Annotated in this window: 59 protein-coding genes and 1 tRNA gene (2 of these 60 only partly in view); 27 read left to right on the top strand and 33 right to left on the bottom strand. The window is 72.6% G+C overall.

Annotated features, from left to right (window positions below; all coding sequences use genetic code 11):
• On the top strand, positions 1-157 hold the final stretch of the coding sequence (locus ACWEJX_RS00585) for a FlgD immunoglobulin-like domain containing protein (RefSeq protein WP_451605353.1). It extends 3,284 nt beyond the left edge of the window; only the last 157 of its 3,441 coding nucleotides appear in the window; its start codon lies beyond the left edge, outside the window; its stop codon occupies positions 155-157.
• 6 nt (positions 158-163) lie between these two features.
• On the opposite strand, the gene otsB is transcribed toward ACWEJX_RS00585, so the two are convergent.
• The 3 genes from otsB to ACWEJX_RS00570 all read right to left on the bottom strand — a co-directional run bounded on the left by otsB (position 164) and on the right by ACWEJX_RS00570 (position 2,662).
• Entirely contained in the window at positions 164-1,015 is an 852-nt protein-coding gene (gene otsB, locus ACWEJX_RS00580; protein ID WP_451605352.1) for a trehalose-phosphatase, read from the bottom strand.
• 97 nt (positions 1,016-1,112) lie between these two features.
• Positions 1,113-1,352: a DUF3263 domain-containing protein gene (locus ACWEJX_RS00575; protein WP_403799771.1), complete on the bottom strand. Its 240-nt coding sequence runs from the start codon at positions 1,350-1,352 to the stop codon at positions 1,113-1,115.
• Between the two features lie 35 nt (positions 1,353-1,387).
• A complete protein-coding gene (locus tag ACWEJX_RS00570; RefSeq protein WP_451605351.1) occupies positions 1,388-2,662 on the bottom strand; it encodes an extracellular solute-binding protein in 1,275 nt (424 codons plus the stop codon).
• 195 nt (positions 2,663-2,857) lie between these two features.
• On the opposite strand from ACWEJX_RS00570, the gene ACWEJX_RS00565 reads away from it, so the two are divergent.
• The 4 genes from ACWEJX_RS00565 (at position 2,858) to ACWEJX_RS00550 (ending at position 6,635) form a co-directional block, all read left to right on the top strand.
• Positions 2,858-3,814, top strand: a complete 957-nt coding sequence (locus tag ACWEJX_RS00565) for an ROK family protein (protein ID WP_451605350.1) — start codon at positions 2,858-2,860, stop codon at positions 3,812-3,814.
• Positions 3,814-4,959, top strand: coding sequence for an N-acetylglucosamine-6-phosphate deacetylase (gene nagA / locus ACWEJX_RS00560; protein ID WP_451605349.1), 1,146 nt, complete (start codon positions 3,814-3,816; stop codon positions 4,957-4,959). Before ACWEJX_RS00565 ends, nagA begins: the two co-directional genes overlap by 1 nt.
• A 166-nt stretch (positions 4,960-5,125) precedes the next feature.
• On the top strand, positions 5,126-6,070 hold the full coding sequence (locus ACWEJX_RS00555) for a 1-phosphofructokinase family hexose kinase (protein ID WP_451605348.1): 945 nt from the start codon (positions 5,126-5,128) through the stop codon (positions 6,068-6,070).
• A 148-nt stretch (positions 6,071-6,218) separates the two neighbouring features.
• Positions 6,219-6,635, top strand: coding sequence for a hypothetical protein (locus ACWEJX_RS00550; protein WP_451605347.1), 417 nt, complete (start codon positions 6,219-6,221; stop codon positions 6,633-6,635).
• Between the two features lie 74 nt (positions 6,636-6,709).
• Here the strand turns inward: ACWEJX_RS00550 and ACWEJX_RS00545 are convergent, their stop codons facing one another.
• Positions 6,710-7,705, bottom strand: coding sequence for a carbohydrate-binding protein (locus ACWEJX_RS00545; protein WP_451605346.1), 996 nt, complete (start codon positions 7,703-7,705; stop codon positions 6,710-6,712).
• 131 nt (positions 7,706-7,836) lie between these two features.
• Positions 7,837-9,648, bottom strand: a complete 1,812-nt coding sequence (gene cdgB, locus ACWEJX_RS00540; protein WP_451605345.1) for a diguanylate cyclase CdgB — start codon at positions 9,646-9,648, stop codon at positions 7,837-7,839.
• A gap of 267 nt (positions 9,649-9,915) precedes the next feature.
• Here cdgB and ACWEJX_RS00535 point away from each other — a divergent pair, with 267 nt between their 5' ends.
• Positions 9,916-10,482, top strand: coding sequence for a flavin reductase family protein (locus ACWEJX_RS00535; protein ID WP_451605344.1), 567 nt, complete (start codon positions 9,916-9,918; stop codon positions 10,480-10,482).
• Positions 10,483-10,513: 31 nt separating this feature from the next.
• Here the strand turns inward: ACWEJX_RS00535 and arfB are convergent, their stop codons facing one another.
• Positions 10,514-10,951, bottom strand: coding sequence for an alternative ribosome rescue aminoacyl-tRNA hydrolase ArfB (arfB, locus tag ACWEJX_RS00530; protein ID WP_451605343.1), 438 nt, complete (start codon positions 10,949-10,951; stop codon positions 10,514-10,516).
• A 117-nt stretch (positions 10,952-11,068) separates the two neighbouring features.
• Here arfB and ACWEJX_RS00525 point away from each other — a divergent pair, with 117 nt between their 5' ends.
• A complete protein-coding gene (locus ACWEJX_RS00525) occupies positions 11,069-11,644 on the top strand; it encodes a TerD family protein (RefSeq protein ID WP_403799794.1) in 576 nt (191 codons plus the stop codon).
• A 106-nt stretch (positions 11,645-11,750) separates the two neighbouring features.
• Entirely contained in the window at positions 11,751-12,263 is a 513-nt protein-coding gene (locus ACWEJX_RS00520) for a GNAT family N-acetyltransferase (RefSeq protein ID WP_451605342.1), read from the top strand.
• Between the two features lie 103 nt (positions 12,264-12,366).
• On the opposite strand, the gene ACWEJX_RS00515 is transcribed toward ACWEJX_RS00520, so the two are convergent.
• Positions 12,367-13,782 (bottom strand): M1 family metallopeptidase, encoded by a 1,416-nt coding sequence (locus ACWEJX_RS00515; protein ID WP_451605341.1) that lies wholly within the window; start codon positions 13,780-13,782, stop codon positions 12,367-12,369.
• 189 nt (positions 13,783-13,971) lie between these two features.
• The gene (locus tag ACWEJX_RS00510; protein ID WP_451605340.1) at positions 13,972-14,517 is read right to left on the bottom strand and encodes a GlcG/HbpS family heme-binding protein; all 546 of its coding nucleotides are present in this window, start codon (positions 14,515-14,517) and stop codon (positions 13,972-13,974) included.
• Positions 14,518-14,766: 249 nt separating this feature from the next.
• On the opposite strand from ACWEJX_RS00510, the gene ACWEJX_RS00505 reads away from it, so the two are divergent.
• From ACWEJX_RS00505 to ACWEJX_RS00490, 4 genes are all read left to right on the top strand, one after another.
• Entirely contained in the window at positions 14,767-15,942 is a 1,176-nt protein-coding gene (locus ACWEJX_RS00505; RefSeq protein WP_451605339.1) for a sensor histidine kinase, read from the top strand.
• Positions 15,939-16,592, top strand: a complete 654-nt coding sequence (locus tag ACWEJX_RS00500; protein ID WP_451605338.1) for a response regulator — start codon at positions 15,939-15,941, stop codon at positions 16,590-16,592. Before ACWEJX_RS00505 ends, ACWEJX_RS00500 begins: the two co-directional genes overlap by 4 nt.
• A 68-nt stretch (positions 16,593-16,660) precedes the next feature.
• Positions 16,661-17,872, top strand: a complete 1,212-nt coding sequence (locus ACWEJX_RS00495; protein WP_451605337.1) for an FAD-dependent monooxygenase — start codon at positions 16,661-16,663, stop codon at positions 17,870-17,872.
• Positions 17,873-17,949: 77 nt separating this feature from the next.
• The gene (locus ACWEJX_RS00490) at positions 17,950-18,450 is read left to right on the top strand and encodes a hypothetical protein (protein ID WP_451605336.1); all 501 of its coding nucleotides are present in this window, start codon (positions 17,950-17,952) and stop codon (positions 18,448-18,450) included.
• Positions 18,451-18,469: 19 nt separating this feature from the next.
• On the opposite strand, the gene ACWEJX_RS00485 is transcribed toward ACWEJX_RS00490, so the two are convergent.
• Positions 18,470-19,141, bottom strand: coding sequence for a pentapeptide repeat-containing protein (locus ACWEJX_RS00485; protein ID WP_451605335.1), 672 nt, complete (start codon positions 19,139-19,141; stop codon positions 18,470-18,472).
• Positions 19,142-19,262: 121 nt separating this feature from the next.
• Between ACWEJX_RS00485 and ACWEJX_RS00480 the strand changes: the two genes are divergently transcribed.
• Complete coding sequence (locus ACWEJX_RS00480) at positions 19,263-20,468, top strand: FAD-dependent oxidoreductase (protein ID WP_451605334.1); 1,206 nt, start codon at positions 19,263-19,265, stop codon at positions 20,466-20,468.
• A gap of 167 nt (positions 20,469-20,635) precedes the next feature.
• Positions 20,636-21,619 carry a zinc-binding dehydrogenase gene (locus ACWEJX_RS00475; RefSeq protein WP_451605333.1) on the top strand — a complete coding sequence of 328 codons (984 nt, stop codon included), beginning with the start codon at positions 20,636-20,638 and terminating at the stop codon, positions 21,617-21,619.
• On the opposite strand, the gene ACWEJX_RS00470 is transcribed toward ACWEJX_RS00475, so the two are convergent.
• Positions 21,616-21,951, bottom strand: a complete 336-nt coding sequence (locus ACWEJX_RS00470) for a hypothetical protein (RefSeq protein ID WP_389205166.1) — start codon at positions 21,949-21,951, stop codon at positions 21,616-21,618. The genes ACWEJX_RS00475 and ACWEJX_RS00470 overlap by 4 nt on opposite strands.
• 53 nt (positions 21,952-22,004) lie before the next feature.
• Here ACWEJX_RS00470 and ACWEJX_RS00465 point away from each other — a divergent pair, with 53 nt between their 5' ends.
• Entirely contained in the window at positions 22,005-22,343 is a 339-nt protein-coding gene (locus ACWEJX_RS00465) for a hypothetical protein (protein ID WP_451605332.1), read from the top strand.
• Positions 22,344-22,368: 25 nt separating this feature from the next.
• Here the strand turns inward: ACWEJX_RS00465 and ACWEJX_RS00460 are convergent, their stop codons facing one another.
• Both ACWEJX_RS00460 and ACWEJX_RS00455 read right to left on the bottom strand, forming a co-directional pair.
• The gene (locus ACWEJX_RS00460) at positions 22,369-22,851 is read right to left on the bottom strand and encodes an N-acetyltransferase family protein (RefSeq protein ID WP_451605331.1); all 483 of its coding nucleotides are present in this window, start codon (positions 22,849-22,851) and stop codon (positions 22,369-22,371) included.
• Between the two features lie 19 nt (positions 22,852-22,870).
• Positions 22,871-23,770: an aminoglycoside phosphotransferase family protein gene (locus ACWEJX_RS00455; protein ID WP_451605330.1), complete on the bottom strand. Its 900-nt coding sequence runs from the start codon at positions 23,768-23,770 to the stop codon at positions 22,871-22,873.
• 182 nt (positions 23,771-23,952) lie between these two features.
• Between ACWEJX_RS00455 and ACWEJX_RS00450 the strand changes: the two genes are divergently transcribed.
• Positions 23,953-25,350 (top strand): NAD(P)/FAD-dependent oxidoreductase, encoded by a 1,398-nt coding sequence (locus ACWEJX_RS00450; protein ID WP_451605329.1) that lies wholly within the window; start codon positions 23,953-23,955, stop codon positions 25,348-25,350.
• A gap of 64 nt (positions 25,351-25,414) precedes the next feature.
• Here ACWEJX_RS00450 and ACWEJX_RS00445 read toward each other — a convergent pair whose 3' ends face one another.
• Positions 25,415-27,457, bottom strand: a complete 2,043-nt coding sequence (locus ACWEJX_RS00445; RefSeq protein WP_451605328.1) for a restriction endonuclease — start codon at positions 27,455-27,457, stop codon at positions 25,415-25,417.
• Between the two features lie 101 nt (positions 27,458-27,558).
• Positions 27,559-27,632, bottom strand: a tRNA-Thr gene (locus ACWEJX_RS00440).
• A 190-nt stretch (positions 27,633-27,822) separates the two neighbouring features.
• On the opposite strand from ACWEJX_RS00440, the gene ACWEJX_RS00435 reads away from it, so the two are divergent.
• The 3 genes from ACWEJX_RS00435 (at position 27,823) to ACWEJX_RS00425 (ending at position 30,335) form a co-directional block, all read left to right on the top strand.
• A complete protein-coding gene (locus ACWEJX_RS00435; RefSeq protein ID WP_403799841.1) occupies positions 27,823-28,920 on the top strand; it encodes an ABC transporter ATP-binding protein in 1,098 nt (365 codons plus the stop codon).
• 237 nt (positions 28,921-29,157) lie between these two features.
• Complete coding sequence (locus tag ACWEJX_RS00430; RefSeq protein WP_451605327.1) at positions 29,158-29,571, top strand: hypothetical protein; 414 nt, start codon at positions 29,158-29,160, stop codon at positions 29,569-29,571.
• A gap of 50 nt (positions 29,572-29,621) precedes the next feature.
• Positions 29,622-30,335 (top strand): nucleotidyltransferase family protein, encoded by a 714-nt coding sequence (locus ACWEJX_RS00425; RefSeq protein ID WP_451605326.1) that lies wholly within the window; start codon positions 29,622-29,624, stop codon positions 30,333-30,335.
• Between the two features lie 78 nt (positions 30,336-30,413).
• On the opposite strand, the gene ACWEJX_RS00420 is transcribed toward ACWEJX_RS00425, so the two are convergent.
• The 6 genes from ACWEJX_RS00420 to ACWEJX_RS00395 form a co-directional block, all read right to left on the bottom strand.
• Positions 30,414-31,976: a DoxX family membrane protein gene (locus ACWEJX_RS00420; protein WP_451605325.1), complete on the bottom strand. Its 1,563-nt coding sequence runs from the start codon at positions 31,974-31,976 to the stop codon at positions 30,414-30,416.
• 172 nt (positions 31,977-32,148) lie between these two features.
• On the bottom strand, positions 32,149-33,105 hold the full coding sequence (rlmB, locus tag ACWEJX_RS00415; protein ID WP_451605324.1) for a 23S rRNA (guanosine(2251)-2'-O)-methyltransferase RlmB: 957 nt from the start codon (positions 33,103-33,105) through the stop codon (positions 32,149-32,151).
• Positions 33,106-33,206: 101 nt separating this feature from the next.
• A complete protein-coding gene (gene cysS / locus ACWEJX_RS00410; RefSeq protein WP_451605323.1) occupies positions 33,207-34,607 on the bottom strand; it encodes a cysteine--tRNA ligase in 1,401 nt (466 codons plus the stop codon).
• Between the two features lie 82 nt (positions 34,608-34,689).
• Positions 34,690-35,199 (bottom strand): 2-C-methyl-D-erythritol 2,4-cyclodiphosphate synthase, encoded by a 510-nt coding sequence (gene ispF, locus ACWEJX_RS00405; protein ID WP_451605322.1) that lies wholly within the window; start codon positions 35,197-35,199, stop codon positions 34,690-34,692.
• Positions 35,189-35,938: a 2-C-methyl-D-erythritol 4-phosphate cytidylyltransferase gene (ispD, locus tag ACWEJX_RS00400; RefSeq protein ID WP_451605321.1), complete on the bottom strand. Its 750-nt coding sequence runs from the start codon at positions 35,936-35,938 to the stop codon at positions 35,189-35,191. Before ispD ends, ispF begins: the two co-directional genes overlap by 11 nt.
• A 288-nt stretch (positions 35,939-36,226) precedes the next feature.
• Positions 36,227-36,709 (bottom strand): CarD family transcriptional regulator, encoded by a 483-nt coding sequence (locus ACWEJX_RS00395; protein WP_003953493.1) that lies wholly within the window; start codon positions 36,707-36,709, stop codon positions 36,227-36,229.
• 587 nt (positions 36,710-37,296) lie between these two features.
• On the opposite strand from ACWEJX_RS00395, the gene ACWEJX_RS00390 reads away from it, so the two are divergent.
• Positions 37,297-37,959 carry a DUF461 domain-containing protein gene (locus ACWEJX_RS00390; protein WP_451605320.1) on the top strand — a complete coding sequence of 221 codons (663 nt, stop codon included), beginning with the start codon at positions 37,297-37,299 and terminating at the stop codon, positions 37,957-37,959.
• A gap of 68 nt (positions 37,960-38,027) precedes the next feature.
• Here ACWEJX_RS00390 and ACWEJX_RS00385 read toward each other — a convergent pair whose 3' ends face one another.
• Complete coding sequence (locus ACWEJX_RS00385; RefSeq protein ID WP_403799863.1) at positions 38,028-38,708, bottom strand: response regulator; 681 nt, start codon at positions 38,706-38,708, stop codon at positions 38,028-38,030.
• A complete protein-coding gene (locus tag ACWEJX_RS00380) occupies positions 38,705-40,033 on the bottom strand; it encodes a sensor histidine kinase (protein ID WP_451605319.1) in 1,329 nt (442 codons plus the stop codon). Before ACWEJX_RS00380 ends, ACWEJX_RS00385 begins: the two co-directional genes overlap by 4 nt.
• A 273-nt stretch (positions 40,034-40,306) precedes the next feature.
• On the opposite strand from ACWEJX_RS00380, the gene phoU reads away from it, so the two are divergent.
• Positions 40,307-40,987, top strand: coding sequence for a phosphate signaling complex protein PhoU (phoU, locus tag ACWEJX_RS00375; protein WP_389205180.1), 681 nt, complete (start codon positions 40,307-40,309; stop codon positions 40,985-40,987).
• 145 nt (positions 40,988-41,132) lie between these two features.
• Positions 41,133-41,285 (top strand): hypothetical protein, encoded by a 153-nt coding sequence (locus tag ACWEJX_RS00370; RefSeq protein ID WP_403799868.1) that lies wholly within the window; start codon positions 41,133-41,135, stop codon positions 41,283-41,285.
• Positions 41,286-41,335: 50 nt separating this feature from the next.
• Here the strand turns inward: ACWEJX_RS00370 and ACWEJX_RS00365 are convergent, their stop codons facing one another.
• From ACWEJX_RS00365 to ACWEJX_RS00355, 3 genes are all read right to left on the bottom strand, one after another.
• Entirely contained in the window at positions 41,336-41,800 is a 465-nt protein-coding gene (locus ACWEJX_RS00365) for a GNAT family N-acetyltransferase (RefSeq protein WP_451605318.1), read from the bottom strand.
• Positions 41,801-41,910: 110 nt separating this feature from the next.
• On the bottom strand, positions 41,911-42,264 hold the full coding sequence (locus tag ACWEJX_RS00360; RefSeq protein WP_451605317.1) for a hypothetical protein: 354 nt from the start codon (positions 42,262-42,264) through the stop codon (positions 41,911-41,913).
• 137 nt (positions 42,265-42,401) lie between these two features.
• Positions 42,402-42,863: a hypothetical protein gene (locus tag ACWEJX_RS00355; protein WP_451605316.1), complete on the bottom strand. Its 462-nt coding sequence runs from the start codon at positions 42,861-42,863 to the stop codon at positions 42,402-42,404.
• Here ACWEJX_RS00355 and ACWEJX_RS00350 point away from each other — a divergent pair.
• A complete protein-coding gene (locus ACWEJX_RS00350) occupies positions 42,856-43,014 on the top strand; it encodes a hypothetical protein (RefSeq protein WP_451605315.1) in 159 nt (52 codons plus the stop codon). The genes ACWEJX_RS00355 and ACWEJX_RS00350 overlap by 8 nt on opposite strands.
• 291 nt (positions 43,015-43,305) lie before the next feature.
• On the opposite strand, the gene ACWEJX_RS00345 is transcribed toward ACWEJX_RS00350, so the two are convergent.
• Positions 43,306-44,064, bottom strand: a complete 759-nt coding sequence (locus ACWEJX_RS00345) for a phosphoglyceromutase (protein ID WP_451605314.1) — start codon at positions 44,062-44,064, stop codon at positions 43,306-43,308.
• A gap of 185 nt (positions 44,065-44,249) precedes the next feature.
• Between ACWEJX_RS00345 and ACWEJX_RS00340 the strand changes: the two genes are divergently transcribed.
• Positions 44,250-45,596 (top strand): MDR family MFS transporter, encoded by a 1,347-nt coding sequence (locus tag ACWEJX_RS00340; RefSeq protein WP_451605313.1) that lies wholly within the window; start codon positions 44,250-44,252, stop codon positions 45,594-45,596.
• Here the strand turns inward: ACWEJX_RS00340 and ACWEJX_RS00335 are convergent.
• Positions 45,565-46,071: a YbjN domain-containing protein gene (locus ACWEJX_RS00335; protein ID WP_451605312.1), complete on the bottom strand. Its 507-nt coding sequence runs from the start codon at positions 46,069-46,071 to the stop codon at positions 45,565-45,567. The genes ACWEJX_RS00340 and ACWEJX_RS00335 overlap by 32 nt on opposite strands.
• Complete coding sequence (gene mshA / locus ACWEJX_RS00330) at positions 46,064-47,440, bottom strand: D-inositol-3-phosphate glycosyltransferase (protein WP_451605311.1); 1,377 nt, start codon at positions 47,438-47,440, stop codon at positions 46,064-46,066. The genes ACWEJX_RS00335 and mshA overlap by 8 nt, the downstream gene beginning before the upstream one ends.
• A gap of 299 nt (positions 47,441-47,739) precedes the next feature.
• On the opposite strand from mshA, the gene ACWEJX_RS00325 reads away from it, so the two are divergent.
• The 3 genes from ACWEJX_RS00325 to ACWEJX_RS00315 all read left to right on the top strand — a co-directional run bounded on the left by ACWEJX_RS00325 (position 47,740) and on the right by ACWEJX_RS00315 (position 51,268).
• Entirely contained in the window at positions 47,740-48,552 is an 813-nt protein-coding gene (locus ACWEJX_RS00325; RefSeq protein ID WP_451605310.1) for a class I SAM-dependent methyltransferase, read from the top strand.
• Positions 48,553-48,754: 202 nt separating this feature from the next.
• Positions 48,755-49,810 (top strand): NlpC/P60 family protein, encoded by a 1,056-nt coding sequence (locus ACWEJX_RS00320; RefSeq protein WP_451605309.1) that lies wholly within the window; start codon positions 48,755-48,757, stop codon positions 49,808-49,810.
• Between the two features lie 153 nt (positions 49,811-49,963).
• The gene (locus ACWEJX_RS00315) at positions 49,964-51,268 is read left to right on the top strand and encodes a PP2C family protein-serine/threonine phosphatase (protein ID WP_451605308.1); all 1,305 of its coding nucleotides are present in this window, start codon (positions 49,964-49,966) and stop codon (positions 51,266-51,268) included.
• Between the two features lie 41 nt (positions 51,269-51,309).
• Here the strand turns inward: ACWEJX_RS00315 and ACWEJX_RS00310 are convergent, their stop codons facing one another.
• The 5 genes from ACWEJX_RS00310 to ACWEJX_RS00290 all read right to left on the bottom strand — a co-directional run.
• Positions 51,310-51,648 carry a DUF2516 family protein gene (locus ACWEJX_RS00310; protein WP_451605453.1) on the bottom strand — a complete coding sequence of 113 codons (339 nt, stop codon included), beginning with the start codon at positions 51,646-51,648 and terminating at the stop codon, positions 51,310-51,312.
• Positions 51,649-51,753: 105 nt separating this feature from the next.
• A complete protein-coding gene (locus ACWEJX_RS00305) occupies positions 51,754-52,290 on the bottom strand; it encodes a hypothetical protein (RefSeq protein WP_451605307.1) in 537 nt (178 codons plus the stop codon).
• A 22-nt stretch (positions 52,291-52,312) separates the two neighbouring features.
• Positions 52,313-52,699, bottom strand: coding sequence for a helix-turn-helix domain-containing protein (locus ACWEJX_RS00300; RefSeq protein ID WP_451605306.1), 387 nt, complete (start codon positions 52,697-52,699; stop codon positions 52,313-52,315).
• A gap of 57 nt (positions 52,700-52,756) precedes the next feature.
• Complete coding sequence (locus ACWEJX_RS00295; RefSeq protein WP_451605305.1) at positions 52,757-53,368, bottom strand: GNAT family N-acetyltransferase; 612 nt, start codon at positions 53,366-53,368, stop codon at positions 52,757-52,759.
• Positions 53,369-53,397: 29 nt separating this feature from the next.
• Positions 53,398-54,128 carry the 3' end of an ATP-binding cassette domain-containing protein gene (locus tag ACWEJX_RS00290; RefSeq protein ID WP_451605304.1) on the bottom strand. The gene runs 1,657 nt beyond the window's last position, so only the last 731 of its 2,388 coding nucleotides appear in the window; the start codon falls outside the window, past its right edge; the stop codon is at positions 53,398-53,400.

Below are 54,128 nucleotides of genomic sequence, written 5' to 3'. Positions count from 1 at the left end.
CACGACCCGGCCCACCGCGTCCAACCTCAACCTGCCGGCCGGGAAGACCGTGGCCGGCCAGGTGATCGTCCCCGTCAAGGACGGCAAGGTCACCTTCTACAACCACGGCGGCACGATCGACCTGATCGCCGACGTGGCCGGCTTCTACGCGGAGTAGACCGGGTCAGCGGGTCTCCCGCAGCGCCTCCGCCAGCCCCGCCAGGAACTCCACCACCGCCGCCGGCCCCGCCACCGTGAGGTCGGCGCGGTCGGCGAGGTCGGGGACGGCCCGCGCTTCGGCGGCGGAGCAGACGAGGAGGCCGGGGGTGCCGTCGGAGCGGAGTTTCTCGACGGCGGCGTAGGCGGGCAGGTCGCCGAGGTCGTCGCCCGCGTAGAGGACCGAGGAGGCGCCGATCTCGCGGACGTAGTCGGCGAGGGCGACGCCCTTGTCCATGCCCGGGGGGCGCAGTTCGAGGACCAGGCGGCCGGGTTCGAGGACCAGGCCGTGGGCGGCGGCGAGGTCCGCGAGGGGGCCCTTGAGGGCCTCGTAGGCGCCGTCGGGGTCGGCGGCGCGGCGGGTGTGGACGGCGACCGCGCGGCCCTTCTCCTCGATCCAGATGCCCGGCCAGGCGCCGTGCCGGTCGAGGAAGCCGGGCAGCGCGGCGCGGACCGGGGCGACGCCCGGGTGCGGGGCGGCGGCGTGGACGGTGCCGGTGACGGCGTCCCAGCGCTCGGCGCCGTAGTGGCCGAGGACGACCAGGTGCTCAAGGCCGGGGACGCCGGCGAAGCCCCCGTACCGTACGGCCACTCCGGCGGGCCGGCCGGTGACCACGGCGACGGCGGCCACCCGCGGGGCGAGGGCGGCGAGCGCGGGCACGGCGCCGGGATGGGCGCGGGCGCGCTCGGGATCGGGGACGATCTCGGCGAGCGTCCCGTCGAAGTCGAGGGCCACGACGGCCTTCTCGGGCCGCGCGAGGAGCGCGGCGAGTCCGTCGCGGCCGGCGGCTGTGGTCGGGTGCGGAGGGCTGCTGACCATGCATCCGACCCTACCCAGGGATGCCCGTCCCGTCAGCGGGGCGAAGGGGAAGGCGCGGCCGGGCGGAGGCGCGGCGGGGGCTCAGCGGGCCGGAGGCTCAGCGGCGCTCGGCGCGCTCGGCCCGCACCCGGCGCAGCCGGTTCACGGTCACCGGGTCGTGGGCGAGGGCGCGCGGGTCGTCGAGGAGGGCGTTGAGCAGCTGGTAGTAGCGGGTGGCGGAGAGGCCGAGCTGTTCGCGCACCGCTCGTTCCTTGGCGCCGGGGCCGGGCCAGGAGCGGCGCTCCATGGCCAGGACGGCCCGCTCCCGCTCGCCGAGCTCCCCGAGTTCACTGGTCATACTGACCAACTTATTCCGCGCCGCTCACTCGCCGCTCACTCCGCGCTCTCCGCCGTCGTCGCCTCGCGCGCGAGCCGGCCGAGGATCTCCGAGGGCTTGGCGCCCGGCTCGACCGCCTTGCCGATCTCCGCCTTGACGCTGCTGCTGACCTGCGCCCAGGACGTCTTGCCGACGGGCGGCAGCTGGGAGTCGGGCAGCGCCTCCAGGAACTCGCGCAGGGACGCGTGCTCCGGGTCGGACTGCATGGCGAGGGAGGCGGTGATGGTGGCGGGCAGCAGGTCGTTGTCGCCGGCGAAGCGCAGCACGTTCTCGTCGCTGAAGACGAAGTCGAGGAAGGCGCCGATCTCCTTGCGGTGGCCGTTCTGCTTGAAGCCCATGATCCAGTCGGCGACGCCCATGGTGGCCTTGGCCTTGCCGTCGCTGCCGGGCAGGGCGACCTTGCCGACCTTGACGCCCTGCTTCTCGGCCTCCTGCATGAGGGACGGGTGGCCGTTGAGCATGCCGACCTCGCCGCGCGAGAAGGCGGCGAAGGCCTCCTTGCGGTTGAGCTTGCCGGGGGCGACGGGGCCGGTGAGGCCCTCGCCGACGAGGTGGGTGCGCAGCCAGTCGAAGGTGCGGACGTTCGCCTCGGCGTCGATCTTGTAGTGGTCGGTGCCGTCGGTGTAGCCGCCGCCCCCGCTGAGCAGCCACATCATGGTCTCGGCCTGGGCCTCCTCGGGGCCGAGCGGCAGCGCGAAGGGGTAGGTGACGCCCTTCTTCCGCAGCTTCCGGGCGGCGGCCGCGAGCTCGTCCCAGGTGGTCGGCGGCTCGTCGACGCCGGCCTTCTCGAACAGCTCCTTGTTGTAGAAGAGCAGCCGGGTGGAGGCGACGAAGGGCATGCCGTACTGGGTGCGCTTGTACTCGCCGGCGGAGACCAGCGGGGCGAGGAAGTTGGCCTGCACGGGGATGGAGAGCAGCTCGTCGGCGGAGTAGAGCAGCTCGTCGGCCGCGTAGTCGGCGTAGGCGCCGATCTGTGCGAGGTCGGGGGCCTGGCCGGCCTTGACCAGCTCGGCGACCTTGCGGTCGACGTCGTTCCAGGACTCGATCTGGACCTGGACCTTCACGCCGGGGTTCTTCGCCTCGAAGGCGGCGACGAGGCCGGCCCAGTACTTCTTGGTGGAGTCGCCGCCGGTGAGGTCGTAGTCGGCGGCCACCAGCTTGAGGGTGACGTCGCCGTCGCCGCCGGTGAGGCCGGAGCAGCCGGTGAGGCCGGCCGTCAGGCCGAGTGCTCCGGCCGCCGCGGCCAGTCCCAGGAATCGTCGCCGCTGCACAGCCGTAACCCACCCTTTGCTCTTCGTCGAGGCAATGTTCGCCGCAAGTTTCTCCCGGGTAGCCGCCGGAGGTCTACACCACTCGCGTATCGCTTCTGCAACGCCGGGCCTCCCGGGTCCCGGGCTTTGTATCCACGCGCAACAATCCTCCCCAGTGGACTAGACCTTTCGATCCCCACACGCGAGACTGTTCCCGTGAGACACGTCATCGCCCTCGATGTGGGCGGCACCGGCATGAAGGCCGCCCTCGTCGGGGCGGACGGCACCCTGCTCCACGAGGCGCGCCGGGCCACCGGACGCGAACGCGGCCCCGAGGCCGTCGTGGAGACGATCCTGGGCTTCGCCGAGGAGCTGCGCACCCTCGGCCAGCAGCGGTACGGCGAGCCCGCCGCGGCCGCCGGCGTCGCCGTGCCCGGCATCGTCGACGCCACGGACGGCATCGCCGTCTACGCCGCCAACCTCGGCTGGCGCGACGTCCCCATGCGCGCCCTGCTCAGCGAGCGGCTCGGCGGCATCCCCGTCGCCCTCGGCCACGACGTGCGCACCGGCGGCCTCGCCGAGGGCCGCATCGGCGCCGGCAACGGCGCCGACCGCTTCCTCTTCGTCCCGCTCGGCACCGGCATCGCGGGCGCCATCGGCATCGGCAGCGCCATCGAGGCCGGCGCCCACGGCTACGCCGGCGAGATCGGCCACATCGTCGTCCGCCCCGGCGGCACGGAGTGCGGCTGCGGCCAGCGCGGCTGCCTGGAGCGGTACGCCTCCGCCTCCGCCGTCTCGCTCGCCTGGGCCGCCGCCTCCGGCGACCCGGACGCCGACGCCGCCGACTGCGCCAAGGCCGTCGAGTCCGGCGATCCGGCCGCCGTACGGGTCTGGCAGGACGCCGTCGACGCGCTCGCCGACGGCCTGGTCACGGCCCTCACCCTGCTGGACCCCCGCACGCTCATCATCGGTGGCGGTCTCGCCGAAGCAGGGGAAACGTTGTTCACACCCCTTCGGGCCGCCGTGGAGGAGCGCGTCACGTTCCAGAAGCTGCCCGCCATCGTCCCGGCGGCCCTCGGGGACACCGCCGGATGCCTGGGCGCGGGCCTCCTCGCCTGGGACCTGATCGCCCACTCACCGGCCCCGTCCGCCGACTCGGAGGTATCCGCCTGATGGCCGTTTCCACAGTTCTCGCCGGGGCCCGTGTGGTGCTGCCGACCGGAATCGTCGAGAACGGACGAGTGATCGTCGAGAACGGCCGCATCGCAGGCTCCGCCCCTGCCGGAGCTCCCACGGTCGACCTCTCCGGCCACTGGCTCGTGCCCGGCTTCGTCGACCTGCACAACCACGGCGGCGGCGGCGCGTCCTTCACCTCCGGCACCGTCGACGAGGTCCTCCACGGCGTCCGCACCCACCGACTGCACGGCACGACCACCGTCGTCGCCTCCTTCGTCACCGGCGACATGGACTTCCTCACCGCCCGCGCCGGCCTGCTCTCCGAGCTCGCCGAGCAGGGCGACATCGCCGGCATCCACTTCGAGGGCCCCTTCATCTCCCCGTGCCGCAAGGGCGCCCACGACGAGACCCTGCTGCGCGACCCCGAGCCGGCCGAGGTCCGCAAGCTCGTCGACGCGGCCCGCGGCCAGGCCCGCATGGTCACCCTCGCCACCGAACTACCCGGCGGCCTCGACTCCGTACGGCTGCTCGCCGAGCACGGCGTCATCGCCGCGATCGGCCACACGGACGCCACGTACGAGCAGACGCGGGCGGCCATCGACGCCGGCGCCACCGTCGCCACCCACCTCTACAACGCGATGCCCGGCCTCGGCCACCGCGCGCCCGGCCCCGTCGCCGCGCTCCTGGAGGACGAGCGGGTCACCGTCGAGCTCATCAACGACGGCACCCACCTGCACCCGGCCGCCCTGGAGCTGGCCTTCCACCACGCCGGCCCGGAGCGCGTCGCCCTCATCACCGACGCCATGGACGCGGCCGGCTTCGGCGACGGCCGCTACATGCTCGGCCCGCTGGAGGTCGAGGTGAAGGACAGCGTGGCGCGACTCGTCGAGGGCGGCTCCATCGCGGGCTCCACCCTGACGCTGGACCGGGCGTTCAAGCGCGCCGCGACCGTCGACGGACTGCCCGTCGAGTCCGTCGTCCAGGCCATCTCCGCCAACCCGGCGAAGCTCCTCGGCGTGTACGACCGGGTGGGCTCCCTGGAGGCCGGCAAGGACGCGGACATCGTCGTCCTCGACGCGGAGTTCGAGGTCAGGGGCGTGATGCGCAAGGGCGAGTGGCTGGTCGATCCCCGCGTGCGGTGACGTCACCACGACGTGCGGCACGTTGTCTCAAGGCGGTTGGTCCCGGGTCTGGGCCAACCGCCTTCTGTTTGGCATGATCAGGGCGCCGAGAAAGCCGGTGACGAGACAGCCGGCGCCGAGACAGCCGGTGAGCAGCCGGTGGGACGACACGACGGGGGTGGACCCGGTGATCCTCACAGTCACCCTCAACACGGCGCTCGACCTCACCTACCGCGTGCCCGCCCTCGTCCCGCACGCCTCTCACCGGGTCACCCAGGTCATCGAACGCCCCGGCGGCAAGGGCCTGAACGTCTCCCGCGTGCTCGCCGCACTCGGCCACGAGACCGTCGTCACCGGCTTCGCCGGCGGCCCCACCGGTGACGTGCTGCGCGGTCTGCTCGCCGCGACCGCCGCCGACCTGCCCGGCCGGGTCCATGACGCGCTCGTACCCACCGCCGGCGCAACCCGCCGCACCGTCGCCGTCGTCGACGCCGCCAGTGGCGACACCACCCAGCTCAACGAACCCGGCCCGGCCATCACCCCCGCCGAATGGGCCGCGTTCACCGCCCGCTTCACCGAACTCCTCGACGGAGCCCGGGCGGTGGCGCTGTGCGGCAGCCTCCCGCCGGGCATCCACGTCGGCGCCTACGCCGAACTCGTCCGGCTCGCCCGCGCCGCCGGCGTCCCCGTACTGCTCGACACCAGCGGCGAACCACTGCGCCGCGGCATCGCCGCCCGCCCCGACATCGTCAAGCCCAACGCGGAGGAACTCGCCCAGCTCACCGGCTCCCGCGAACCCCACCGCGCCACCCGCGACGCACGCCGCCGCGGCGCGCACGCGGTCGTCACCTCGCTCGGCCCCGAGGGCCTGCTCGCCGTCACCCCCGACGGCCTCTGGCAGGCGGCCCCGCCCGCCCCCGTACAGGGCAACCCGACCGGCGCGGGCGACTCGGCCGTCGCCGCGCTCCTCGCCGGCCTGGTCGACGGCGCCGACTGGCCCACCCGCCTCACCCACGCCGTCGCCCTCTCCGCCGCGACCGTACTCTCCCCGGTCGCGGGCGAGTTCGACGAGCCGGCGTACGAGGCCCTGCTCCCCCGCGTCATGCTGCACGAACCGGCGACGGCGGCGTAGCGAACCACAGAGTCCAGGCGGGGTCGCCCGCCGTGGCGCAGCATCCCCTACTCTTTTCGCCATCTTTGTGTCCAGAACCCCCCTTTTCCGCCCCGCAGCAGATCGACTTGTATGTCTTTGCGACTCGACTAATCGAACGGAGACTCGAATGCGCGGAAAGCGAATCGCGGCGACGTTGGGGACCGCCACGGCTGCCCTGTCCCTGGCCCTGTCCATGTCCGGCTCCGCCTACGCGGCAAATGGGGGCGTGAGGGGCTGCAGCACCACTGGCGCATACGGGGACTACTACTACGACAACTACTACGGCCCGGATGCCACGATCAGCATCAAGATGAACCTCACGGACACTCTCGCCGACGGGAACAGCGTCCGCGTGAGGATGCTCTCCAAGGACGTCAACGGGCGGTGGGTCTTCTGGCCCTGGCGCACGAACAGCAGTGGAAACGGCACCACGAAGACCTGGCAGACCACCGCCTCGTACAGCGGGGGGCTCTTCGATATCGGTATCCAGGTAGCCCGGATGAACCCCGACGGAACCGTCAGGAACAGCTGCACCGACTGGTGACAGAAACGGCCGTGAGGCCGACCCGTTTCGGAGTCACCTCACGGCCTTCCCGGCATCCAGTGATGAGTCAACCGTCAGTTCGTCACATGCCCCGCCTTCAGCGAGACCTGGTCGAGTATCGCGTCGCACTGGTCCCCCGCCTCGCAGGAGATCTTCAGCCCGTTCTCGCCCTTCTTGAGCGAGACGTAGGCGTAGGTGTTGGTCCAGCCCTTCGCCCAGTCCCCTTCCGCGGCCTTGGCGAAGTTCGACATGTTCAGCGAGCGCGGCTGGCCGTCATTGACGGTCAGCGAGGTCTTGGCGTCCTTGCCCGGCACGCTGTAGGTGATGTAGATCGTGTACTCGCCGTCCTGGGGCACGTTCACGGTCCAGCTCGCCGAGCCGCCCTGCCCGTTGAAGTTCACGTAGGCGCCGTCCGCGCCCTTCGCGCCGGGGATGTCCCTGGCCAGGGTCGCGGGGCCGCCCAGCTTCAGCGTCGCCGCGTCCTGCTTCGGCAGCTCCTGCGGGGGCTGCGAGGAGGGGCTCGGGTCGGTCGAGGGGGACTCGGAGACCTGGGTCGGGGCGCCCGTCGGCGTGCCGCCGCCGCCCGCGTTGGCGCCCTCGTTGCCCGTGTTGCTGATCACGGCCGCGGCGATGCCGATGACGACGACCGCGACGACGGCCACGGCGCCGATGAGCAGACCCTTGGTGTTGGGACCGCGGCCGCCGCGGCCGGTCGCGACCGGCGGCGCGGGCCGGGTCGGGGCGCCGCCCGGGTAGGTCTCGGGGGCCGCGTACTGCGGGTGCGGCTGGCCGTAGCCGCCCGGCTGCTGCCCGTACGCCTGCTGCTGCGGCACGTGCGCCTGCGCGGCCTGGGCGTGGTGGGCCTGCGCGTGGCCGCCGTACTGGCGCTCGCCGACCGCGCGGACCTGGTTGTACGAGGTGCGGGGGACGCCCTGCCGCGCCGCCGGACCCGGGTAGCCGTAGCCGCCGCCCGTGGGCGGCTGGGCTCCTGCCGCCTGCCCGTCCGCGTACAGATAGCCGAACGGATCGTCGTCCTCGGGCGTCTTCGCGCCGTCGTTACCGGCAGCCATCCGGGTCACTCCTTTTCCCTGCTCGCCAGCCGTCGCCGACCGGCCGAGCCTACCTCGAACGGCCCTCCGGCCGGTCTGGTGCCGTGTGTACGAGCGGTGAACGAAACCGCGGTGCGGCGCTCGGCGGACTCTCAACCGGCCCTGCGGTGCACCTTCGAGCGCGACCGCTTCTCGATGTACATCCGCTGGTCCGCGCTGTTGAGGACCTCTTCCACCGTCATGCCGCACTCCGCCCAGCCGATGCCGAAGCTGGCCCCGACGCGCACGGCCCGTCCGTCCACCCGGATCGGCGGGATGATCGCGTTGCGCAGCCGTACGGCGAGGTCGGCGGCGTCCGCCGCGCCCAGGCCGTCGGCGAGGACGACGAACTCGTCGCCGCCGAGCCGGGCGACCGTGTCCCCGTCCCGTACGCCCGTGGTGAGCCGGCGGGCGACCTCGATGAGGACGGCGTCGCCGGTGTGGTGCCCGAAGCGGTCGTTGATCGACTTGAAGCCGTCGAGGTCGCAGAAGAGGACGGCGAGGCCCTTGGTGCCGTCGTCGACCTCGCCGCCGGTGGGGGCGACGGTGTGCACATGGTGGTCGTACGCGCCGCCGGCGCCGCCGACCGGCGAGAAGCCGAAGCCGTGCTCGCGCTCGTACCCGTAGTCCGAGCCGTAGTCCGACCCGTAGTCCGAGCCGTAGTCCGTCCCGTACTCGGATCCGTACTCGGATCCGCGCTCGCCGTCGTAGGCGGGCTCATACGCGGGGCCGCGCGGTGCGGGGGCGGTGTCGCCGGCGCCCGCGAAGGGGCGCTCGCAGATCCGGGCGGAGAGCCGGGAGCGCAGCTCGGCGCTGTTGGGGAGGCCGGTGAGGGCGTCGTGCGAGGCGCGGTGGGCGAGCTGGAGCTCGTGCCGCTTGCGCTCCTCGATGTCCTCGACGTGGGTGAGGAGGAAGCGGGGGCCGTCGGCGGTGTCGGCGACGACGGAGTTGCGGAGGGACACCCAGACGTACGTGCCGTCGCGGCGGGCGAGGCGCAGCTCGGCGCGGCCGCCCTCGGCGGAGGTGCGGAGCAGGGTGCCTATGTCCTCGGGGTGGACGAGGTCGGCGAAGCTGTAGCGGCGCATGACGGAGGCGGGGCGGCCGAGGAGGCGGCACAGGGCGTCGTTGGTGCGCAGGAGGCGGCCGTGCTGGTCGCCGCCCATCTCGGCGATGGCCATGCCCGAGGGCGCGTACTCGAACGCCTGCCGGAACGACTCCTCGCTGGCCCGCAGGGCCTGCTGCTCGCGCTCCAGGCGGATGAGGGCGCGCTGCATGTTGGAGCGCAGGCGCGCGTTGCTGATCGCGATGGCGGCCTGGGAGGCGTACATCTGGAGCGCCTCGCAGCCCCAGGGACCGGGGTGGCGGCCGTTGCGCGGACGGTCGACGGAGATGACGCCGAGCAGCTCGCGGCCGGATCCGGAACCCGAGCCCGAACCCGAGCCCGAGCCGGACTGCGGGCCGGGGGATCCCGCCGGGTGGGCGGAGCGGACGCTGGGCGCGTACATCGGCGCGTAGAGCCGGTCGTGCGGGTGCCACTCGTCCTCGAAGCGGGGCGCGGGGCCCTCGGTGTGCCACTGCGGGACGTCGTCCTCGATGAGCACCCAGCCCTCGGTGTGCGGGATGAAGCGCAGGTCGCCCCATGCCTCGCCCATGGCGAGACGGCGGTCCCAGGAGGCGCGGGAGCCGACCCGGCCGGTGATCAGGGCCTCGGCGGCGGGGCTGCCGGCGAACGCCGACACGACCAGGTCGCCGTCGGGGCGCACGAGGTTGACGCAGGCCAGCTCATAGTTGAGCCCGTTGACGATGCCGTCGGCGACGGCCTGCACGGTGTCCGCCAGGCTGCGGGCGGTGTTGAGGTCCGCCACGACCCGGTGCAGCTGCCGCAGGGTCGCAAGACGGACGTACGGCTCCGACTCGGTCTCCATTGCTCGCTCTCCCCGAGACCTCGACAGCTGACTCCAGGGTTCTCATCGGCTCATCGGCTACGTGGTGCAGTGTTCCCGCCACTGAATCACAGCGAGCTGTGCACCCGGTACACAGGGTCAACAATTAGCGCCCTCTGTGACTCAAGTCACACGCTCTTCATGAGCCTTCATGAGCCTTCATGAGCCCCGGTCCTAGGACCCACGAGGGAAGACCGCTGGTCCCGGGGCCCGATGCGGCGGCCGCCGGGCCCGGACTAGCGTGCGAGTGTGCTGCAGAAGACGCCCGCGCTCGGGACCCCCGCCGTCGACCTGGCCATCCCTCATGCTGAGGGGGTGAGCAACGACGCGTTCAAGGCCGCCATGGCCCGCCTCGCGGCGGGCGTCGTCCTGGTGACGGCCCACGACCCGGAGGACGGCCCGCACGGCGAGGACGTCGGCATGACCGCCACCGCCTTCCTGTCGGTCTCCCTCGACCCGCCGCTCGTCCTGGTCAGCCTGCGCAACGGCTCCCGCATGGACGACGTGCTCACCGAGGTGCCGGTCTGGGCGGTCTCGCTGCTCGCCGAGAGCCAGCGGCACGTCGCCGGCCGCTTCGCCATGAAGGGCCGCGTCAGCGACCGGCTGCTCTTCGCCGACGTGCCGTACACCCGCGGCCCGCACAGCAACGCGCCCCTGATGGGCGGCGCGCTCGCCACCCTCGAATGCCGTACGGAGAGCCGCGTCGTCGCCGGCGACCACACCCTCGTCATCGGCCGCGTACTCGCGACGACGCTGCCGTCGGCGGAGGGCAACCCCCTGACCTACTTCAAGGGCCGCTACCGGACGCTGGGCTGAGCGACGCGGCCCCGCGGGGCCGGGCGCTCCGTCAGCCCCAGTCCTTCGCCTGCCGCCCGCGCTTCGTCTCCGCCCGCTGCTTCTTCTCCCGCAGCCGCCGCTCGTTGATGCCCCGCGGGATCTTCGTCGGGCGGCGCGGCTTCGGGGGCGGGGCGGTGGCCTCGGCGAGCAGCGCGGCGAGACGCACGGCGGCGGTCTCGCGGTTGCGCCACTGGGAGCGGTGCTCGGAGGCGCGGACGGTGACGACGCCGTTCACCAGGCGGCCGGCGAGCCGCTCCAGGGCGCGCGCCTTCCACACCTCGGGCAGGGCCTCCGTCGCCGCCAGGTCGAAGCTCAGCTCCACCTTCGAGTCGGAGGTGTTGACGTGCTGGCCGCCCGGCCCGGACGACCGCGAGAAACGCCACAGGAGCTCGGCCTCGGGAAGCGAGACGGAGCCGCGGATCGGATAGGGACCGGACATGTCTTCCATGTTCCCCGGCCCCCGCCGGTCCGTCACTCTGTTTTCGCACGGCAACCACGACGGGAACCGCCCCGCCTCACCGTGCGTTATCGATTTCGACGACAGCACCTCAGAAAGGGACTTCCCATGGCTGTAAGCCTCTCCAAGGGCGGCAACGTCTCCCTGACCAAGGAGGCCCCGGGCCTCACCGCCGTCACCGTGGGCCTCGGCTGGGACGTCCGTACGACCACGGGCACCGACTTCGACCTCGACGCCTCCGCCATCGGCGTCGACGCCACCGGCAAGGTCGTCTCCGACGGCCACTTCGTCTTCTTCAACAACAAGTCGACGCCGGACCAGACCATCGTCCACACCGGCGACAACCGCACCGGCGAGGGCGGCGGCGACGACGAGCAGATCAACGTCAACCTGGCGGGCCTCCCGGCCGGCGTCGACAAGATCGTCTTCCCGGTCTCCATCTACGACGCGGTCAACCGCGCGCAGAACTTCGGCCAGGTCCGCAACGCGTACATCCGCATCGTCAACCAGGCCGGCGGCGCCGAGATCGCGCGCTACGACCTGTCGGAGGACGCCGCCGTGGAGACCGCCATGGTCTTCGGCGAGCTGTACCGCAACGGCGCCGAGTGGAAGTTCCGCGCGGTCGGCCAGGGTTACGCCTCGGGCCTGGAGGGCATCGCCCGCGACTTCGGCGTCAACATCTGACGTACGGCGGCCGGAAGGCCATACGCAGAGCCCCGGCGGCCGGAAGGCCATACGCAGAGCCCCGGCATCCGGCGCCCCGCCCGGTCCGGGGCTCTACGCTTTCCCGGTGATCGTCGAACCCCTGGTCGCCAAGGACCCGCGCGACATCCCCGGCCCGCTGCTCACCGAACTCACCGGCCTCTACGCCTCCAACCACGAGTTCCAGCAGCTCAGCGGCGACTTCCCGGACCCCGACCACATCACCCCCGAGCAGGTCGCCGCCGCCCTCGCCGACGAGCTCGCGCAGCCGACCGCCGAGGTGCTGCTCGCCCGCTCCGAGGGCCGTCTGGTCGCCGTCGCGGTCACCCTCGGCCGGCACCCCGACCCGGTCCAGGCCGACCCGTGGCTCGGCCTGTTGATGGTGCACGCCGAGGAGCAGCGCGCCGGGTACGGCCGGCGGCTCGCCGCGTACGTCGAGGAGAGCTTCCGCTCCGAGGGCCGACAGGGCCTGCGGCTCGCCGTACTGGAGAACAACCCGCGGGCGCTCGCCTTCTGGACCTCGCTCGGTTACGAGGAGACCGCGCGCCGCCCGGACCTGGCGCACGGCCGCCCGTGCATCGTGATGCGCAAGGCCCTCTGAGCCTGCTGAACCATCAGGCCCATCAGGGCCATCAGGGCCATCAGGGCCATCAGGGCCATCAGGGCCATCAGGGCCTGAGCCTGCCGAGTCCTCTGACGTCCGGTCAGGGCTTGGCGGGCTTCTCGTCCCCGTACAGCCACACCTTCCACACGTCCGACAGGTCCTCGCCCGCCACCGACTCCGCGTACTTCGTGAAGTCCTCGGTGGTGGCGGTGGCGTACCGGCGCTTCGCCGGCCAGCCCGACAGGATCTCGTAGAAGACGTCGTCGCCGACCTTCTGCCGGATCTTGTGCAGCACCATCGCGCCCCGCTGGTACACGGGCGAGGCGAACAGGTCCTCGGAGCTGGGCGGCGCGGCCGGCGGGAAGGCCCAGGCGTCGTTGTTCGCGAACGCCTTCTCGAAGCTCTTCTGCGCCGGGTGGTGCTGGAAGTCCTCCTCGTACAGCCACTCCCCGTACGTCGCGAAACCCTCGTTCAGCCAGATGTCCTTCCAGCTCGCGGGCGTCACGGAGTCGCCGTACCACTGGTGCGCCAGCTCGTGCACGAGCGTGCTCTCCTCGAAGGAGGAGTCCGGGAAGATGGGCCGGCCCTGCGTCTCCAGGGCGTAGCCGAGGTCGCCGTCGCGCTCGACGATCGCGCCGGCGGCGGCGAAGGGGTACGGCCCGAAGTTCTGCTGCTCCCAGTCGAGGATCTCCGGGATCCTCGCGCGCAGCGCGGCGCTCTTCGCGGCGACGGACGGGTCGGCGGCGGTCAGCACCGGCACCTTGGCCTTGCCGAGGACGGCGGTCGTCGTCGAGGTGTCGAAGTGGCCGATCGCGAGCGTCGCGAGATAGCTCGCCATCGGCTCGGCCACGTGCCAGACCGAGGTCGTGGTGCGCCCGTCGGCGCTCTTGCGCTCGGAGGTCAGCACGCCGTTGGAGACGGCCTGGAGGCCCGCCGGGACGGTGACGGTGACGTCGTAGGACGCCTTGTCGGACGGGTGGTGGTTGCCGGGGAACCAGGCCATGGAGCCGGTCGGTTCGCCGACCGCGACGGCCCCGTCGGCCGTCTTGAGCCAGCCCTCCTCGGAGCCGTCCGAGTCGGTGATGGTCTTCGGCACGCCGGCGTACGTGACGGTCGCGACGAACCGCTTCCCGGCGTCGATGTCGTCGCGCGGGCGCAGCGTCAGCTCGTTGCCGGCCCGGTTGACGGCGGCGGGCGCGCCGTCGACGGTCGCGTCGCGCACGGTGAGCCCGGCGAGGTCCAGGTTGAAGGCGCTGAGGTCCTGGGTGGCCCGCGCGGTGATCTCGGCGCGGCCGTCGAGCCGGCCGCTCGCGGGGTCGTACGACAGGGTGAGCGCGTAATGGCTCACGTCGTAGCCGCCGTTGCCGAGCTTGGGGAACAACGGGTCGCGCAGCCCGGCCGCACCGGGCGTGCCCCGCACTCCCCCACCGCCCGCGCCGCTGCCGGTGCACCCGGCGGCGAGCAGGGCGAAGGCGACGGCCACGGCTCCGGCCCGGACTCGGCTGCGCGTATTCACGAACCGATCCTAAACAGACGTACGAACACTTCGCGGGCAGGACGACGGCGCCCGGCGGGGGAACCGGGCGCCGTCGCGCATGAGGGGGCGTCAGCCGCGCCAGTCGTGCCAGTCGTGCCAGTCGCGCCAGTCGCGCCAGTCGCGCCTGTCGCGCCTGTCGTGGCAGCCGCGTCAGCCGTGCCCGTCGCGTCAGTCGTCGAGGGACGCCACGCCCGCCTGGGCGAACTTCTCGTCGAGGTCGCCGGAGGGCGCACCGGCCACGCCGATGCCGGCGATCGGTGCACCGCCCGCGGTCACCGGGGCGCCGCCGGCGAGGAAGAGGGTGCCGGGGATGTCCTTCAGGTTCGGGGCGGTGGCGAGCCGGCCGGCGAGGACGGAGGTCGGGGCGTTCCAGGAGACGGCGGTGAACGCCTTGCGGACGGCCGACTCGTAGGACTGCGGGCCGGCGCCGTCGCCGCGCAGCGTCACGACGGTGTTTCCGTTGCGGTCGACGACGGCGACGGAGACGCGCTGGTTCTCCTTCTCGGCGGCCTTCAGCGTGGCCTGCGCGGCCTTGGTGGCGGCGTCGATCGTCAGGTGGGTGGACTGGCGCAGGTTGTCGTTGTCCGCGTCGGCCTTGGCTACGACCGCGGCGGGGGCGGCCTGCGGGGCGGTGGCGTTCGCGGAGACGGCGCCGAAGGTGCCGGCCGCGAGGACGACGGCGGCGGTGGTGCCGAGGAGGAACTTCTTCTTCATGGCGGTCTCCTGAGGGTCCGGGGGGGGAGGGATGCGGGGGGGGCGAGGAAGGACGTTGTTCCGTTCGCTCTGCATCGATCCTCCGCCCGGATCCGGCGCCGACCGGTCCGCGTTCCGGCTGCCGCCGGCGCGCATAGTGGTGGACAGGGAGGTCAGCCGATCGGTTGATGCCGGCCTGGCCCCGCTGGGCCAGGATGGACACGTATACCCAGGTCAGACGCGTATGGCAGGCAGCGGAGAAGGTGGACGATGGAACGGGACCCGGACGCCCGCTGGCTGGCGCGGGTCATGCACGTCGCCTTCTTCCTCCTCCTCGGCGCCTCGCTCGCCCGCTTCCTGCTGCGCCACCCCTGGGAGGACCGCAGCCCCTGGATCGTCGCGCTCTCCGGCGCGCTCGCCTCCCTCTACCTCCTCGGCCCCGTCCTCGGCACCCGCGCCACCCCGCGCCGGATCGCCTGGCTGGGCACGGTCGTGGCCGTGTGGATGGTCCTGGTGGTGCTCGCGCCGAGCTTCGCCTGGTGCGCGGTGCCGCTCTTCTACACGGGCCTGCGCACCCTGCCGCCGCGCGCCGCGCTCGGCCTGGTCACGCTCCTCACCGTGTTCGTCGTGACCGCGCAGGTGCAGCTCTCGCACGGCGGCTTCGACCCCAACCTGGTGATCGCCCCGCCGGCCGTCGCCGCCATCGCGACCGCCGTCTTCGTACACGCCGAGCGGCAGGCCGAACGGCAGCGGACGCTCATCGAGGACCTCATCCGCACCCGCCGCGAGCTGGCCGCGACCGAGCGCCGCGAGGGCACCCTCGCCGAACGGCAGCGCCTTTCGATGGAGATCCACGACACGCTCGCGCAGGGGCTGTCGAGCCAGCAGATGCTGCTCCAGGCCGCCGACCGCACCTGGGACAGCGACCCGGCGACCGCCCGCCGCCATGTCCGTACGGCCGAGTCGATCGCCGACCGCAACCTCGCCGAGGCCCGCCGCTTCGTGCACGACCTTGCCCCGGCCGACCTCGCGGAGGGCGGCGGCCTGGAGGAGGCGCTGCGCGGGCTCGCCACCCGCGAGTCCGGCGCCGACCTGGAGGTGCGCTGCCATGTCGACGGCACCCCGGACCGGCCGCTGCCCGACCGGGTCCAGTCGGCGCTGCTCCGCATCGCGCAGGGCGCCCTCGCGAACGTCCGCGAGCACGCCGGCGCCACCTCCGCCGCACTCACCCTCACGTACCTCGACGACCAGGTCGTCCTGGACGTCGCCGACGACGGCCGCGGTTTCGACCCGGACCGGTCGCCGTCCTCGGAGGGCGTACGAGGGCACGGGCTGCCCGCGATGCGGGTGCGCGCACAGCAGCTGGGCGGCACGCTGACGATCGAGTCCACCCCGGGCGAGGGCACCGTGCTCTCCGCCGCGATCCCGCTGGAGGTACGTCCGTGACGCCCGCGACGCCCGTGACGCCCGCGACCGAGCCCGTCCGCATCCTGCTCTGCGACGACCACGCCGTCGTACGCGCCGGTCTGCTCGCCCTGCTCGGCAGTGCGCCCGGCATCGAGGTGGTCGGGGAGGCGGGCAGCGGCGAGGAGGCGGTCGCGATGGCCGCGCACCTCCGGCCGGACGTGGTCCTGATGGACCTCCAGCTCGGCGCGGGCATCGACGGCGTCGAGGCCACCCGCCGGATCGCGCCGACCGGGGTGCACGTACTCGTCCTCACCACGTACGACACGGACGCCGACATCACCCGGGCGATCGAGGCGGGCGCCACCGGCTACCTCCTGAAGGCCGAGCGGCCCGAGGAGCTGTTCGCGGCGATCCACTCCGCCGCCCAGGGCCGCACGACGCTGTCGCCGCCGGTCGCCAGCCGCGTCATGGACCGGATGCGGGGCGCCGCCCGGCCCACGCTGACCGACCGGGAGCGCGACATCCTCGGCCAGCTGGCGCACGGCCTCGGCAACCGGGAGATCGCCCGCGCGCTGTTCATCAGCGAGGCGACGGTCAAGACCCACCTGGGCCGGATCTACGCGAAGCTCGGTGTCGACACGCGGGCGGGCGCCGTGGCGGTGGCGAAGGAACAGCGTTTGCTCTCCTAGGAGCTCGGGAGGCTGCTACTGTGCGCTTCCGTTCCAGCGCACACTGTCACGCCCCCGTGGGAGCGCACGTGAAGATCACCATCGTCGGCGGCGGGCCCGGCGGCCTGTACTTCTCGATCCTGATGAAGCGCCAGGACCCCTCCCACGAGATCACGCTGTACGAGCGGAACCCGGCCGGCTCCACCTACGGCTGGGGCGTCACCTACTGGGCCGGGCTCCTCGACAAGCTGCGCGCCGGCGACCCGGAGTCGGCGGAGGCCATCGCCGCCGCGTCCGTCACCTGGACCGACGGCGTGGCCATCGTCCGCGACGAGCGCACCGTGCACCGCGGCGACGCCGGCTTCGGCGTCGGCCGCCGCACGATGCTGGACCTGCTCGCCGACCGGGCCCGCGAGCTGGGCGTACGGGTCGAGTACGAGCACGCCGTCGACGGCCCCGACGCCCCCGAGCTCGCCGACGCCGACCTGGTCGTGGCCGCCGACGGCGTGAACAGCGTGCTGCGCGAGGCGCACCCGGACCGCTTCGGCGCCGAGGTCACCAGCGGCCGCAACCACTACGTCTGGCTGGGCACGACCAAGGTCTTCGACTCCTTCAGCTTCGCCTTCAAGGAGACCGAGCACGGCTGGATCTGGTGCTACGCGTACGGCTTCAGCGGCGAGCAGTCGACCTGCGTGGTGGAGTGCGCGCCGGACACCTGGACGGGCCTGGGGCTCGACCGGACGAACGAGGCCGACAGCCTGCGCCTCCTGGAGAAGCTGTTCGCCGACCTGCTCGACGGCGAGCCGCTGATCGGCCGCGAGCAGCACGGCGGCGGCGCCCCGGCCCAGTGGCTGAACTTCCGCACCCTGACCACCCGGACCTGGCACCACGGCAACACCGTCCTGCTCGGCGACGCCGCCCACACCACCCACTACTCCATCGGCGCGGGCACCACCCTGGCCCTGGAGGACGCCCTGGCGCTGGCCGCCGCCCTGCGCGCCGGTGCCGACGACCTGCCGGCCGCCCTCGCCGCGTACGGCCGCAGGCGACGCGCCGAACTGGTCTCGGCCCAGAGCGCGGCCCGCTACAGCGCCCAGTGGTACGAGAACCTGCCCCGCTACATGCGTCTGGAGCCGGCGCAGATGTTCGCCCTCCTCGGCCAGCGCCACTCCCCGCTGCTCCCGCACATCCCGCCCCAGCTCTACTACCGCCTCGACCACGCCGCCGGCCGCCTGGAGTCCCTCCGCCGCCTCAAGCGCTGGCTGGGCCCCCGCCTGGCGAGGGCGGCACACCGGGGCTGAGGGCCCGGGGCACGGCGAGCGCGGCGGGCACGGCGGGCGCGGCGAGCGGTGGGCACCGGGCATGGGACCATCGAACCGTGCTCGACATCGGCTACTCGCTCTCCCGCCGCTTCCCCGACCCCCCGCAGACGGACTACCGCCGCGCGGACGTCCACGCGCTGCGCCACGACCTGTTCTGCGGCGACGTCTACCTCGCGGACACGGAGAAGGACCAGGAGGTGTCCACAGCCTGGGGATGGGTGCCGGTGCTCGACTTCGCGTGGGCGCTGTGCGACATCGTCGAGCAGCTCGACCGCGACCCGCGCGGCAGCCGCGCCGCGCAGCCGCAGTACGCGGAGCTCGACTTCACCGAGTCCTCGGACGTCATGATCTTCGAGCGCCGCTTCGGCTGGGTGGACGTCGAGGCCGACTGGATGCCGGGCAACGAACCGCCGCTCACCTTCGGCCATGCCCAACTGCGCCGCGAGGCCCGCGACTTCCTGCACGACCTGATCGCCGACCTCGTCGACATGCACGAGGGCCTGGCCGACAACCCGGTCGTGTGGGACCTCCAGGCCCGCTTCCCCCGCGTGCCCTGACTCCCCGTATCCGTATGGGTCAGTCCTCCACCCGCACCCCCAACTGCGCCGCGAACACCGGCGCCAGATCGAGCAGCTGCGCCGTGGAGATCACGGCCCCGGCCAGGGCGTCGACCCCGCGCGCGATCTCCAGCCGCTGCACCGTGCGCAGGTCCACGTCCTTCAGCCGCGCCCCGCTGAAGTCCGCCCCGACCAGGACGCAGTCCCGGAACTCCACCCGCTCCAGGTGTGCGCCCCCGAAGTCGGGCTCGCTCAGCACGCACCCGTCGAAGACGACGTCCTTCAGCTTCGCCTTCCGCAGATTCAGATAGTCCGCCTTTCCTCCCCTCACCCACACCCGCTCAAGGACCGCCCCGTGCAGCTGCGTCCCGCCGAGCCGCGCGTCCACGACCTCCACGTCCCGCAGCTGCGCCTCCGCGAGGTCGGTGCCCACGCCCCGTACCCCCTCCAGCACCGAGTCGAGGAAGCGCGCCGCCGTCAGCCGCGCCTCGTCGAGCGCGCAGTCGCGCAGGGCGCAGTCCAGGAACCGGGCGCCCTGGCCGTCCTGGCCGGCCAGGTCGAGACCGGTGAGCTCCAGGCCGTCGTAGTCCCCGTCGGGCTCCAGGCCCCCTTCGTACGCCTCCAGCTCCGGCAGCCGGACCTCGGGCCGGCGCACCGCCGGGACGGGCTTCCTCTTCCTCGTACTCGTCATGCCACCCATCGTGACGCACACCACTGACAACGCCCCGGCCCCGATGTCACGAACCCGGCCCCGCCGCCCGTCCCATGCGTGAACCCCGGCACCGAGCCGGGCGCACGAGGGAGTCGGAAAGATGCGGAACATCACCATCGTCGGCGGCGGCTTCGCCGGACTCACCGCCGCCGTCACCGCCGCCGAGGCGGGCGCCCGGGTCACCCTGCACGAGGCGCACCACACCCTCGGCGGCCGGGCGCGCACCGCCGAGGGCCCGTACCTGACCAACGAGGGCCCGCACGCGATCTACAGCGGCGGCCCGCACTGGACCTGGCTCAAGCAGCGCGGCCTGCTCGGCCCGCTCGCCCCGCTGCCCGCGCTCGACGCCGCGAAGCTCCGCTTCCACCACAAGGGCGCGCTGCGCCGCGTCCCGCCGTTCGGCTTCCTGCGCCAGTCCTTCCGCAAGGCGGAGCAGGCCCCGGTGGACGTCGACTTCCGCACCTGGGCGACCGGGATCGCCGGTCCGGCGGCGGCGGAGGCGGCGGCCGCGTACAGCGGGGTCGCGCTCTACCACCACGACCCGGGCGCGCTGTCGGCCCGCTTCGTGCAGGAGCGGCTGCACCGGGCCACGTCGGTGCCGGCCGAGGCGCACTTCGTGAAGGGCGGCTGGGGCCGGCTGATCGAGCGGATGACGGCGCGGGCCGTGGAGCTGGGCGTACGGATCGAGACCTCGTCGCGCGTCGACAGCCTGGCCGACCTGCCGACCGCCGAGGGCCCGGTGATCGTCGCGACCGCCCTGCCGGCCGCCGCCCGGCTGCTCGGCGACCCGACGCTGACCTGGGAATCGGGCCGTACGGTCCTCTTCGACCTGGCGTTGCGCACCCGGAAGGGCGACCCGTTCGCGATCTCGGACCTGGACGCACCCGGCTGGGTGGAACGGTTCACCACCCAGGACCCGACCCTGGCACCGGCCGGCGAGCAGCTGATCCAGGCGCAGCTCCCGATCGGCCCCGGCGAGTCGAAGGCGGACGGCGTCGCGCACGCCGAGCGGCTGCTCGACCTGGGCTTCGCGGGCTGGCGCGAGCGCACGCTGTGGCGGCGCGAGGCCGTCTCCAACGGGCGTACGGGCGCGGTCGACCGCCCCGGCACCACCTGGCGCGACCGCCCGGCGATCGACCGGGGCGACGGCGTGTACCTGGCGGGCGACCAGGTGGCGGCGCCGGGGGTGCTGGTGGAGGTGTCGTTCACGAGCGCGGTGGAGGCGGTGTCGCTGGCGCTGCGGAACGCGCGCCTGAGGGAGGGCCTGCGGGAGGGGCTGGAGCGGCTTGACCTCAAGCGGGCCTGAGGGAGGGGGGCTGGAGCGGCTTGACCTCAAGCGGGCCTGAGGGAGAGGGGCTGGAGCGGCTTGACCTCAAGCGGGCCTGAGGAAGGGGAGCCGGAGCGGCTTGACCTCAAGCGCGCTTGAGATTGAAGGCTGTTCGCGACAACACTCGTCGCACAGGGGAGACCGCCATGCACGCCATCCGCCTCCACGCCTTCGGCCCGGCCGAGAACCTCACGTACGAGGAGGTCCCGGACCCCGTCCCGGGCCCCGGCCAGGTCCGCGTCAGGGTGACGGCGGCCGGCGTGCACCTCCTGGACACCGTCCTCCGCGAGGGCGCGCCCGGACCCTTCCCGGCCCCGGCCGAACTCCCCACCGTGCCCGGCCGCGAGGTCGCCGGCACGGTGGACGCCCTCGGCCCGGGCACCGACCCGTCCTGGCTGGGCCGCCGCGTCGTCGCCCACCTCGGCATGGCGCCCGGAGGCTACGCCGAACTCGCCGTCACCGACGCGTCCCGGCTGCACGCCCTGCCCGACCACCTCGGCGAACCGGAGGCCGTCGCCATGATCGGCACCGGCCGTACGACGCTCGGCATCCTGCAGTTCGCCGAGCTGGGCCCGGAGTCGGTCGCGATCGTCCCGGCGGCGGCGGGCGGCATCGGCACGCTGCTCGTGCAGTACGCGAAGCACGCCGGCGCCGTCGTCATCGGCCTGGCGGGCGGGCCGGAGAAGGTCCGGCGGGTCCGGGAGAACGGCGCGGACCTGGCGGTCGACTACACGACCGGCACCTGGCCGGACGAGGTCCGCGCGTACCTGGGAGACCGCACCGCGACCGTCGTCTTCGACTCGGTGGGCGGGGCCACGGCCCGTTCGGCGGTGGATCTGCTCGGCAAGGGCGGCCGGCACATCGTCTTCGGCTGGTCGGGCGGCGAGGAACTCACCTTCACGGACGAGGAACTGACCGCCCGCGGCATCACCTCGCGGTCCGTGCTCGGCCCCGTCATGCTCCAGAAGGCCGGCGGCGACATCCGCACCCTCGAACTCGCCGCCCTCACCGCGGCGACGAACGGCACCCTCCGCCCGGCCGTCCAGCCCTACCCGCTGCGAGAGGCGGCGGCGGCCCACCGCGCCCTGGAGACCAGGGGCACGATGGGCAAGGTGGTGCTGCTGCCCTAGACGCCGAGCACGTCCCAGGAGTGCCCCTTGAACTCCTTCAGGAAGTCGGGGTGGTCCTCCCACATCCGGGCGATGGAGCGCAGCACGTCCCAGTTGTGCTCCAACGCCTGGTCCACCACCTGCCGCAGCTCCGGCGCCGACTCGCGCTTCTCCACCAGCCCGTTCACCGCCGAAGCCGCCTGCACGGTGTACCGCAGGGCACGCAGCGCACGCGACGTGTCGTCCATGCCGAAGCCGTGGTCGCTCCCGTTCTCGGGATCGAACAGGGGCGTGAGCCGCGCCTCGACGAACGCGGTGATCCGCTCGAACCGCTGCTGAATCTCGTTCTCCATGCCCCATTCCTACCGTCTCGTAGAGTGTCCTGCCGAACCGGAGGGGGACCGCCATGACGAACAGCACGCCCGGCACCAACACACCCGCGCGCGTCAGCGCGTGGGCGGCCGCGCTGGGCGTCGGCCTGATCGCGGGTGTCTTCCTCACGCCCGTGCTCTGGCTGCTCTACGGCGGCCTGTACACGTTCTGCGTGTTCCTCCTCGGCGCCGTCGCCGTCCCCGCCGGTCACCTCGGCCGCCGCCGCGCCAAACGCCTCGACGGCCGCGACCGCGGAGTCGCCCTCGTCGCCCTCCTCACCGGCTGGCTCCTCGTCCTCGCCGCCCTCCTGCTGGCCCTGGCCTACGCGGGCCTGGTGGCGAGCGCGGCCATCCTGGTCGACTCGGCCCCCTGAGACCGGCCCGCTCCTCTCCAGCCCGTTACGCCCCCGCGCCCCCGCCCAGCTCCTTGAGCGCCCCGTCCGTCAGGCGGTACACCGTCCACTCGTCCTGGGGGCGCGCGCCCAGGGACTCGTAGAAGTCGATGGAGGGCTGGTTCCAGTTGAGGACGGACCACTCCAGGCGCTCGTAGCCGCGCTCGACGCAGATGCGGGCGAGCTCCGTGAGCAGGGCCTTGCCGTGGCCGCCGCCGCGCAGGTCCGGGCGGACGTACAGGTCCTCCAGGTAGATGCCGTGGACGCCGCGCCAGGTGGAGAAGTTGAGGAACCAGAGCGCGAAGCCGGCCACCTCGCCGTCCTCGGTCTCGGCGATGTGGGCGTAGGCGGCGGGGCGGTCGCCGAAGAGGGCGTCGTGGAGCTGTTCGGGGGTGGCGCGGGCCTCGTCGAGGGCCTTCTCGTACTCCGCGAGGTCGCGGACGAGCTGGTGGATGACGGGGACGTCGGCGGGCGTGGCGGTACGGATCATGGAGACAGGGTGCACCGGTTCAGGCCCGGCGGGCCAGCAGGGTCCGCGCGATGGACACCTGGTCGTGGTCCAGGGAGGGCGCGCCGGCCTCGATGTCCCACAGTCCGTTCTGCAGCACCCGGCCGAGCGTCCACGCGCGGGCCCGCGCCCGGTCGAGGCCCAGCCGCTCGGTGAGGAGGTCGAAGCGCCACCGGGTCTCGGCCGGGTCCGGGTCACACAGGTTCGTCAGCGCCGGGAACAGGTCGAAGCCGGGGTCGCCGGCGAGCGGCTTCGGGTCGATGGCCAGCCAGGGCTCGCGGTCGGCGGCCAGGACGTTGTCGTAGTGCAGGTCCCAGTGGAGCAGCCGGTCGCCTGGCTCGGCCATGACCTCCCGTACGGCCGCCGCGCAGTCGCGCAGCAGCGCCGCGTCGGCCGCGCCCAGACGATCCGAGGCCGCCGGGGCGGCCGCGACCATGCGGGCGGCGATGTCGCCGAGGCTCCGGAGCCCCTCGGGCGCGGGGGCCGCCACCAGCCGGGCCAGGAGGTCCGCCAGGATCCGTACCGCCGCACGTCGATCACCGAGCGCCGACAGGTGCCGGGGCTCTTCCCCAGCCCGTTCAAGGAGCATCGAGCCCGTCGCCCCGTCGTGCTCCAGCAGCCGCACCGCCCCGTCCCCCGCCCATGTCCGCAGCGCGACCGGTTCGCCCTCGGTCTCCGCGTCCAGGAGCTGGAGCTTGAGAACCGCCGGGAGACCGTCCCGGTCCACGGGCAGCACCAGCGACGCCACCCCGTGCATCGACGGCCCCGTCACCCGCAGCCCCCACCGCTCCAGGAACTCCGCCGCCCGCCCCGGCAGCGCCGCGACGAAGGCCCTGCCCGCCTCGCCGTTCCACTTCGCCTGGGACGCCGCCAGTTCCTCGGGTACGTGTACGTGAGTCACGGCGCCGAGCCTAGATCGACGGAAACCGTCACCCCATTCCTTTTCGGGTGCCGCCCGACGGCCCTCCGGCCCGCCGGCACCGGCCTCCCGCCCACGACGGAATCCGCACCCCGCCCACGCCCCGTATCCCCGCCCCCGGCCCCCCGGCTACCCTCCCGCCAACACATCAGGGAGAGGGCACCATGAGCAGCACGACGACGGTCAACGGCGGCATATCGTTCTGGTACGCGCAGGAGGGCGCCCCCGCTCCGCGTGAGCCGCTGCCCGGTGACGGCACCGCCGACGTCTGCATCGTCGGCGGCGGCTACACCGGGCTGTGGACCGCCTACTACCTCAAGAAGGCCGTCCCCTTCCTCAACATCACCGTGCTCGAAGCGGCGTTCTGCGGGTACGGCGCCTCCGGGCGCAACGGCGGCTGGCTCTACAACGGCATCGCCGGCCGCGACAGCTACGCGCGACTGCACGGCCACGAGGCCGCCGTACGCCTCCAGCAGGCCATGAACGACACCGTCACCGAGGTCGTCGACGTCTGCGCCGCCGAGGGCATCGACGCCGACCTGCACCGCGGCGGCGTCCTCGAAGTCGCGCACTCGCCCGCGCAGCTGGCCCGGCTCAAGGAGTTCCACGCCGCCGAGGTGGCCTTCGGCGAGAAGGAGCGCGAGCTGTACGGCGCGCGGGAGACCGCCGAGCGGATCCGGATCACCGGGGCCGTCGGCTCGTCCTGGACCCCGCACGGCGCCCGCCTCCACCCGGTGAAGCTGGTCAAGGGCCTCGCCGCGGCCGTCGAGGCGCTCGGCGTGACGATCCACGAGTCGACGCCGGTCACCGAGATCCGCCCGAAGCACGCCGTCACCCCGTACGGCACGGTCCGCGCGCCGTACGTGCTCCGCTGCACGGAAGGCTTCACGGCCTCCCTCGCCGGGCAGCGCCGCACCTGGCTGCCCATGAACTCCTCGATGATCGCCACCGAGCCGCTCACCGACGCCCAGTGGGAGTCCATCGGCTGGAACGGCCTGGAGACCCTCGGCGACATGGCGCACGCCTACATGTACGCGCAGCGCACCGCCGACGGCCGGATCGCGCTCGGCGGCCGGGGCGTCCCGTACCGCTTCGGCTCGAAGACCGACAACGACGGCCGGACGCAGCCGCAGACCGTCACCGCGCTCCGCGAGATCCTGATCCGCTTCTTCCCGCAGCTCGCCGGCGTCGGGATCGCCCACGCCTGGTCCGGCGTCCTCGGCGTGCCCCGCGACTGGTGCGCCACCGTCACCCTCGACCGCTCCACGGGCCTCGGCTGGGCGGGCGGTTACGTGGGCTCCGGCGTCGCCACCACCAATTTGGCCGCCCGCACCCTGCGCGACCTCATCCAGCAGGACTCCGGCCAGGGCGGGTCCACCGAGCTCACCGAACTGCCGTGGGTGAACCACCGGGTCCGCAAGTGGGAGCCGGAGCCGTTGCGCTGGCTCGGCGTGCAGACCATGTACGCGGCCTTCCGCGCCGCCGACCGACGCGAGACCGCCGCCCGCACGGCGGCGACGGACCGGATCGCGGTCCTCGCCAACCGCCTCAGCGGCCGCTGAGGCGGCCGTAGCCGGCTCGCACCACCACCCCCGGCCGCTGAGGCCGCAGCCGGGGGTCCCCCGACTACTCCACCTCGATCCCGAAGTCCCCCACCAGCTCCGCGAGCCCGCCCCGGTACCCCTTCCCGCCCAGCACGAAGTCCCAGTCGCCGCTCGGCCGCCGCCGGAACGAGCCGAGCACCAGCGCCGTCTCCCCCGGCCGCCCGTCCGACACCTCCAGGCGGTCCAGCTCCGCGCCCGCGTCGTCCCGGAGCACGATCCCCGCGTCGGCGAAGCCCGACAGATCGGCGTCCGGGTTCACCTCCGGGTCGATCGCCGCCACCAGGACCAGCCGGTCCGCGTGCGCCGGCAGGGCGTCGAAGCCGACCCGTACCGCCGCCCTGTCCCCGGCCGGGGCCGTGACCATCGCCACCGAACCGTCCGGCGTCGCCGGGTTGTTGAAGAACACGAACCACTCGTCGCCGAGCACCCGGCTCCCCGCGCACACCAGCGCGCACACGTCGAGCGCCACGGATCCCGTCCACACCATGCCGAGCACGTTGAAGTCCTCGTCCGCCTCGGCCGGCGCCCGCACCGGCTCGACCAGGGTCGGCGTCGGCTCCCCCGTTCCGAGGCGGCCCCGCAGCCCGTGCTGGTGCAGCAGCTCCACCAGCTCACGGCCCGAGATCAACGTCAAGGGCTTGCCGTTGGCGAAGGTGTACGAGCCGGGGCCGAAGCCCGAGGTGGTGACGAGCACGCCCTTGTTCGCCCCGGCCCCCTGCACCGTCCCGAACAGGTCCCGCACCGCGCTCGGCGGCACCGTGTTCCGGTAGCGCTTCACCTGCACGAGGATCGAACCGCCGCTGATCGGGTCCGGGTCGAGCGCCTCCACGTCCACCCCGCCGTCGTTGGAGCGCCGCGTCGTCACCGCCTGCAGGCCGCGCGCCCGGAACAGCTCGGCCACCAGGCCCTCGAAGGCGATCGGGTCCATCGCGAGCAGGTCCGGCTCCGCGCCGTCGCCCTGCGAGACGACGCCCGAGCCCACCTGCTCCGGCAGCAGCAGCGGCTGCACGGCCACCCGCTCGTCCGGCTTCGCCGAAAGCCGCCCCGCCAGCGCCCCGGTCAGGCACTCCAGCGGGCTGACCAGTTCCAGGTTCAGCTCCTCGAAGGGCTGCCGCGCGGCCGCCACGGACGCCACGCAGACCCGGCCCGCCACCCCCGTCGCCGGATCGACGCCGTCGACGAAGCCGTTGAGCGTCACCCGGTCGAGGACCCCGAAGCGGTCGGCGGCGAACAGCTCCCGCAGCGCGAGCAGCACGCTCTGCGCCAGCACCTCCCGGTACAGCGCCCGCCGCTGCGACACGGGGCGCGGGACCTCCTTCTCCTGGTCCGTGCTCGGCAGGTACTTGATGCCCTTGGCGGCCGGCACCACCTCGTACCCCGGCAGGTCCCACTCCAGGGCGAGGCCGCGGGACCTCTGGTCGTACGCGGCCGAGACCTGGCGCGGGAATCCCTCGGGCCAGGCCGTCGACGCGTACAGGACCGCCGAGAAGTACTCGACCACCGTGTCCGGTTCGCCGGCCCGCAGCGCCGACTCGGTGCCCGCGATCCCGCTGTTGTGCGCCCGGATCTCCGCGAGCCGCGTCGCCGCCCACTCGTCGTACTGCCGCCGGTACGCCGCCAGCTGCTCGACCCGCCGGGCCTCCGCCGCCTGCGCCGCGTACCAGTCCCGCTCGAAGGCGGCCCGGTCCTGGTAGAAGCGCTGGTCCGGCATCGGCACGGGCTCCGCGAGCGGGCCCGGCGTGAAGGGCGCCACCTCCTCCGGCTGCCGCAGCGCCTCCACCGACACGGGCCGGCTCCGGCAGCCCGCGGCCAGCAGGCCCGCCAGGACCGCCACCCGCTCGTCCAGCTCCCGGGTCCGCCGCAGCGCGTCCGCGTCCCGGTGCCGCCGGTACTCGGCCCGCTGCTCCCGGTGCATCCGCGCCACGTCGCGCTCCTGCGCCCGCTGCGCCCGCTCGGCGTCGCGCTGCTGCCGCAGCACCGCCTGCTGCCGCCCCTCCCGTTCGCGCTGCGCCAGCCGCTGCGCCTCGGCCCAGGTCCCGATCAACCCATTGGAACGCCGGCTCATCCGCCGCACCCCTCCCCGGAAAACCCCTCGCACCTGCCCCTCGACGCACAAGTGTCCCGGACCCTGGAGGGTCCGGGACACCTGGTCGCGTGATCGCGAAGAGCCGCCTGTCGGAATCGAACCGACGACCTCAAGATTACAAGTCAAGCGCTCTAGCCAACTGAGCTAAGGCGGCAGCGGAAGCAGTGTAACGAACCCCCGCCCGCCCACGGTCGGAAATCTCACGACCTTCACGACGCCCCGACTGCTGACAGATCCGGTCCGGCCGGGTAGCGTCACCTGCGGTTCACCCAGGTGGACTACACCACATCCTTCCTTTACTCGGATCGTCCGGCACGTTCCTGCCGGTGAAGGGACACATCACCATGGCTTCCGTCACCTACGACAAGGCGACCCTGGTCTACCCCGGCGCCGAAAAGCCCTCCGTCAACGAGCTGGAGATCGAGATCGCCGACGGCGAGTTCCTCGTCCTCGTCGGCCCCTCCGGCTGTGGCAAGTCGACCTCGCTGCGCATGCTGGCCGGCCTGGAGGACGTCACCTCCGGCGCCATCCGCATCGGCGACCGCGACGTCACGCACCTGCCGCCGAAGGACCGGGACATCGCCATGGTGTTCCAGAACTACGCGCTCTACCCGCACATGACCGTCGCCGACAACATGGGCTTCGCCCTGAAGATCGCCGGCGTCAACAAGAGCGAGATCCGCACCAAGGTCGAGGAGGCGGCGAAGATCCTCGACCTCACCGAGTACCTCGACCGCAAGCCCAAGGCGCTCTCCGGCGGTCAGCGCCAGCGCGTCGCCATGGGCCGCGCCATCGTGCGCGAGCCGCAGGTCTTCCTCATGGACGAGCCGCTGTCGAACCTCGACGCCAAGCTCCGCGTCTCGACCCGTACGCAGATCGCCTCGCTCCAGCGCCGTCTCGGCATCACCACGGTGTACGTGACGCACGACCAGACCGAGGCCCTCACCATGGGCGACCGGGTCGCCGTCCTCAAGGACGGTCTGCTCCAGCAGGTCGACACCCCGCGCAACATGTACGACAAGCCCGCCAACCTCTTCGTCGCCGGCTTCATCGGCTCCCCGGCCATGAACCTGATCGAGGTCCCGATCACCGACGGCGGCGTGAAGTTCGGCGCGAGCGTCGTCCCGGTCTCCCGCGAGGCCATCGCCGCCGCGGCCGCCAAGGGCGACCGCACGGTCACCGTCGGCGTCCGTCCCGAGCACTTCGACGTCCAGGGCGCCACCGGCAAGGACGGCCTCGCCGTGACTGTGAACGTCGTCGAGGAGCTCGGCTCCGACGGCTTCGTCTACGGCACCACCCGCGTCGACGGCGAGGACAAGGAGATCGTGGTCCGCGTCGGCGGCCGCGAGGTCCCGGCCAAGGGCTCGACGCTGCACGTCGTGCCGCGCTCGGCCGAGCTGCACGTCTTCTCGACCTCGACCGGCGAGCGCCTCTCCGACTGACCCGCACCGGTGGCTCCCGACGGCCCCGCCCCCGCTTGCGGGGGTGGGGCCGTTGGCGTACAGGGGGGATTCGCCGGGCATGAAACGCCGACTCGGCGAAAACCCCGGCAGAACTGGGCATACGGCCCCCCGGCCACTCCCCCGCGTCAACACGGGATTCGAAAAGGCGCTGAGAACCGTCCCCCGTGAGAGTGACTAAATGTCGTCATTTCACTACCGACCGCTACGCTCGCCTGCGTGACGCACACTGCCCGCCGAATCGGCCGCTCCCTCGCCCTCGTCCTGCCCGTCGTCCTGGTGCTCTCCGGAACGCTCGCGGTGTCCGCCGTTCCGTGGGCCGGCCAGGGCTCCGGCACCCAGATGCTGACCGCGTCGTCGACGGACGTCTCGACCCGGGCCAAGTCCCGTGCCCCGCAGGACGTCCTGCGCGAACAGCTCCTCGCCGAACTGCAGGAGAAGGACCCGGCCGTCGCCCTCACCCACCTCCAGCGCGAGGTGGAGAACCGGCCGTCGCTCGCCAAGCACTGCGTGTCGATCGCCCGCGCCCTCGGCGCCGCCGCCGTCGAGCGCTTCGGCCCGACGCGCGCCCAGTCCTACTCCCGCCCGGTCTGCGACACCGCCTTCGCGTACGGCGTCCTGCACGCGAGCTGAGCGCGAGCTGATCCGGACCCACCGGGGCGGCTGCGCCTATCGTTCCCGGTATGCATACCTCCCCGACGCAGGCCGTGGTCCTGGCGGGCGGCCAGGGCTCGCGGCTGCGCCCGTACACCGACGACCGCCCCAAGCCGATGGTCGAGATCCCGGGCACCGGGACCCCGATCATCGGCCATCAGCTGTCCTGGCTCGCCGCTGAGGGAGTCACCGACGCCGTCGTCTCCTGCGGCCATCTCGCCGAGGTGCTCCAGGAGTGGCTGGAGACCGCGCAGCTGCCGCTGAAGGTCACGACGGTCGTCGAGTCCGAGCCGCTCGGCCGCGGCGGCGGCCTCAAGTACGCGGCCGCGCACCTGCCCGAGCCGGACCGGCCCTGGTACGCCACCAACGGCGACATCTGGACCCGCTTCTCGCTGCGTGAGATGGCCGAGTTCCACACCGAGCGCGACGCCACCGCGACCCTCGCCCTCGCCCGGCCGCGCATCCCGTGGGGCGCCGTCGAGACCGACGCCTTCGGTCACATCACCGACTTCATCGAGTCGCCGCCGTCCCCGTACCTCATCAACGCCGGCGTGTACGTCTTCTCCCCGGCCTTCACCGGCCTCCTGCCGGAGCGCGGCGACCACGAGCGCACCACCTTCCCCCGCCTGGCCCGTGAGCGGCGCCTGGCGGGCTTCCCGCTGCCCCAGGGGGCGTACTGGCGGGCCATCGACACGGCGAAGGATTTGACGGAGGCGGCGAAGGAGCTGGCCGCCCAGCCGTGACGCCCTCCTCCCGGTCCGGGCGTACGGAAGGGCCCCGGGTGTCCGTCGACACCCGGGGCCCTTCGCCGTTCCCGGGGACTACCCCAGCAGGCCGCCGATCGGGTTCCGCGCCCCGCCCGACGTCGAACCGCCGTCCGTCGAGCCGCTGGTGCTCCCGCTCGTCGGCGTACCGCTGGTGCCGCCCGAGGTGGAGTCCGTGGTGGACGAGGACGGCGCCGTCGTGCGCGTCTGGCTGGGGCTGCGGGTGGTCGTCGCCGACGGGCTGCGCCGCTCGGTGCGGGTGGTCTCGCGCGCCGACTCCGTCGGCTTCGCCTCCGCGGTCTTCTCCTTCTCGCCGCTCGCGCCGGTCGTCGCCGACGGCTTCGGGCTCGTGGCCGCCTTGCGGGAGGCGCCGGTCGTGCCGCGCTCCTTGGGGAGCGGCTGACCCGGCAGGTGGTTGACCGGGTCCTCGTCCGGTCCCGGCACGGTGACCATCGTCGTGGACCGCACGGCCCCGCCGAGCATCGAGCCGACGAGCAGCGTGAGGCCGACGACGACGGCCGCGATGACCGTGCCGCGGCGCAGCACCCTGCGGCGCAGCTCCCACAGCTCGGAGCGCGGCCCGAGGGTGCGCCAGGCCTCGCCGGCCAGGCGGCCGTCGATCGAGTAGACCGGGGCGCCCGCGATGATCAGCGGCGACCAGGCGGCCAGGTAGATGATGTCCGCCGAGTCGTAGACCGGGACGGTCTTCCAGCTGACGGTGAGGATGAGCGCGGCCGAGAGCAGCGCGCCGACGACCGCCGCGACCCGCTGCCACAGGCCGAGGACGGTGAGGACGCCGACGACGACCTGGAGGAAGGCGACGGTCAGTCCGGCGCCGACCGGGTGCTGGAGGGCGAAGTCGCGCAGTGGCTCGGCGAGCGGCCACGGGTGCAGCGAGTGCAGCCACTTGACCATGGAGCCGCGCTCGCCGCCGTCGAAGTAGACGGGGTCGCAGAGCTTGCCCATGCCGGCGTAGATGGAGATGAAGCCGAGGAAGACCCGGAGGGGCAGGAGCACCACGCCGAGGTTCATCCGGCGGCCCGGGTAGTAGGCGTGCCGGACGCCCGCCGCGGCAGCGGCCGAACCGTGCCGCTCGGCGGCGGCCCGGCCGGCGTCCGGGTCGCCCTGGCCGGTGCCGGGGCCGTCGTACGCGTCGGGCTCGAGCTCGTAGAGATCGTCGTACGCACCCTCGGCGCGCCGCATCGGCGGCAGCAGCGGGGCGCCGGGCGGCGCGGTGCGGGGCGGCACCACGGGGGTGGGCATGGTGTCGGTGACGCGCGGGATGGTCTGGGTGGTCGGCTCCAGGGTGGAGACCGCGCCACCGGAGACCGTGCGCACGGCCTGGAGCAGACCGGTCGTGCCGGAGGCCGACTTGCCGGTCCATACGACGGGCCGGCGCCGGCCCGCGGCCGCGCCGGCGCCCGCCGCGAGCCCGGCGGCTCCGGCGAGCGCGGCGATACGGGGGTTCGCGGCGAACTTCGGCTGGTGGGCCGGCGCGAGCCGCACACGGAAGCTGGCGTGGTTCACGATCACCTGGGCGGGATCGGAATCCACCTTGACCATGCTCAGCGCGGGCTGATCGTCGAACCCCGGCCGGGGCGTTCTGGTGTCCACACTCATCTAACCGAGTGACGCGCGGTTAGGACACTGCCTTGACGGCCTCGAAATGTCCGAGGCCCGTCAAGATCACGGACGGGGCGGTTAACCCTTTCGGGTCAGCCTTTTCTCACGCGTACGGGCTTCCTGCGCGTTCGGGCTGTACGGGCTGTACGGACTTCCCGCGCGTACGGGCTCAGCCCATGCGGCGGCGGGCCGCCTCGTACAGCACCACACCCGCCGCGACACCGGCGTTCAGCGACTCGGCGCCACCCGGCATCGGGATGCGGACGAGGAAGTCGCAGGTCTCGCCGACCAGGCGGGACAGGCCCTTGCCCTCGGAGCCGACCACGATGACGACCGGGCCGGAGAGCGCCTCCAGCTCGTGCACCTCGGTGTCGCCGTCCGCCGAGAGACCGACGACCGTGAGACCGGCCTTCTGGTACTGCTCCAGACAGCGGGTCAGGTTGGTGGCGCGGGCCACCGGCGTACGGGCGGCGGTGCCGGCCGAGGTCTTCCAGGCGCCCGCGGTCATGCCGGCCGCGCGCCGCTCGGGCACGACCACGCCGTGGCCGCCGAACGCGGAGACGGAACGGACGACGGCGCCGAGGTTGCGCGGGTCGGTGACGCCGTCGAGGGCGACGATCAGCGGGTCCTCGTGGTCGTCGTAGGCCGCCTCGGCGAGGTCCTCGGGGTGCGCGTACTCGTACGGCGGGACCTGGAGGACGAGGCCCTGGTGGTTGAGGCCGTTCGTCATCCGGTCCAGCTCGGGGCGCGGCGCCTCCATGATGTTGATGTTGCCGCGGCCGGTGGCGAGGTTCAGGGCCTCGCGCACGCGCTCGTCGTTGTCGATGAACTGCTGGACGTAGAGCGTGGTGGCGGGCACGCCGTCGCGCAGCGCCTCGAAGACCGGGTTGCGGCCGACGACCATCTCCGACTGGCCCTTGCCGCCACGGCGGGCGACGGGCTTGCGCTTGGCCGCGTTCCGGGCCATCGCGTTGGAGACGCGGTACGCCTTGTGGCCCTTGCGGTTCTCGGCCTTGGGCGTCGGGCCCTTGCCTTCGAGGCCCTTGCGCCGCTGGCCACCGCTGCCGATCGTCGCGCCCTTCTTGTTGGACGTACGGCGTCCCCTGCGCTGGCTGTTCCCGGCCATGGCTATCTGTTTCCTCTGCCTGCGTTCGTACAAAAGTCTGTAAGTGAAGTGTGCCGCCCGGGCCCCCGGACGGCACATTCGTCGGCGCTGTGGCCGGTTTCCTAGCGGTTGGCGATCGACCAGCGGGGGCCGTCGGGGCTGTCCTCGATGGCGAGGCCGGACTGGTTCAGCTGGTCTCGGATGGCGTCGGCGGTCGCCCAGTCCTTGCGCTCGCGCGCCGACTGGCGCTGGTCGAGCACGAGCCGGACCAGGGTGTCGACGACACCGTGCAGCTCCTCGCCGCGGTCGGTCTCCTCGGCCCAGTGCGGGTCGAGCGGGTCCAGACCGAGGACGCCGAGCATGGCGCGGACCTCGGCGAGGCGGGCGATCGCCTCGTCCTTGTCGTCGGCGGCCAGCGCGCTGTTGCCCTGGCGGACCGTGGTGTGGATGATCGCCAGCGCGTGCGGCACGCCCAGGTCGTCGTCCATGGCCTCGGCGAAGGCCGGCGGCACCTCGGCGGCGGGGGCGACGGGCGCCCCGGCCTTCTCGGTGGCGCGCTGCACGAAGCCCTCGATGCGGCCGAAGGCGGCCTCGGCCTCGCGCAGGGACTCCTCGCTGTACTCGATCATCGAGCGGTAGTGCGGGGTGCCCAGGTAGTAGCGCAGGACGATCGGGCGCCAGTTCTTCACCATCTCGGAGACGAGGACGCTGTTGCCCAGCGACTTCGACATCTTCTCGCCGCTCATGGTGACCCAGGCGTTGTGCACCCAGTACTGGGCGAAGTCGTCGCCGAAGGCCTTGGCCTGCGCGATCTCGTTCTCGTGGTGCGGGAAGATCAGGTCGAGGCCGCCGCCGTGGATGTCGAAGGCGGAGCCCAGGTACTTGTGGGCCATCGCCGAGCACTCCAGGTGCCAGCCCGGACGGCCGCGGCCCCACGGCGTCTCCCAGTCGGGCTCGCCCGGCTTGGTCGCCTTCCACATGGCGAAGTCGCGCGGGTCGCGCTTGCCGGTGATGCCCTCCTCGGAGGGCTGGCGCAGGTCGTCGATGTCCTGGTTGGACAGCTCCAGGTAGCCGGGGAACGACCGCACGTCGAAGTAGACGCTGCCGTCGGCCTCGTAGGCGTGGCCGCGCTCGATGAGGCCGCGCATCATCTCGACCATCTCGGTGACGTGGCCGGTGGCGCGGGGCTCGTACGTGGGCGGCAGGCAGCCGAGCGCGTGGTAACCGTCGTTGAACGCGCGCTCGTTCTCGTAGCCGATCGACCACCAGGGACGGCCCTGCTCGGCGCCCTTCTTGATGATCTTGTCGTCGATGTCGGTGACGTTCCGGATGAACGTGACGTCGTAGCCGCGGTAGTCGAACCAGCGGCGCATGATGTCGAAGTTCAGGCCCGAGCGGATGTGCCCGATGTGCGGGGCGGCCTGCACGGTCGCGCCACACAGGTAGATCGAGACGCAGCCCGGCTTGATCGGGGTGAAGTCACGGATCTGCCGGGCGCTGGTGTCGTACAGGCGAATGGTCACCACACCAGGGTAGTGGGCGGGGGGCAGTGCCCCGCGACCCCTTTGGGATCACGGGGCGCTTTTTTCCGCCCGTCCCGTGCTTCTAGCGCTGTACGGGGTAGACGAGCGCGGTCGCGAGCGCGGCCAGGCCCTCGGCGCGGCCGGTGAGGCCGAGGCCGTCGGTGGTGGTGCCGGAGACGGAGACCGGCGCGCCGGCCGCCTCGCTCAGCGCCTTCTGGGCCTCGTCGCGGCGCTTGCCGACCTTGGGTCGGACGCCGACGACCTGGACGGCGATGTTGCCGATCTCGTAGCCCTCGGCGCGGACGATCCGGGCCGCCTCGGCGAGCAGGGTGACGCCGGAGGCGCCGGACCACTCGGGGCGGGAGGTGCCGAAGTGGGCGCCGAGGTCGCCGATGCCGGCGGCGGAGAACAGCGCGTCGCAGGCGGCGTGGGCGGCGACGTCACCGTCGGAGTGCCCGGCCAGCCCGTACTCCTCGCCCTCCCAGAGGAGGCCGGCGCACCACAGCTCGCGCCCCTTCTCGAAGGCGTGGACGTCGGTGCCGATGCCGGTGCGGGGCAGGACGGGGGTCTGCGGGGTCGGCTCAGAAGCCATCGTTGGCCCTCCTGCGGGCGAGTACGGCCTCGGCGAGGACGAGGTCGAGGGGACGGGTCACCTTGAACGCCTCTTCGTGGCCGGGCACGACGACGACGGGCGCGCCGAGCTTCTCGACCATGCCGGCGTCGTCGGTGGCGCCCTCGCCGGTGAGGGCGATGGTGGCGTGGGCGTTGACCAGCGTCTCGCGGTCGAAGCCCTGCGGGGTCTGTACGGCGCGGAGCCGGGCCCGCACCGGGGTGGCGACGACCTGCTCGGGGGCGCCCGGCCGCTCGGCCGGCTCGACCTCCTTGACGGTGTCGGCGACGGGCAGCGCCGGGACGACGGCCACGGCCCCGTCCCGTACCGCCTCGATCACGGCGTCGACGGTGTCGACCGGCACGAGCGGCCGGGCCGCGTCGTGGACGAGGACGGTGGTGATGTCGTCGGGCACGGCCTTGAGGCCGAGGTGGACGGACTCCTGGCGGGTGTCGCCGCCGGGCACGACCACGTAGTCCGTGCGCTCGGGCAGGGCGTGGGCGTCGAGGAGGTTCTTGACCTCGGTGGCACCGTCGGCGGGGGCGACCACGACGACGAGGGAGACGGCGCGGGAGGCGGCCATCGCCCGGACGGCGTGGATCAGCATGGGGGTGCCGTTCAGCGCGCGCAGCGCCTTGGGGGCGCCCGGACCGAGGCGCACGCCCCGGCCGGCCGCGGGAATCACCACGGCGGTTCGACTATGACGCGCTTGGTCTGTCATCGGTTGCACTCCGGCAGGTTTGTTTCCGCGGGCGACGTGGGTATGGCGTCAACAAGCTGATGGCGACGCCTCGACCGGGCCCTTTCCGTGACGACGGTCGAGGCGTCGCCATGCGAGAGCCGCTGGGGATTGCAAGCTTGCAAGGGGATGGGAGCGAAAAGAGAGACGAACATGCCGCAGTGCCCGGCGACGGCACTGTGGAATCGTGGGATTCACAGCACGTCGGCGGGCACCGCGGCATGGATGCTGAGCATGGCGCTTGCGCCAGGCGTCAGACTGCTTCAGGCGTCAGGACGCGAGCACCTCGTCGAGGAGCGCCTCGGCCTTGTCCTCGTTGGTGTTCTCCGCGAGGGCCAGCTCGCTCACCAGGATCTGGCGGGCCTTGGCGAGCATGCGCTTCTCACCGGCGGAGAGTCCGCGCTCGCGCTCGCGGCGCCACAGGTCGCGCACTACTTCGGCGACCTTGATGACGTCGCCGGAGGCGAGCTTCTCCAGGTTTGCCTTGTAGCGACGGGACCAGTTCGTCGGCTCCTCTGCGTACGGCGCGCGCAGCACCTCGAAGACCCGGTCCAGCCCGTCCTGACCGACCACGTCGCGAACTCCGACGAACTCCGCGTTGTCCGCCGGTACACGCACCGTCAGGTCGCCTTGCGCGACCTTGAGCACCAAGTAGGTCTTGTCCACGCCTTTGATCTGGCGAGTTTCGATGGCCTCGATCAGCGCGGCCCCGTGATGGGGATAGACCACGGTGTCGCCAACCTTGAACGTCATGTGACAGGTACCCCTTCCGTGGCTATCCAGGGTAACACGGATACGGCTTCTTCTGAATGGCGTTTTCGCAGGTCAGGGCATATCTCGGGGCTTGACAACAGCGCCGCGAACGTGCTGCGGAGGGCTCCCGGAAGGCGGTATTCGCAGGTCGGAGCGGCTGCGCGGACACAGAGAAACACCCACGTTACAGGCTCCGGTAGGGCGGCGGAGGAGGTCGGATGTACCGGTTTGCCGGGTTCGGTGTGGCCTGCTTCACGTGCTCCGTTCGAGGATCGATCACTCGTACGGATGGATTCTCGAATTGATCACCGGAGCCTCCGGCGCGGTTTCTCGAATGCCCCGGACGGACCCGGACGGGGGAATGTGCGAATTGATCACGACGGATATGTGAACGGAAGGTGATTGCAGCGCGATCCGGCCATGACGGCGAGTTCCCGACGGCGCCTCCCGGACGGTTCCCGGGCCCGGGTGCGCCGAGAGGGGCGGGTCGGGTGCGGCACGGAGAGTGGGGCTCGGTAACCTGACTCCGCTGACACACCTTTAGCCGTTCCTTAGCCTGTCCGATCGTCCTAGGAGTTGCCGCCGCCGTGAGCCGCAGCCTTCGACGCGGCGCCATCGCCGCCACCGCCGTCGTGATCTCGATCGCCGCCCTGTCCGCCTGTGGTGCGGGCAATGACGCGCAGACGCTCCAGGTCCGCCCGGACAACGCCGCCGTCTCGGTCGACGACGTCAAGATCCAGAACGCCTTCGTGATCACCCAGCCCGACCCGGGCGCGGTGGGCCCGGCGGTCGTCTCCGCCACCGTCTTCAACAACGGCCGGACCCGCCAGACCCTCGACTCGATCACCCTGCCCGGCACCGCCGGGACCGTGAAGCTCAAGGCGGCCCAGGGCAACGGCCCGATCGTCGTCCCCGCCGGCGGCTCCGTCGTCATCGGCGGCCAGGGCAACGCGTCCGCGGTCATCGAGGGCGGCCTGCACGAGGCCAGGAACGGCAACGCGCAGAAGGTCGTCTTCAAGCTGAGCAAGACCGGCGACGTGAGCCTGAGCGCGTACGTCGTCCCGGCGAAGAGCTACTTCACGGAGTACGGCCCGACCGAGCTCCCGAAGCCCCCGGCCACCCTCCCGACGGCCTCCGCCACGGCGACGCCGTCCGGCACCGCCACCCCGTCGGGCACCCCGTCGGGCACGGCCACCCCGTCGGGCACGGCCACGCCGACGGGCGGGTCGACGCAGGCCGCCGGTCACTGAGCCTCGTACATACGTGAAGGGCGCCCCCTCCGGGGGGCGCCCTTCACGTATGTCCCGCGCTGTCCGGCCTACGGCTCGAACTTGTAGCCCAGACCGCGCACCGTCACCAGATACCGCGGCGCGCCCGGGTCCGGCTCGATCTTCGCCCGGAGGCGCTTCACGTGGACGTCGAGGGTCTTGGTGTCGCCGACGTAGTCGGCGCCCCAGACGCGGTCGATGAGCTGCATGCGGGTGAGGACGCGGCCCGCGTTGCGCAGCAGCATCTCCAGGAGGTCGAACTCCTTGAGCGGGAGGTCGACCTTGCCGCCGCCCACGGTGACCACGTGGCGGTCGACGTCCATGCGGACCGGGCCGGCCTCCAGGGCGGCCGGGGTGACCTCCTCCGGCTCGCCGCGGCGGCGCAGGACCGCGCGGATGCGGGCGACCAGCTCCCGCGAGGAGAAGGGCTTCGTCACGTAGTCGTCGGCTCCTATCTCCAGGCCGACGACCTTGTCGATCTCGCTGTCCTTCGCGGTCACCATGATGACCGGCACGTTCGAGCGGCTGCGCAGCTGGCGGCACACCTCGGTACCGGGCAGGCCCGGCAGCATGAGGTCGAGGAGGACGAGATCCGCTCCGTTGCGCTCGAACTCGTCGAGGCCGTCGGGCCCGGTCGCCGCGATGGCGACCTCGAAGCCCTCCTTGCGGAGCATGTACGACAGGGCGTCGCTGAAGGATTCCTCATCCTCGACGACAAGTACACGGGTCACGGAAGGACCTCCGGGGCGGGGAGTGGTTCGGTCATGAGTTCAGGGGTGGGGGAAGCGGAGGCGAAGTTTCCGCGGTGGGGACCGGCGGACCCGCCGGAGCGGGTCGTGCCGTGGGCGCCGTCGGCGTCCTCGGCGTCGTCCGGGCCGCCGGCGTCCGCCGCACGGCGGTTCCGCGCGGCACCGGCCTCCGGCAGCCGCAGGGTGAAGGTCGAGCCCTGGCCCTCGGTGCTCCACACCGTGACCTCCCCGCCGTGCGAGGCGGCCACGTGCTTGACGATGGCGAGGCCGAGTCCCGTACCGCCCGTGGCCCGGGAGCGGGCCGGGTCGACCCGGTAGAAGCGCTCGAAGACCCGCTCGCGGTCCTTCTCCGAGATGCCGATGCCCTGGTCGGTCACGGCTATCTCGATCAGGTCGCCGCCCGGCGCCGCGACGCGGCGGGCGGCGATGCCGACGCGCGTGCGGGCCGGCGAGTAGTTCACCGCGTTCTCGACGAGGTTGCCGAGCGCGGCGGCGAGCTGGCCGCGGCTGCCCCAGACGAACAGGTCGGCCGTTCCCCCGGAGGCCATGGTGATCTGCTTGGTGGACGCGGTGTGCCGGGAGCGGTCGATCGCCTCGGCGACCAGCTCGTCCACCCGTACCGGCTCGGAGTCCTCCAGCGGATCGTCGTTCTGCACCCGGGACAGGTCGATGAGCTCCTGCACGAGGTTGGTCAGGCGGGTGGCCTCGATCTGCATCCGGCCGGCGAAGCGGGTGACCGCCTCGGGGTCGTCCGACGCGTCCATGACCGCCTCGGAGAGCAGCGAGAGCGCGCCGACCGGGGTCTTCAGCTCATGGCTCACGTTGGCGACGAAGTCGCGTCGTACGGCTTCGATGCGGCGGGCCTCGGTGAGGTCCTCGACCAGCAGCAGCACGAGCCGCGACCCCAGTGGGGCGACCCGGGCGGAGACCGCGAGGGCCTCGCCGCGGCCGGTGCCGCGCCGGGGCAGATCCAGCTCGACCTGTCGTATCTCCCCGTCACGGCGGGTGTCGCGGGCCATGTTGAGCATGGGCTCCACGGCCAGCTTCCCGCCTCGGACCAGGCCGAGCGCGTACGCCGCCGAGCTGGCCTTCACCACGGAGTCGCTCTCGTCGAGGACGACCGCGGAGGAGCGCAGCACGGAGAGCACCGTGTCGACGCCCGGCGGAAGCACGGCGTCGGTGTGCAGGGAGGTACGGGTGGGTCTCGCCTGGTCGCGCTCGCTCCAGCGGAACGCCAGCATGGCGATCACGCCGGTGCACACGCCGGCGATAGCGGCCAATGCGGCGACCGCCGCGTTCACGTCCATGCCAACCAGGTTATGCGGGTCGGCTGACACTCTCCCAGCCGTCCGAGTGGCTGCTCGAACAGTCGTCGCCCAGAGTTCACCGGGGAGACGGTGCCGATTCATTTGAGCCGTCCGGTGCCCTGGGGCGCGTCGCCCAGAGTTCACCTGGAGGTCAGTATGGGTTTACGAGACCGGCCGGAGCAGTACGCGTACGGGCCGCACCGTGGGAGCGTGGGGGTCCGACACCACGTGCACCACCCGGATCCCAGAGCATCGCGTAGAGAAGGGACACCCATGCGGGACGCGTACCACGAGGAACTTGACTCGATCGGCGAGGGCCTGGTCGAGATGGCTCGCCTGGTCGGGTCCGCGATCGGCCGGGCCACCACGGCCATGCTGGACGCCGACCTGAAGCTCGCGGAGAGCGTGATCGCCGCGGACCAGAAGGTCGACGACCTCCAGCACGACCTGGAGGCGCGGGCGATAGCGCTGCTCGCCCGGCAGCAGCCGGTGGCGACGGACCTGCGGATCGTGGTGACCTCGCTGCGGATGAGCGCCGACCTGGAGCGCTCCGGCGACCTGGCCCAGCACGTGGCCAAGCTGGCCCGGCTGCGGTTCCCGGACCGCGCGGTGCCGAACGACCTGCACGCCACCGTCCTGCAGATGGGTCAGCTGGCGCAGCGCCTGATGGCGAAGGCGGCCGAGGTCGTCATCACCAAGGACGTCGACCTGGCGCTCCAGCTGGAGCAGGACGACGACGAGATGGACCTGCTGCACCGGACGCTCTTCCAGCACCTGATGGACGACCGCTGGAGCCACGGCATCGAGACGGCCGTGGACGTCACGCTGCTCGGCCGCTACTACGAGCGGTTCGCGGACCACGCGGTGTCGGTGGCGAAGCGCGTGGTGTACCTGGTGACGGGTGAGCACGCGGACGAGCTGCAGCCGGCGGAGTCGCCGGTCGAGGGCGCGTAGGCAGGGGGCGCGCAGGCGGAGGGCGCGTAAGGCTTGCGGCACGGACGGTCGCACACCTGTGCGCCGTCGATGCGCCGTGTGCGGTGAGCGGGCCCGGGCATGGAATGGAGGGGAGGCGAGGTACGCCTTCTCAGGGAGGGACCCCATGCCCGAATCCGCTCCGATCACCGACCTCCAGCAGGAACCCGCGCGCGAGCCGGAGTTCCTGCCCGTCCTCGGCGCCTGCGGGTGCGGCTCGGGCTGCGGCTGCGGCTGCCAGTCCGGCGGGCCGTGCCAGTGCGGTGGCTGCAGCGGCTAGCGAGGTCCCTGTGCGGGCCCCGCTCCGGTCACCGGGCGGGGCCCGCGCCGTCACGTCTCCAGGACGCCGACGATCTGGTCCCCGGCGAGCTCACCGGTCTCCCGGAAGCCGAGCCCCCGGTAGAACTCCCCCGGCCCGTCCTCCCCGGCGTGCCACGACACGTACATCTCCGCCGTCCCGCGCCGCCGCAGCTCCTCGCGCACGGCCCCGACGGCGAACCGCCCGTACCCCCTGCCCTGGTGCCCGGCCCCGATGTTGAGCCGCCACAGGCCGCTGCGCCGGTCGGCGGGGTCCTTCTCGGCGTCCCACTGGATGTCGACGAACGCCATCAGGAAGCCGACGGTCTCGTCCCCGTCGACGATCAGCCGCGGCCAGGCGGTCTGTCCGTACGCGTACGCCTCCGCGAGCGAGCGGACGACGGGCGCGACGTTCCGCTCCTGGTGAGGGTGGACGCGCAGGGCGAGGGCGGCGTCGACGTTGGCGGGGGTGATCGGCTCCAGGCGGGGATTGCTCATGCCCGCGAGGCTAGGCGAGACGCGACGATCTCGGCACACGGATATCCGGGGCGCCGTGCGGACACGGCGCCCCGGTCGGCCGCAGGTCAGCGCGGCTCAGCCGCGGACGGTCACGAGGTGAGGAAGACGACCGAGCGCAGCTTGAGGGCGTCGGTGGCGGGGCGGCCGTGGGGGCGCAGCTGCCAGGAGTCGCCGTCGCAGTCGGGGCCGGTGAAGACCAGCGCGTAGTCGCTCGTGTCGTTGTGCGGGGCGAAGGCGGGCTCCGAGGAGCCCGGGTCGGCCGCCTCGGGGAGGGTGATGCAGACCCCGCTCTCCGGGTCGTGCAGGGTGACGGCGACGGTCCCGCCGCCCAGGTCGATCGCCTTGTAGGAGAAGTCGCCGGTGGCGGCGTGGGCGGGGGCGGCCATGACGGCCGTGAGGGCGAGGGCGCCGCAAGCGGCGGCGACGGTGTGCCGAAGGCGCACGGAAGGTCTCTTTCGTCGGCGTGGGAAAGACCGAGGTCATCGGTCCTCCGCAGCTCTACCGCGCCCCGTGCGCTCCGCATGCGGCACGCGCTCGCCGGAAGGTTTCTCTGTCACCCGTCCGGCGCAGCGCCCGGGCGTCACGGCGTGAAGACCTCCTGGAGGCTGTCGATCGAGCCGTCGCCGCCCACGTCGTACCGGAAGACGAGACCGGAGTTCGGGTGCGCCTTCACCCAGTCGATCAGCTCCTGCACGCCGATCCGCTTGTTCTCGGAGCTCGCGACGATGGGGTTGGTCGCGGTGACGTACGCGGCCTGATCCATCGCCCAGCGGGCCTCCTCGCCGCTGACGACGAACGGCGCGCCGTCGCTGTCCGGGCTGCCGCAGCCCCAGGCGCCGTGCTGGAAGACGAGGTTGACCTTGCCGGTGCTTCCCGGGATCTCCTCGATGCGGTAGAGGGCGATCTCGTCCGGGTCGTAGGCGTCCGGGTTCGGCGCGGCGGTGACGCAGCCGCTGCCGGGCTTCTTCACGGGATACGTGGTCGGCGTCGCCGCCGGCTTCCCGGCCCGCTTGGTGGCCGGCTTGGTGGCCGGCTTGGCCACCGGCTTCACGCTCGGCTTCGCCGGGGGCGCGGTGGTCGGCTTGGCGGCCGGCGTCTCCGTGGCGGGCGCCTCAGTCGCCGCGGGCGCCGAACTCGCCGAAGCACTCGGCGTCCCCACCGCCCCCGCCCCGCTCGCGGTCCCGCCGTTCTGACACCCGGTCACCGCCGCGCTCAGCGCGACCGCCGCGACCGCGACACCGACAGATCTCAGCCGCAGACCGTTCATCCGGGACTCCCCCTCTTTCCACGACGGCCGCCCTCGGACCGCATCCCGGCCGGAACGTAGCAACCCGCCACCCCGATGCGCGATATCCAGCCACTCTCTGTCACGCATCCGAGACAATCCCGGCACCGGAGCACGAAGAAGCCCCCGGTCCGCCCCGCCGCACAGGCGGCAGTGGACCGGGGGCTTCCGTGAGACGTGGCTCAGGCGAGGCGCAGGGTCACTTCTTGCCCTGGTTCTTCACGGCCTCGATGGCCGCGGCCGCGGCCTCCGGGTCGAGGTAGGTGCCGCCCGGCTTGAGCGGCTTGAAGTTCTCGTCGAGCTCGTAGGCGAGCGGGATGCCGGTCGGGATGTTGAGGCCCGCGATGTCGGCGTCCGAGATGCCGTCGAGGTGCTTGACGAGGGCGCGGAGGCTGTTGCCGTGGGCGGCGACGAGGACCGTGCGGCCGGCCAGGAGGTCCGGGACGATGCCGTCGTACCAGTACGGGAGCATCCGCTGGACGACGTCCTTGAGGCACTCGGTCTGCGGGCGCAGCTCCGGCGGGATCGTGGCGTAGCGGGCGTCGTGGGCCTGCGAGTACTCGTTGTCGTCGGCGAGCGCCGGCGGCGGGGTGTCGTACGAGCGGCGCCACAGCATGAACTGCGCCTCGCCGAACTCGGCGAGCGTCTGCGCCTTGTCCTTGCCCTGCAGCGCGCCGTAGTGGCGCTCGTTCAGGCGCCAGCTGCGGTGGACCGGGATCCAGTGGCGGTCGGCGGCCTCCAGGGCGAGCTGCGCCGTGCGGATGGCGCGCTTCTGGAGGGAGGTGTGCAGCACGTCGGGCAGCAGGCCGGCGTCCTTGAGCAGCTCACCGCCGCGGACCGCCTCCTTCTCGCCCTTCTCGGTGAGGTTGACGTCCACCCAGCCGGTGAACAGGTTCTTCGCGTTCCACTCGCTCTCGCCGTGGCGGAGGAGGATCAGCTTGTACGGTGCGTCGGCCATGCGTACGAGCCTAGACGACGGCCGACGATTGACGCGCACCGTCAATTCGCTGGCGTCCGGCGTATGAGATGCGTAAGTTACGAGGACGGTAAGCGGGACTTACAAGCCAGACGTTTCACGCAGACGTTCACGCAGATGTTCACGCAGACGTTCAACCAGATGTTCAACCAGGGGGGCCGCCAGCCATGTCCATCGACTCACTCAGACGGTCAGCGCGCTCGACGGTCAGCGGACTTCCGGGCGCTTTCTGGTGGCTCTGGCTGTCGACCCTGGTCAACCGCACCGGGGCCTTCGTCCTGACCTTCCTCTCCCTCTTCCTCACCCAGGAGCTCGGCCACTCCGCGTGGTTCGCCGGACTCGTCGTCGCCCTCCACGGCCTCGGCGGCGTCGCCGGCTCCCCGCTCGGCGGCATGCTCACCGACCGCTGGGGCCGCCGCCCCACCATGGTCACCATGCACCTGGCGGCCGCCACCTGCACCGTGCTGCTCGCGCTCGTCACCAGCGCCTGGGGCATCGCGGCCGTCGTCCTCCTGATGGGCGTCGCCATGCAGGGCGTCCGGCCCTCCATCAACGCCACCATCGCCGACCTCGTCCCCGCCGACGACGTCCGCCGCGCCTACGCCCTCAACTACTGGGCCCTCAACCTCGGCTTCGCCATCGCCGCCATCGGCGGCGGCGTCGCGACCGTCCTCGGCTACCGCACCCTCTTCGTCATCGACGCCGTCGCCACCGTCCTGTGCGCCCTGATCGTCTTCCTCCGGCTGCCCGAGACCCGCCCGGAGGCCGTGAAGGACGGGACCGGCGGCGGCGCGGCGCAGGAGAAGGTCAGCATCGGCACCGTCCTGCGCGACGCGCCCTTCCGCACCCTGGTGCTGCTCAACCTGTTCGTCTGCCTGGTCTTCACCGCCCCGTGGATCGGCCTGCCGCTCACCATGGCCGGCCAGGGCCTCGACCCGTCCGCGTACGGTGTCGTCATCGCGGTCAACGGCATCGTGATCGTCGCCTTCCAGCTGCTCGTCAACAAGCTCACCGACAAGCGCTCCCCGGCGATGCTGCTCACCGTCTCCTCGCTGCTCTTCGCCCTCGGCACCGGCGCCACCGCGCTCGCCGGCTCCTCCCTCGCCTTCGCCGCGACCGTCGTCGTCTGGACGATCGGCGAGATGATCCACGTCCCCACCAACGCCGCCGCGACCGCCCGGCTCGCCCCCGAGCACGCCCGCGGCCGCTACCAGGGCGTCATGGGCATGTCCTGGGCGGTGGCCGGTTTCGTCGCGCCGATCCTGGCCGGCGCGATCGTCGACGGGCCCGGTCCGGACGTCCTGTGGATCGCCTGCGCGGGCATCGGCGCCGTCGCCGCCCTGGGCTACCAGACCCGGCTGCGCGCCGCCCTCGCCAACGCGGAGGAGGAGGCGGACGCGGAGAAGGCGGCGGACACGGAGCAGGAGGCCGTGGAGGAGGCCACGAAGAACGAGGAGCCGGTCACCGGGACCGCGGCCGCCGTCAGTTCGCCGGCTTCCGCGTCAGGTTCCTGAACGCGTCGAGGTTACGGGTCGACTCGCCGCGCGACACCCGCCACGCGTACTCCCGCCGGATCGCCGACGCGAAGCCCAGTTCGAGCAGCGTGTTGAAGTCGCCGTCCGCCGCCTCCAGGACGGACCCGAGGAGCCGGTCGAGCTCCTCGGGGGTGACGGCGGCCAGCGGCAGCTTGCCGGCCAGGTAGATGTCGCCGAGGCCGTCGATCGCGTAACCCACCCCGTACAGCTTCAGGTTGCGTTCGAGCAGCCAGCGGTGGACGCCGGCCTCGTTCTCGTCGGGGTGGCGGATGACGAAGGCGTTGAGGGAGAGGGAGTGCTTCCCGACGCGCAGCGAGAGCGTCGTGAACAGCTTGCGGGTGCCGGGGAGTTTCACCACGTACGAGCCCGGCTCCGCGGACTCCCATTCCAGTTCCGCGTCTTTGAACGTGTCCTCGATGATCCGCCGGACCTGCTCCGCCTCGACCTCAGCCATGGAGGGAGCGTACGCGACGGCGGTGCTCCCGCTGTTCCCGGTGATCCCGCAGCCGGTGGTCGTGCATCGCCGCCGTGTAGACGTCCGCCGTCGCCGACGCCGCCGTGTCCCAGCCGAACGAGCCGGCGTGCCGGGCCGCCGCCGCGCCCATCCGGGCCGACAGCTCCGGCTCGTCGACGAAGCGGCCGAGCGCCCTGGCGTAGTCCACCGGGTCGTGGCCCTGCACCAGGAAGCCGGTGACGTCGTCCCGTACGGCCACCGGCAGACCGCCCACCGCGGCCGCGACGACCGGGGTGCCGGCCGCCTGGGCCTCGATGGCGACCAGGCCGAAGGACTCGCTGTACGACGGGACGACCAGCACGCTCGCGGCACGGAACCAGTCCGCGAGCCGGTCCTGGCCGACCGGCGGCTGGAAGCGCACGAGGTCGGAGATGCCCAGTCTGGCGGCGAGCTTCTGCAGCCCCTCCGGCTTGGCGAGGCCGCTGCCGCTCGGACCGCCGACCACCGGCACCACCATCCGCCCGCGCAGCGAGGGGTCGCGGTCCACGAGCAGGGCCGCGGCGCGCAGCAGGATGTCCGGGGCCTTCAGCGGCTGGATGCGGCCGGCGAAGACGGGGATGAAGGCGTCCCGGGGCAGGCCGAGCCTGGCCCGGGCGGCGGCGCGGCCGTCGGCCGGCCGGAAGTGGTCGAGGTTGACCCCGGGGTGCACGACGGCGATCTTCGCCGGGTCGGCCTCGTAGAAGCGGGACAGCTCGTCGGCCTCCTCCGCCGTGTTGGCGATGAGCCGGTCGGCCGCCGCGACGATCTGCGTCTCGCCGATCACCCGGGCCGCGGGCTCGGGTGTGTCGCCCTCGGCGAGCGCCGCGTTCTTCACCTTGGCCATGGTGTGCATGGTGTGGACGAGCGGGACGCCCCAGCGCTCGGCGGCGAGCCAGCCGACATGGCCGGAGAGCCAGTAGTGCGAGTGCACCAGGTCGTAGTGGCCGGAGCGGTGGCCCGCCCACGCCTGCATCACGCCGTGCGTGAAGGCGCACAGCTGGGCCGGCAGCTCCTCCTTGGCCAGTCCCTCGTAGGGCCCCGCGTCCACGTGCCGGACGAGCACGCCGGGCGCGAGCTCGACGACCGGCTGGAGGCCGCCGGCGTTGGCCCGGGTGAAGATCTCGACCTCGACGTTGATCGCGGCGAGCCGCTTGGCCAGCTCCACGATGTAGACGTTCATGCCGCCCGCGTCGCCCGTGCCGGGCTGGTGCAGGGGCGAGGTGTGCACGCTGAGCATGGCCACGCGGCGCGGGCTGCGGTGCCGGCCGGGGAGCCGGAGCCGGGGCGGCGCCGCCAGGGTGCCGGCGAACCGGGACACGTACTGGCTCACGTCGGCGGTCCTTCCGCTGTCGGGCATGACGACTGTCGGGCATGACGAGCGAGGGCACGTCGCTCCCCGCAACGGCGACAACACCCGCCCGGTCCGATTTCATTTCCGGCGCCGGCGCCGCTTTGCCAATTCGTTGCGCGGTCAGCGCCCGAGCAGGGCCTGGACAGGATCGGTTCAGACCTGGTCAGGGGCCTGGACAGGACCTGGTCAGGGGCCTGGACAGGACCTGGTCAGGACCTGGTCAGGGGCCCGGACAGGACCTGGTCAGGCCGTCCACCAGCACCCTTTACGCTCGTTTCATGGCATCCCGCACTCCCCGCACGGTCGGCGCCCGGCCCGTCGGCACGGTCACCCGCGGGACCACCAACCCCAACCGGCTGCGCCGCCAGGACCGCTGGATCGCCGCCGTGCACGGCCCGGCCCTGCGCCGCTCCGACGCGCCGCCCGTCGCCGTCGACCTCGGCTACGGCGCCGCGCCCTGGACCGCCGTCGAGCTGCTCGCCCGGCTGCGCACCGCCGACCCCCGCACCCTTCTCTACGGCATCGAGATCGAGCCGGCCCGGGTCGCCGCCGCGAAGCCGTACGAGTGCGAGGGCCTGGAGTTCCGGCACGGCGGCTTCGAGGTGCCGGTGCCCGGCGAGGTCGCGCTGATCCGGGCCGCGAACGTGCTGCGGCAGTACGACGAGGAGCAGGTCGCCGCGGTCTGGGAGCGCCTGCGCGCCCGCCTCGCACCGGAGGGCCTCCTCGTCGAGGGGACGTGCGACGAGATCGGCCGGCGGCACGTGTGGGTGGCGCTCGACCGCTCGGGGCCGCGGACGGTGACCTTCGCGACCCGGCTCGGCTCGCTCGACCGGCCCTCCGACCTGGCCGAGCGGCTGCCCAAGGCGCTGATCCACCGGAACGTGCCGGGCGAGCCGGTGCACGCGTTCCTGCGGGACTTCGACCGGGCGTGGGCCGCGGCGGCCCCGTTCGCCTCGCTGGGCGCGCGGCAGCGCTGGATCCGCGCCGTACGCGACCTGGCGGCCGACTGGCCGCTGACGGACGGGCCGCGGCGGTGGCGGCAGGGCGAGGTGACGGTGCGATGGGAGGCGCTGGCGCCCAACTCCCGGTGAACTTCCGCCGGCTGGGGAACGTCGTCGGGCGCCCTGGGGAACGCAACAGGAGCAACGCACGTCACCACTAGGGGGGAGTGACCCGACAGGCCCGGTTTTCCCCTGTTGTTTTCCGGTGGCACATGGCACTATCGCCAAGGTCACGACCAAGTTACTGACGGTAAATCAGCTACGTTCATGCAGGTCACTTGAGGGGGAGCCAGTGAACCGACGCCGCCACGCCATCGCCACGCTCACCGTGGTCTGCGCCCTGACGGTGCTCGCCTCGCCGGCGCTCACCCTCCAGGCAGCCGCCGCCCCGCTCCCCCCGCCGCCGAAGCAGCCGCAGAAGACCCTCGAAGAGGTCCGCGAGGAGATCGACGAGCTCTACCGGCAGGCCGCCGTCGCCACCGACGCGTACAACCTCGCCGAGGAGAAGACCAAGGAGCAGTCCGCCGAGATCGTGCAGCTGGCCCGGATGATCGTGGCCGGCCAGCAGAAGATCGCGGACCTCAAGGCCCGGGCCGGCGCCACGGCGCGCGCCCAGTACCGCAACGGCGGTCTGCCGGACGGCGCCCAGCTCGTCCTCACCAACGACCCCCAGCTCTTCCTCGACAACGCGGGCCGGCTCAAGGAGGGCCAGAAGGCCACCACCGACCTGCTCGCCGAACTGACGCAGACCCAGGCCGAGTTGACGACGTACGCCAAGGACGCCAGCGACAACTGGACCAAGCTGGAGGCCAACCGGGTCAAGCAGGCCAAGGCGAAGAAGGAGATCAACGACAAGATCGACGCGGCGAAGCAGCTGGAGTCCCAGCTCGCCGCCGAGGAGCGGGCCCGGCTGCTCGCCCTTGAGCAGCAGGCGCAGTACCGGGCCCAGACCAAGTGGCTCGACTCGGGCATCCTCAAGGACCTGAACGAGCAGGCCACCCCGGCCGGCAAGCGGGCGGTGGAGTTCGCCACCGCGCAGATCGGCAAGCCGTACGTGTGGGGGGCGGAGGGCCCGGCCTCCTACGACTGCTCCGGGCTCACCCAGTCCGCCTGGGGCGCCGCCGGCCTGTCCATCCCGCGCACCTCGCAGGAGCAGTGGCGGCTGCTCAAGCACGTGGACATCAAGGACATGCGGCCCGGTGACCTGATCGTCTACTACAAGGACGCCAGTCATATCGGGATGTACGTGGGGAACGGGGCGATCGTGCACGCGCCGCGCCCCGGGCGGAACGTGACGCTCACGGGCGCGGGCACGATGGAGATCCTGGGCGTCGTCCGCCCGGAGTGACGTTTCTCATCGGAACAGGTGCGCCTACCTCCCCATCCGCGGCATATGCCAAGGCGTTCCGGCGGTCCGCTCTGTGATCGCCATTCCGCTGCGGCGCACGGGCCCGCTATGGTCGGTCCCCGGCCCTCGGGGGGAGGGAAGGAAACCAGACCGATGCCCGTACCCGTACCGCGCCAGAGAATCGATTCTCCCGCGGCACCCGGAACGCCCGGCACCACCACCACGAGCGGTGGCACAGCCACCGACCTCACGCTCCTCGTCGTCGAGGACGACCCGGCGGGCCCGCTCGCCGTACCCGACGTGCTCGACGCGGCCGGCCCCCGGCTGCGCGTCCGCACCGCCCGCAACCTCACCGAGGCCGAGCGACTGCTCACCGACGACGTGCACTGCGTCCTGGTCGACCTCGCCCTGCCCGCACCCCGCGGCGCGGAGGACGACCCGCTCGCGCCGCTCCGGCACATCCTGCGGCTCGCGCCGCGCCACGCCGTCCTCGCCCTCGCCGCCTCCGCGGACGCGGAGCTCGCGGCCGAGGCGGTACGGGTCGGGGCGCAGGACCACCTCTTCCGCGAGGAGCTCGACGGGCGGCTCCTCAGCCGGGCCATCCGGTACGCGGTCGAGCGCAAGCGCGCCGACGCCGTGCAGGTCAAGCTCACCGAGTCCCGGCTGCGCGCCCAGGAGAACGCCCGCCTGGAGCGCGGCCTGCTGCCGACCCCGCTCCTGGAGGGCTCCGCGCTCCGCTTCGCCGCCCGCTACCGGCCCGGCCGGTCCCGCGCGCTGCTCGGCGGCGACTTCTACGACACCGTCCGCACCCCCGACGGCACCGTCCACGCCATGATCGGCGACGTCTGCGGCCACGGCCCGGACGAGGCCGCGCTCGGCGTGGAGCTGCGGATCGCCTGGCGGGCGCTGACCTTCGCGGGCCTGTGCGGGGACGAGCTGCTCTCCACGCTCCAGCAGGTCCTGGAACACGAGCGGGAGAGCGACGAGATCTTCGCGACGCTCTGCACGGTCGACATCGCGCCCGACGGGCGCCGGGCCGGGCTCTGCCTGGCCGGCCACCCCGCGCCGCTGATCGCCCGGCACGGACTGCCGGCCCGGCTGCTGCCGTACGACGAGGGCGGCCCGGCCCTCGGCCTGCTGCCGCGCGCCCGCTGGCCGCGCCGGCAGGTGGAGCTGGGGGCGAGCTGGAGCCTGCTGATGTACACAGACGGCCTGATCGAGGGCCGTTCGGCGGGCCCGGGTTCGCCGCGGCTCGGCCAGGACGGGATGGTCGAGATGATCAACCGGCAGCTGGCGGCCGGGCTGCGCGGCGAGGAGCTGCTCGACGCGGCCGTGACGGAGGTGCGCGAGCTGAACGGCGGGGAGCTGACGGACGACGTGGCGGTGCTTGCGCTGGAACGGGACCGCGGCCCGGACCGGGAAGGGAACCCGGTACGGGACAGGGCCCGGGGCCAGTGACTGACCCCGGGCCCTGTGCCCCCTGTGGTGATCCGTGACCGCTACCGGCCGCCGTTGTAGGGGCCGTACGGTCCGTCGCTGCTCGACCCGCCGCGCCGGCCGCCGCCGCCGGAGACCTGACGGAGGGCCGGCCGCACGTCGACCATGAAGACGATGGCGGCGATGAGCCCGGCGATCTGCAGGAACAGCATCGGCAGCAGCACGTTGAGGAGCAGGTTGATCCCGAGCAGGATCAGCCAGAACTTCTTGGTCTGCTTGTCGGCGGCACGGTAGGCGTCCTCCCGGGCCATGGCGGCGAAGACGAACGCGGCGACGGCGAAGCCGGTGAAGACCAGGAAGGTCACCAGGGTGAGGATCGAGTCGAAGCCGTTCGCCAACATGCTGAGCACCGCCTAGGTGTGGGGATGGAGCGCCTCGCGGCCAAGGTACCCGTTACAACGCCCAGGACACCGGGTTTGGTGCCCGGACCGGGGGCCAAGTGGGGACTACTCGCCGCTTTCGGCGGCAACGGCCTTCTTGGCGGGCGCCTTGCGGGTGGAGGTCTTGCGGGCGGCGGGCTTGGGAGCCTGCTCGCCGGCGTCGGCCTCGGCGGCGGCCTCGGCCTTCGGCTGCGGCTCGGGGTCCGGCTCGACGACGACGGCGATCTCGGTGATCTCCTCGGCGACCTCGCCCCGCCACGCCTTGACGGCCTCCTCGCCGTGCGCGGCGAGCTCCTCGTACTTCTCGCGCGCCTTCACCGCGTACTCGGCGGCGACGCCGACCCCGCGCAGCGCCAGGTCCTGGGCCTGCTCGCCCAGCTTCTTCAGGTCGGTGTCGATGCCGCCCACGAACTCGGCGAACTTCGCCTGCGCCTTCTCCTGCACCGCCTTCGGGTCCGTCTTCTTCACGGCCTCGATCCGCGCGGGCGCCTCGGCGGCGAGCTGCTCGATCAGCCCGGGCACCTTCTTGGCCTGCTGCACGGCGAGGTCGGCGGTGCCGGCGGCGAAGTAGAGGGGGGTACGCAGTTCGTCGATGATGGCCATGGTCGTGGTCCTCCCAGAAGTTCTACGTGTCGGTGGGCTGCGCCGGCTGCCCGGCGGCGTTCTCGGCGGCGTTCTCCTTGCGGAAGGAGTCGTAGATCTGGAGCAGTACCTGCTTCTGCCGCTCGTTGATCGAGGGATCGGCCAGGATGACGGCGCGCGTCTCCAGCTCGTCCCGGTCCTTCTCGTCGAGGATCCCGGCGCGCACGTACAGCGTCTCGGCGGAGATCCGCAGGGCCTTGGCGACCTGCTGCAGCACCTCCGCGCTGGGCTTGCGCAGCCCCCGCTCGATCTGACTCAGATACGGATTCGACACCCCCGCGGCCTCGGCGAGCTGCCGCAGGGACAGCTGCGCGGTGCGCCGCTGCTCGCGGAGGTACTCACCGAGATTGCCGACGTTGAGCGATGCCATGTCTCGACCCTGCCAGCTGCCGCTAACTATTGCAAGCAGGCGCTTGCAATAGTTCTGTTACGCGGGCGCCTCAACCTCCGCCCCGCGAGCCGCGTCCCCGCGCAGCCGCCCGTACATCACCATGTCCCGCCGCTCCTCCCCCACCTGCTGCCAGCCGCGCAGCAGCCCCTCGCGGCGGAAGCCGGCGCGTTCCGCCGTGCGGGCGGAGGCGGTGTTCCAGGGTTCGACGCAGAGTTCGAGCCGGGGGACGCCGAGCTCCCGGAAGGCCCATTCCGCGACCGTGGCGAGGGCGGTGGCGGCGATGGCGCGGCCGCGGGCGGCCGGGCTGAGCCAGTAGCCGAGGGAAGCACGGCCCTGGGCGAGGTCCCTGAGCCAGAGGCCGATGAAGCCGACGGGGCGGGCCGCCCGGTCGGCGTCCGGGGCCGGGAGCTCGATGGCGAAGGGATAGCCGGCGCCGGTCGCGGCGCGGGACCACTGGCGCTCGACGAAGGCACGGCCCTCGGCGTCGGAGTAGGACGAGGGCACGGTCGTGATCAGCGGGATGTACGGGTCGGCCGACGCCTCACGGACCAGCGCGAGGTCCGGGTCCGCGAGGCGCCAGGGGCGCAGGGTGAGGCCGGTGGGGTCGGTCAGGACGGGGACGGTCAGGGCGGGGACGGTCAGCTCCATCCCCGTATCCTGCCGCGCGCCCCCTGCCGTCAGGCCCCCACGTACTCCGCCAGGTGCTCCCCCGTCAGCGTCGAGCGGGCCGCGACCAGGTCCGCCGGAGTGCCCTCGAAGACGATGCGGCCGCCGTCGTGGCCGGCGCCGGGGCCGAGGTCGATGATCCAGTCGGCGTGGGCCATGACGGCCTGGTGGTGTTCGACGACGACGACGGACTTGCCGGAGTCGACGAGGCGGTCGAGGAGGCCGAGGAGCTGTTCGACGTCGGCGAGGTGGAGGCCGGCGGTGGGCTCGTCGAGGACGTAGACGCCGCCCTTGTCGCCCATGTGGGTGGCCAGCTTGAGCCGCTGGCGCTCGCCCCCGGAGAGGGTGGTGAGCGGCTGGCCGAGACTGAGGTAGCCGAGGCCGACGTCGGCGAGGCGCTCCAGGATGCGGTGGGCGGCGGGGGTGCGGGCCTCGCCGGCGCCGAAGAAAGCCTCGGCCTCCTCGACGGACATGGCGAGGACCTCGGCGATGTTCCGGCCGCCGAAGCGGTATTCGAGGACCGAGGCCTGGAAGCGCCTGCCCTCGCACTCCTCGCACACCGTGGACACCCCGGCCATCATCGCCAGGTCCGTGTAGACGACCCCGGCGCCGTTGCAGGTCGGGCAGGCGCCCTCCGAATTGGCGCTGAACAGCGCGGGCTTCACGCCGTTGGCCTTGGCGAACGCCTTGCGGATCGGGTCGAGGAGCCCGGTGTACGTCGCCGGGTTGGAGCGCCGCGAGC

The organism is Streptomyces sp. NPDC004788, assembly GCF_053601115.1.
Note: the sequence above shows the minus strand (reverse complement) of the source record. Positions and strands in the feature narration are given on the sequence as shown.

Excerpts from the sequence above, each read along its gene's own strand:
- ispD (WP_451605321.1), bottom strand. The coding sequence starts at position 35,938 with ATGACAGACCAAGCGCGTCATAGTCGAACCGCCGTGGTGATTCCCGCG.
- ACWEJX_RS00460 (WP_451605331.1), bottom strand. The coding sequence starts at position 22,851 with ATGATCCGTACCGCCACGCCCGCCGACGTCCCCGTCATCCACCAGCTC.
- ACWEJX_RS00300 (WP_451605306.1), bottom strand. The coding sequence starts at position 52,699 with ATGGCATCGCTCAACGTCGGCAATCTCGGTGAGTACCTCCGCGAGCAG.
- ACWEJX_RS00370 (WP_403799868.1), top strand. The coding sequence starts at position 41,133 with ATGCCCGAATCCGCTCCGATCACCGACCTCCAGCAGGAACCCGCGCGC.
- ACWEJX_RS00550 (WP_451605347.1), top strand. The coding sequence starts at position 6,219 with ATGCGCGGAAAGCGAATCGCGGCGACGTTGGGGACCGCCACGGCTGCC.
- arfB (WP_451605343.1), bottom strand. The coding sequence starts at position 10,951 with ATGGAAGACATGTCCGGTCCCTATCCGATCCGCGGCTCCGTCTCGCTT.
- ACWEJX_RS00470 (WP_389205166.1), bottom strand. The coding sequence starts at position 21,951 with ATGGAGAACGAGATTCAGCAGCGGTTCGAGCGGATCACCGCGTTCGTC.
- ACWEJX_RS00435 (WP_403799841.1), top strand. The coding sequence starts at position 27,823 with ATGGCTTCCGTCACCTACGACAAGGCGACCCTGGTCTACCCCGGCGCC.
- ACWEJX_RS00475 (WP_451605333.1), top strand. The coding sequence starts at position 20,636 with ATGCACGCCATCCGCCTCCACGCCTTCGGCCCGGCCGAGAACCTCACG.
- ispF (WP_451605322.1), bottom strand. The coding sequence starts at position 35,199 with ATGGCTTCTGAGCCGACCCCGCAGACCCCCGTCCTGCCCCGCACCGGC.
- otsB (WP_451605352.1), bottom strand. The coding sequence starts at position 1,015 with ATGGTCAGCAGCCCTCCGCACCCGACCACAGCCGCCGGCCGCGACGGA.
- rlmB (WP_451605324.1), bottom strand. The coding sequence starts at position 33,105 with ATGGCCGGGAACAGCCAGCGCAGGGGACGCCGTACGTCCAACAAGAAG.
- ACWEJX_RS00310 (WP_451605453.1), bottom strand. The coding sequence starts at position 51,648 with ATGTTGGCGAACGGCTTCGACTCGATCCTCACCCTGGTGACCTTCCTG.
- ACWEJX_RS00325 (WP_451605310.1), top strand. The coding sequence starts at position 47,740 with ATGGCATCCCGCACTCCCCGCACGGTCGGCGCCCGGCCCGTCGGCACG.
- ACWEJX_RS00465 (WP_451605332.1), top strand. The coding sequence starts at position 22,005 with ATGACGAACAGCACGCCCGGCACCAACACACCCGCGCGCGTCAGCGCG.
- ACWEJX_RS00295 (WP_451605305.1), bottom strand. The coding sequence starts at position 53,368 with ATGGAGCTGACCGTCCCCGCCCTGACCGTCCCCGTCCTGACCGACCCC.
- ACWEJX_RS00480 (WP_451605334.1), top strand. The coding sequence starts at position 19,263 with ATGCGGAACATCACCATCGTCGGCGGCGGCTTCGCCGGACTCACCGCC.
- ACWEJX_RS00450 (WP_451605329.1), top strand. The coding sequence starts at position 23,953 with ATGAGCAGCACGACGACGGTCAACGGCGGCATATCGTTCTGGTACGCG.
- ACWEJX_RS00340 (WP_451605313.1), top strand. The coding sequence starts at position 44,250 with ATGTCCATCGACTCACTCAGACGGTCAGCGCGCTCGACGGTCAGCGGA.
- ACWEJX_RS00305 (WP_451605307.1), bottom strand. The coding sequence starts at position 52,290 with ATGGCCATCATCGACGAACTGCGTACCCCCCTCTACTTCGCCGCCGGC.
- ACWEJX_RS00365 (WP_451605318.1), bottom strand. The coding sequence starts at position 41,800 with ATGAGCAATCCCCGCCTGGAGCCGATCACCCCCGCCAACGTCGACGCC.
- phoU (WP_389205180.1), top strand. The coding sequence starts at position 40,307 with ATGCGGGACGCGTACCACGAGGAACTTGACTCGATCGGCGAGGGCCTG.
- ACWEJX_RS00510 (WP_451605340.1), bottom strand. The coding sequence starts at position 14,517 with ATGAAGAAGAAGTTCCTCCTCGGCACCACCGCCGCCGTCGTCCTCGCG.
- ACWEJX_RS00445 (WP_451605328.1), bottom strand. The coding sequence starts at position 27,457 with ATGAGCCGGCGTTCCAATGGGTTGATCGGGACCTGGGCCGAGGCGCAG.
- ACWEJX_RS00345 (WP_451605314.1), bottom strand. The coding sequence starts at position 44,064 with ATGGCCGACGCACCGTACAAGCTGATCCTCCTCCGCCACGGCGAGAGC.
- ACWEJX_RS00395 (WP_003953493.1), bottom strand. The coding sequence starts at position 36,709 with ATGACGTTCAAGGTTGGCGACACCGTGGTCTATCCCCATCACGGGGCC.
- ACWEJX_RS00505 (WP_451605339.1), top strand. The coding sequence starts at position 14,767 with ATGGAACGGGACCCGGACGCCCGCTGGCTGGCGCGGGTCATGCACGTC.
- ACWEJX_RS00315 (WP_451605308.1), top strand. The coding sequence starts at position 49,964 with ATGCCCGTACCCGTACCGCGCCAGAGAATCGATTCTCCCGCGGCACCC.
- ACWEJX_RS00380 (WP_451605319.1), bottom strand. The coding sequence starts at position 40,033 with ATGGACGTGAACGCGGCGGTCGCCGCATTGGCCGCTATCGCCGGCGTG.
- ACWEJX_RS00420 (WP_451605325.1), bottom strand. The coding sequence starts at position 31,976 with ATGAGTGTGGACACCAGAACGCCCCGGCCGGGGTTCGACGATCAGCCC.
- ACWEJX_RS00335 (WP_451605312.1), bottom strand. The coding sequence starts at position 46,071 with ATGGCTGAGGTCGAGGCGGAGCAGGTCCGGCGGATCATCGAGGACACG.
- cdgB (WP_451605345.1), bottom strand. The coding sequence starts at position 9,648 with ATGGAGACCGAGTCGGAGCCGTACGTCCGTCTTGCGACCCTGCGGCAG.
- ACWEJX_RS00545 (WP_451605346.1), bottom strand. The coding sequence starts at position 7,705 with ATGGCTGCCGGTAACGACGGCGCGAAGACGCCCGAGGACGACGATCCG.
- nagA (WP_451605349.1), top strand. The coding sequence starts at position 3,814 with ATGGCCGTTTCCACAGTTCTCGCCGGGGCCCGTGTGGTGCTGCCGACC.
- ACWEJX_RS00575 (WP_403799771.1), bottom strand. The coding sequence starts at position 1,352 with ATGACCAGTGAACTCGGGGAGCTCGGCGAGCGGGAGCGGGCCGTCCTG.
- ACWEJX_RS00525 (WP_403799794.1), top strand. The coding sequence starts at position 11,069 with ATGGCTGTAAGCCTCTCCAAGGGCGGCAACGTCTCCCTGACCAAGGAG.
- ACWEJX_RS00485 (WP_451605335.1), bottom strand. The coding sequence starts at position 19,141 with ATGACGAGTACGAGGAAGAGGAAGCCCGTCCCGGCGGTGCGCCGGCCC.
- ACWEJX_RS00425 (WP_451605326.1), top strand. The coding sequence starts at position 29,622 with ATGCATACCTCCCCGACGCAGGCCGTGGTCCTGGCGGGCGGCCAGGGC.